Source organism: Runella salmonicolor (genome assembly GCF_024158025.1).
Taxonomy (GTDB): domain Bacteria; phylum Bacteroidota; class Bacteroidia; order Cytophagales; family Spirosomataceae; genus Runella; species Runella salmonicolor.
Genome location: NZ_JAMZEL010000002.1, coordinates 519,042 through 576,712, shown reverse-complemented (window position 1 = coordinate 576,712; position 57,671 = coordinate 519,042). Strand labels below are relative to the sequence as shown.

Genomic DNA, 57,671 nt, shown 5'->3' with positions numbered 1-57,671 from the left:
AAAGCACGGGGATTTTTTTTGTATAAAACGAAGTGTGGTCGGAAGCCCCTGCCCCCGAAGAGTCAATTTTAAACGCCATCTTTTCGCGCTGCATCACTGGCGGAATCACCTGTCCCCACGTTGGGCTCGTGCCCCATCCGCCAACGGTAATGGGTTTGGTGGGGTCAAAACGGCCAATCATGTCAAAATTAAGCATACAGTTTACCTTCGTAAGGTCGATGGTAGGATTATTGGCGTAGAATTTTGAACCTAAAAGCCCCAATTCTTCGGCGGAAAAACAAATAAAAAGAAAATTGTGGCTTTCCTTAATGCCGTTTTTAGCGTAATACCGTGCCAATTCCAACACTCCTGCCACGCCTGAGGCGTTGTCGTCGGCTCCATTATGGATTTTTCCTTTGGCATCTTGGTCGAGCGAACCCCGCTGATAGCCTTCGCCCAAGTGGTCGTAGTGCGCCCCGATTACAATGGTGCGCTCAGCACCGTTGTCCAGATAGCCTACTACATTGCGGGCGTCTAGTACGTGTACTGTGTCAAGGTTGGCCTTGAAGGGTTGTTCAAAACCATTGGTCCCTTTGGGTTGTAAGCCTAGGTCGTTAAAGAAGGTTGCAATGTATTGCGCTGCTTTTTGTTCGTCTTTGGTGCCCGTTCCCCGTCCTTTCAATTCGTCGGAAGCAAGGTAGGAGATATGTTTTTCAACATTTTTGGGACTGATGGTAATTGATTGTCCAAAAGAATAAATGCTGAAGAAGATGAAAAGTAAGACGATTGACTGTTTCATATTATGTTGGTTTTAGCAGGCTTAATATCAGGCTTTTTGCGTTAATTTTCGACGGATTCTTTGATAAACAGATTGCGACTTGGATACGCAAAGGTAGCACCGTGTTCGTGCACTATTTCAATGATTTTGAAGTTAATTTCCTCTCTGGTTTCCATAAATACCCGCCAAATAGAGCTATGGACGTGGTAAATTACCAAAATATCTAACGAATTTTCGGCGAGGGTTTCAAGGCGAACCATCGGCATTTTTGAATTAGTCAGATAATTGCTTTCTAAATAGAGACGAATGTCCTTCACGATTTGTGCGATGGTTTCGGGAGGGGTGTTGAACGACAGACGAACGTAGTATTTGGCGCGGCGGTAGCTTCGTTGGGTAACGTTTTCGAGGGCTTGGGTGGTCATGAGTCGGTTGGGAACCGTAATCAAACTCCCATCGTCGGAACGGACGCGGGTACTACGAAACCCAATCTGTTCAATCTCGCCCGAAATCTTGTCCAACACGATAGAATCGCCAATCACAAAGGGACGTTCAAGCATAATCGCGACCGAAGCGATTAAGTTTTCGAGGGTTTCGCGGGCGGCCAACGCAATGACCAATCCCCCGATTCCTAGACTGGTAATGAGCGCCCAGACGTTGACTTCGTAAACTTTGTGAAGAATGACAAAAAAACTGGTCAAGGTCCACAGAATGATGGCAATATCTTTGAAAAACGGAACGAGTTGGTCATCAAGGGGGGTAGGTGTTGTGGCGGCTTTTTGTTTAAATATCAACGCGGCAAATTTAATGATACGAATGCCTAACCAGCCAATTGCGGCACCTAGCAGGGTGAAAAATAAGTTCTGAATGAGCATCAACCCGCCGAATTTTTTGGAAGTCATCCAATCCCATTGTTTAGGGACGACCAAGTGACTGAATGCGAGGTATATCATGCCTAGCGTAATGAGCAATTCAAAGGGACGGCGGGTGAGGCGAACAAACTCGGCCAACGGAATATCCCCCGATTCATTTTTGATAAATCGGTAAATGGTACGACTGATGGTAAATGATAGTCCGCGTCTGATGAGTATACTTAAACCAATGATTCCCCCAAACCAAAGCAAGTCTCGGATGGGATTGTCTAAAATTGTATAATTAAGCCACTTTGATACTATTTCCATGGTGACTGTCGGTTTTTTACTGCAAAACAACAATTTTGCGTCGTGAAAGTAAAAGGTTATGTGCTATTAAGATAACAAAGATTATTAAATTTTAACTCCCAAATACCAACTCGTTTATTTCAATGAATGTAGCCATTGACCTCGGAAATACCTTTGCCAAAATCGCTTGGTTTGAAAATGAGCAACTTGTAAAAGCGCAATATAAAATTCCGTTTGAGGAGCTAACCGCAATATTGTCGGATGAATTGCCGACCCACGCCATTTTGTCTTCTACTAGCCAAGATACACAAGTATATGCTGATTTGCTGCGCCAACAAGGTGTTTTGGTTGTACAGCTTTCTCCCGCGCTTCCGGTGCCGATTGGCAAAGATTACAATACCCCGCAAACCCTTGGCGCTGATCGTTTGGCGGCGGCCGTGGGTGCTACCGTTTTATTTCCTAATGAAAACTGCTTGGTCATTGACATGGGGACCTGCATCACCTACGATTGGGTAAGTGCAGACGCTGTTTTTCACGGCGGAATAATTTCTCCAGGCTTTCGTATGCGATTTCAGGCCATGCACACGTTTACTAAGAGATTGCCTTTGATTGACGTGGTTGAGACACAAAACAAGGTGTCTGTGCCCTTGGTCGGGAAAAGTACACATACAGCAATGGAAAGCGGAGTCATCAATGGACTGCTGGCAGAAGTGGAAGGCTTTGTGGAACGGTATCGCAACGAATACGGCGAATGTCGCGTACTATTGTGCGGGGGAGACGCGCCTTTCTTTGAAAATCGGCTTAAAAATCGCATCTTTGCGGCGCCAAATCTGGTTTTGATGGGTCTGAATCGAATTTTATTATACAATGTCAATGTACAAAACGCGTAAGCTTCTTCAGTGGAGTTGGGTACTGGGAGTCCTATTTTTACAAACACACGTTCATGCTCAGGGGTTAGGAAACGCCCCTTATTCAGCCATCGGAATAGGAGAGTTATTGAGTAAAGGATATTCGCCAAGCAATGCCATGGGCGATGTGGGGGTTAGTGCCTCTAATCCTCTATATATCAATTCTTTAAATCCAGCTTTGCTTGTTCGGAACCGATACACCATGTTTGATGTGGGGGTAATCGGTCAATACAAAAGCCTTCAGGATTCGCAACAAAATCAACGTGATTTCGGGGGAAATATCGGGTATTTGGCCTTGTCGTTTCCCGTTGCGCCCAAATGGTCGCTTGGTTTGAGCCTAAAGCCCTACAGCTTTGTGAATTACCAACAGAATTCGTACGGACGTATCGGCACTTCCATTTATGAAGCCCAGTATGTATATTCTGGAAGAGGAGGGCTCAACCAAATTAACCTGACAAATGGGTTTCAAATTGGTAAAAATCTGAGTGTTGGAGCCGATTTTACGTACCTTTTCGGAAATTTTAACCGCAGTGTCACTTCTCAATTACGCATCGGCGATAGCCGCGACTACATCGTGAGTCGGGATGACCGTCTGAATATGAGTGACGTTAACCTGAAATTAGGGGCTGCTTATCGCCAGAAACTGAAAGAAGATCACTACCTGAATTTTGGCGCGACGTACAATCTGGCTTCTTCGGTAAATACAATTCGTAATACTACCCTAGAGGTATTGAGTAGCGCTGGTCAGCCTATAACCAATCCTGATACCATAACGCAGGCCAATCTTAACGTGAATCTTCCCGCCAACTGGCGCGTGGGGTTGAGTTATGAGAAATTCTTCAAGCTGTTGTTGAGCTTTGATTACGACCGCCAAAACTGGTCGCAATACAAAGGAATATCGGGCAATAATGAAAACATGCGCGACGGACAAAGTTTCCATTTTGGCATGGAATACGTTCCCAAATTCAACTCGACCAAATATTGGGATTTGGTCTTTTATCGTTTAGGTTTTATCTACCACCAAACTCCGTTGGTCATCGGAACCAAGCCCGTGGATGACATGAGTGTATCGATGGGAATGTCCCTTCCCGTAGGACGGAACTTCGTGAACCTAATCAATATCTCTTTTGTGGCGGGGCAGCGAGGAACCGTTTCTTCCCAAACCTTTCGAGAGCGATACGGACGGGTAGTTCTTGGAATTTCACTAAAAGATACGTGGTTCCAGAAATTCAAAGTGGATTAATAGCGATTTAAAAATTGTTAAAAAGAAACAATAAGGTGTTTATTTTCAGCATATTTGTATGCAAGCATACGATTTTTTGCTAAAAAAAATGAAAAAAAATCCCTCTATAAATCAATTGTTTTTGGAAAAGACGTTAGAACACCTTAATTTTGCCTTCAAGATGTTAAGGTGGGTTAATACAACATCTGCAAGGATGCAAATGGGAGATAAACTTTTATCTCCTATTTGTTTTTTACAGCAATCAACTTTTCGTTACACGCTAAGGTTGATAAAGCGCTCTCTCTTTATTTTATCAATGGTGTTTCTCGGTGCCTGCGAGGAAGACAAAAATTCCAAAAAATTTATCGCTTACAACGGCCCGCTCGAAGAAGCCGAAAATATTGAAGTACTGTTTAGCGAGCTTGGTTTTTTGAAAGTGCGGGTCAGAACCGCAAAGCAAATAAAACTCCCTACCGAAGATAAAGTATTTCCCAAAAAAGTTTTTGTAGATTTTTACGGCCCTGCGGGTGATGTCATCACCACCTTGGAATCCGATTCTGGTCGTTATGAATACCGAACTGGCCTATACAAAGTAAAAGGGAACGTCAAGGTGGTTACCCAAAAAAAGGAACGCTTGTTTTCGGATGAGTTGACTTGGAATCCACAAACGCAGAAAGTATTTACCGATAAAAAGGTGACCATCGAAAATCAACAATCGGGAGAGCGCATGAACGGGTTAGGCTTGGACGCCAATCAGGATTTTAGTCAATACAGTATCCGCAAACCTACGGGCTTCTTCAATGCCCCTGCTGGAATCACGCCCAATTAGCTGTAAAGCCTGTTTTTTATCTTATTATCATTATACAAAGAATTATTTTAAAAATATTCACAAAATAGGCAAGGGTAAACCAAGGTTTTTATACTCTTAGTAGATAAACACCCGTTTGTTATCCCCTTACCCCTATGCCCTTGCCTTCAATGGACTCAAATGAGCCGGAATATCATCAACCGGACGAGAGTAACCGTTTTGCCCCTCAACTAAAGGACAATTCCGCTGGAATTGTTGATTCTGAATTGTGGATAAAACGTGCCTTTGAAGCAGATACCACCAAAGGTTACGAACTGCTTTTTAAGCGCTACTATCAGCCGTTGTGCAGTCATGCCGTTCGGTTTGTGTATTCAAAAGAAGTGGCCGAAGACTTGGTGATGGAGGTGTTCAGTCAGTTTTGGCAAAAACAATTGCATCAGACCGTTACGTCTTCCTACCGAGCCTATTTGTTTACTTCTGTTCGACACGCTTCTTACTCGTATTTGCGGACAGAGTTAGGTATTGAAAAATCCAGTGATTATTTAGAAAACGATAGCTCTGATACCCAGCCCATTACGCCTCAACAAATCCTTCAATACAATGAATTGTACATAAAAATCGAAGAAATTCTTCGTTCTACCTCTCCACAAAGTCAAAAGGTATTTGTGATGAGTAGGTTTGAAGGCAAGAAAAATGCGGCTATTGCCGAAGAACTGCACCTTTCTACGAAAACAGTGGAAGGACACATTACAAAAGTCCTCTCTTTGTTGCGGCAATCCCTACGAAATTATGGGTTGCTTTTCTTGTTCATAATGAGCGACTTATGGGCTCAGAACAAAGGCGTTATGTTCTTTTTTCTCTCACAATGGTCGTAATTTACCCACAAGCATGAGCCAGAATATATTTAAACCTGCCATTTTGGCCTTATTTGAAGGCCGAGCGACACCTTTGCAGAAATCATTGATTGAAGAATGGTTGATGGAGCCGAGTCATCAGGAGCTCTATTTTCAGTGGTTGGAGGAGTGGGAGCGACAAAATCCGCAATTGATTGTGGATGCCGAGGCGGCTTTTTTTCAATTGTCAAATCAGGCCGAGGCTGAAAATCCTAAAATGGCGGTGGTGCGCCCGTTTTCTCGTCGCCTCAATTTCTTTTTAGGAATAGCCGCTTCCGTATTGCTATTGACGGGGATATGCACCTATGTTTTTCGGGACGCGATTCTTTTTCAACAGTACGAAACCACCAACGGTGAGCTTATGACGCTTCAATTGCCCGACGACAGTCGTGTGACTCTAAACGCTAATTCGTCCCTTAAAGTACCACGGTTTGGATTTGGGGAAACGTCGAGGGAAGTTTTTTTGAAGGGAGAAGCGGAATTTTCGGTGAAGCATTTACCCAATCACGCCCAATTTATTGTCCGCACCCCCGATCAACTGGAAGTGCAGGTTTTGGGAACGGAATTTATGGTTTACAGCCGTTCAAGGGGAAGTAAGGTGGTACTTAACGAAGGCAAAGTACAGTTGCGCTCCCTGAAAACCAAGGAAACGAAACCCCTGATTATTACCTCGGGCGATGTGGTTACGATTTCTTCAAAGGGGCGTCTCACGTTGCGCCGCGATCAGTCGCTTGCGCCTCATTTGGGTTGGAAAGAACACCGTTTTATGTTTGAAAATACCTCAATTTCTGAAATAGCCTACCAACTGACCGAACGATTTGGGGGCCAAATTGTGATTGCAGATTCAACATTGGCCAAACGAACCATCGGTGGGACGTTTAAAGCCGAAACAGCCGATGCTTTTTTACAGGTCTTGGCCGAAATGCTAGAAGTAAGAATTATCCGTAACGAATCTCCTTCGGGTGCTACCCAAACCTATACCTTAACTTATTGAAAATTAAACCCCTATTGATAATGATTCGACCTATCCGTATTCCCGTTTATTTGGTAGGAGTAGTCTTATGGCTACTCACCGCACCACGGCTTTCGGCCCAACTATTGGCCTTTAACCAACAGGCAACACCGCGATTGGAACCGCAAAAACCGGCAGGAAAAGTTTCGTTAAGGGATGCCCTGATGCAATTTAAAAAACAGCACGGAATCGACATTCTTTTTGAAGAAAAAATCGTTGACGGTATTTCTATCCCTACGGGGCAGTTGAGCAGCAATAACAATGTGGAGCGGAATTTATCGCAGATGCTGCGCCCATTGGGTTTACGTTTAAAAAAGGTGAGTAAAGATACCTTCGTCATTGTTTCTGCAAAAGCGAATCCCAAAGCGGTATTACAAGAAACCTTGTCACCCGTGGGGGCATCGGTTGTGGAGCGCCCATCAAACCTTGTGGCTCAACTTTCAACTTTAAGTAATTCCCTCCCCGTCAATCAGACCATTGAAAAAATGGTAACGGGAGTGGTAACGAGTGCGTCAGGCGAGCGCCTGCCGGGGGTAAACGTGGTCATTAAAGGAACCCAGCGCGGAACCGCTACTGATGAAAACGGGAGCTTTCGCTTGGAGGTAGCCGACGATAACAGTGTATTGATTTTTAGTTTTATTGGGTACGTAAAACAGGAAATTTTGGTAGGCACCCGAACCACGCTGAATGTATCGCTAAAAGCCGACGACATGGCCCTAAATGAAGTTGTGGTGGTAGGTTATGGTGAAATTAAAAAAACAGACCTAACAGGAGCCGTAGCGTCGGTACAAACAAAAGACATTGTTAGGGCCAATCCCGTGGTGGCGGCAAGAGCCATTCAAGGCCAAGTGGCGGGTGCAACCGTCACTAAATCAAGCAATAAGCCGGGCGCAGGTTATAGCATTACTATCAGAGGAGAAAATACGGTCAACAACTCTACCGAGCCTTTGGTGGTCATTGACGGCCTAATGGGAGGTGATATCAACAACCTGAATCCCAACGATATCCAATCAATGGATGTCTTGAAAGATGCTTCCTCGACAGCTATTTACGGGGCGCGGGGTGCTAATGGAGTGATTATCATTACCACCAAAAAAGGACTTTCTGGTAAGCCAAGGGTGAGTTATGATAGCTACGTAGGAATCAAAACACCCGCTCACGTGCCGCGGTTGATGAATACTGAGGAGTTTTATAAAGTGACCTTTACTGATAGAGTGTTGGAAGGGGCAACAGGGGCAACGTTTACCGCTGCCGAAACCGCCAATATTAATGCTGGCAAAACAACGGATTGGGTTGATTTGGTTACCGCTCCAGGCATTCAGATGAGTCATAACATCAGCGTCTCGGGGGGGAGTGAGAAAACAACCTACCGCTTTTCGGGTGGCTTTTTGAACGAAGATGGCAACGTGCTATATACAGGATTTAAAAGGTATAACCTAAACGCTGGACTGGATAGCAAATTGGGAGAACGCTTTAAAGTAGGGTTTACTTCCTATTTGACCTACAGCGACCAAAATGTAGGCTCGGGCGAATCGCTGAGAAATGCCTATCGTGCCAGACCTACGGGCACTGTTTATTATTCAGACCTTGCCAATCCGTCAGAAAATGGCGATTTGAATATTGATGGCTACGCTTTTTGGATGGGAATCAACGACAAGCAAGTAGGAAACCCATTGCTTGATATTGACCCCAAAACGTCTAAATTACAGACCACCACCATGAACGCCATGGCCAATGCATACGGGGAAGTAACCATACTTAAAAGACTCACGTTTCGGTCATCTCTTTCGGCTTCTTACACTTCACAACGTTTGGGTGATTTTAGAGGTCAGTGGTCAAAATCGCAGATTGGGGCAAAACCAAGAGCGCAGTACGACAACCGTACCATCGGGAATTATACCATTGACAATATTCTCAATTATAACATAGACTTAGGAAAGCACAAAATTACGGCTACGGCGCTGCAAAGTGCTTTTTATCAGAGAAATGAGGCCTATTCTATCGCGGTACGAGACCTGCCGTACGCTTCAGATTGGTATGCCTTGAATACCGCAGCAACCATTTCTGGCATTAACAGTTCGCTCGTTGAGCGCTCTATTTTATCGTACATGGGAAGAATCAATTATTCCTACAATGATAAATATTTATTGACCCTCACGGGTCGTTCGGACGGTGCTTCGCAACTTGCGGAAGGTAACAAATGGGCGTTTTTCCCTTCGGTGGCTTTTGCGTGGCGATTGGGCGATGAACAATTTATCAATAATCTAAATGTGTTTTCAAACCTAAAACTGCGCCTTAGTTACGGTCAGGTAGGCAACTCCACCGTCAATCCATACAGTACACAGGCTGGTTTGTTAAACACTGGCTATGATTTTGACGGTACTGCGGCTTATGGCTTTGCTCCATTAAATTTGGCCAATAAAGATTTGCGATGGGAGCGAAGCAAAGAGTTAAACTTAGGGATTGATTTTGGATTCTTTAAAAACCGAATTGCGGCATCGCTTGAAATCTACAACCGCAAAACGGATGATTTGATTTTGAACCAAAAACTCCCCACGACAACGGGTTTCACCCAAGTAATAGCCAACGTGGGTAAAATTGAGAACAAAGGTGTGGAGTTAACGCTCAATACGGTGAACATATCAAAACAGAATTTTAATTGGAATACTACCTTTGCCTTTACCAGAAACCAAAACAAATTGCTTGAATTATACGGTAATGGTCAGACGGTTGACAAAGGAAACAACCTTTTTGTGGGTTATCCCATAAGAGCCAATTTTGATTTTAAATTTGACGGCATTTGGCAAACCGCCGACAAAGACTTGGCTACAAAATATAAGCAGGTGCCCGGCTCTGTGCGAGTGGTGGATCAAAACAATGACGGGCAGATTTCTTCAACCGATGCTATTGATGACAGGATGTATCTCGGTACGCAGCTTCCCAATTGGATTTTGGGTATCACCAATCGCTTTAAGTACAAGAATGTTGATTTCTCGTTCTTTACTTATTACCGCAATGGGGTACAATACAGAAACAATACCCTGGCAGGGACCTTTGGCGAGATTGGCAGTACGAGATACAACAAATTGGCGGGCTTAGATTATTGGAGAAGCGATAATCCTTCCAATACTTTTTTCGGTACCGTTGCCGCGAATCCCTATCGCAATGCCATTTTTTACCAAGATGCTAGCTTCTTAAGAATCTCTGATATTACCTTGGGCTACACCTTGGGCAACCGGGCGCTAAATAAGGTAAAAATGTCGAATGCACGGCTCTATCTGCAAGTGTTGAATCCGTTTGTGTTCAGCAACTTTACGGGTTTTGACCCCGAATTCAATTCCGCTATTTTTCAGGATGACGTGCCGTCGGCGACGTATTCTTTTGGCGTAAACATCAGTTTCTAACCTTTCCTTTAATCAGAAAAACAATGAAATTTCACTATAAATTACGACTAACATCGGTGGCAATCGCTTTTATGGGCGTTTTTGCTACGGGTTGTGAAAAAGACTTTTTGGTTGAAAAGCCCGTTACCACCCTCACTACCGACGTTTATTTTAAAACCGAAGCGGGGTTTGAAGATTTGGTTCGGGCGTGTTATCCTCTTTTGAGAAACATCCACCAAAACAGGATCTTGGTGTTGCAGGGAACCGATATTTTTACCGCGCAAAGCGGCTGGAATCCTTCGGCAGTTACTGGAAAAGAGAATGTTCCGAGTTTATTTGACGTCTATAACGCTGAATTTAACGCTAACTTGGCGGATATTCAACGCCTTTGGCAGTTGCTGTATGCCGAAATTGCCAGAACCAATTCGGCCATCACTCGCGCCAATGATATTACCACAATGGCACCGGCATTGAAAGATGCCAGGGTGTCGGAAGCAAAGTTTTTACGGGCATTATGTCTGTTTTATGCCGTGCAGCAATGGGGCGATATTCCTATGCCACTGGCAGAAATCACTTCACCTAGCAAGGATTTTCCAAGAGCGCCCTCGGCAGATGTTTATAAACAAATTATCGCAGATTTGTTGGATTGTGAAGCAAAATTGCCCGTTACCGCCACCAATTATGGCCGTATTACCAAAGGAGCAGCGCAGTTTTTATTGTCGCGAGTGTATTTGACAAGAGGCTGGAACTTCAACAACGCTTTAGGCGGAACAACAGCCGACTTTGACATGGCACTTCAATACGCCGATAAAGTAATAGATGCCTATCCGTTGGCGGCCAACTATAGTGATTTGTTTCCTAAACGTTCAAACAACCCCCTGACCCAATACACGGGGGCTCAAAATGATAAAAATCCCGAAATTATATTTGCGGTTCAGTACAACTCAGAAGTACTAACCAATAAAACAGATGCGGCTTTTACACAAGACCCTGCCGGTGGCAATGACTTGCATTCTAAATTTGGGCCAAGTGGCGAGGGGTTTGTCGGTACCAAAGGTCGAACAAGTGACTATAACCGATGTTTGGGCATACATCAGGTTACACCTGCAGGCTACCGTTTTTTTGATCCAGACAATGATACTCGTTATGCACACAATTTTGTAAGTGTTGGATATGCTCTTACCGCGGTAAAAGATTACAGACCGCTACCATTGAGCAACCCCTCTTTGAGAATAAACTTCAACGTGGGCGATACTGTGATGTTTGCCAGACCTTGGAATAAACCTGCCACTACCTTGGCCGAAAGAGGCGTGGACTTAGGTGGCAAGAAAAACTATGCGGTCGTAAATGCCGATGAATACGGCGGTGGGTACCCCATTGACAATTCGGGCCTGAACATTCAGCCGCCGTTGATGTGGAAATTTTGGCAGCCGGGCATTCCTTACGGTGATGCTTTTGGAACGTTTAATGAATGTGTGTTCAGAGCAGCAGAGGCTTATCTGATTGCAGCAGAGGCGATTGTCAAAGGAGCAAAAAATGGTAAATTGGGCGGTGCAGAGGTCTATTACAACAAAGTGTTGGACCGTGCCTTGGGGACCAAAAAGGGAACCGACCCCAAATGTGCCGCCGCCCCTGAAAATCAAAAATCATTGGCGACTGCCTCCTACCGAGCCACCGCCGCCAATATCTCAATTGACTTGATTTTGGACGAAAGAGCCAGAGAATTGATGGGAGAATACAGCCGATGGTTTGATTTGAAACGTACTGGTAAATTGGTGGAACGCGTCAAAAAATATAACCCTTGGGTGAAAGGACAGTCGATTGCGGCCAAACACAACTTACGACCGATTCCGCAAAGTGAAATTGATTTGTCGTTTCCTGCACTCAAGCAAAATGAAGGATATTAAGCTGGAAGCGAGCGTGAAAAAAAACGCAAGAAATAGCATAAATTTTAAAGAAAAAACACTTTACCTGAAATGAAAAGAGAAGAAGAATCCGTTTTTCTTCTCTTTTTTTAACGCTTTTGACCATACCCACCTTTTTCCCAAAAATTACGATGAAATCTATTTTTTCAATTGGTTTAATAGCCCTTCTTTCTGTCAACGCTTCTGTCCAAGCCCAATGGAAAGACCTTTTTAACGGAAAAGATTTGAAAGGTTGGGTAAAACGGAATGGAAACGCCGAATACAAAATCGTCAACAATACGATTGTCGGGGTTTCTCAACTCAATACGCCCAATTCGTTTTTGTGCACCGAAGCTACTTATGGGGATTTTGTGTTGGAACTTGACGTAAAAGTAGAGGCAGGCCTGAACTCTGGCATTCAGATCAGAAGCATCAGCGACCCTGCCGTTATGGCTGGAAAAGTACATGGCTATCAGGTCGAAATCGACCCTGGCGACCGGGCTTGGTCGGGAGGGATTTTCGACGAAGGACGCAACGGTTGGCTGTATCCCTTGTCAGTAAATCCCAAAGGTCAAAAGGCTTTTAAATTGGGCCAATGGAATAAATACCACATCGAAGCCATCGGCAATAGCCTTAAAACCTGGATAAATGGTATTCCATGTACCAATCTTCTCGACCCTCAAACCGCTCGCGGATTTATTGCATTGCAGGTGCATCAAATCAAGAAAGAAGAGCAGGTAGGGCTGACGGTTCAATGGAAAAACATCAGAATTGCGACGGATAATCTGAAAGAGGTTATTTTTAAAGGAGGCGAAGAAGCACCTGAAATCAGCTATTTGCTTAACCAGCTGTCGGAAAATGAAAAAAGAAAAGGTTGGCGGTTGCTTTGGGATGGCAAAACCACCGAGGGTTGGCGATTGGCCAACGACGATAAGTTTCCAGCGGTGGGTTGGGCTATTCAAGATGGAGTTTTGAAAGTGCTTGGCACTAAAAAAGATACGCTGGTCAAAAGCGGCGATATTATTACCGACAAAGAATTTTCAAACTTTGAACTCGAAATGGATTTTAAACTCACGACGGGGGCCAACAGTGGGTTGAAATATTTTGTGGTAGAAGACCGCAAAAAAAGAGCGGGCACAGGCCTAGGGCCTGAGTTTCAAATCCTCGACGACAAAGAGCATCCTGATGCCAAAGCAGGGGTGGGTGGCAACCGTACCACGGCTTCGTTGTATGACCTTATCACGGCCGAAAATTTGTCGGAAGGCAGTACCGCAAAACGGATGAATCCGCCCGGAAAATGGAACAAATTGCGGTTGGTAGTAAGGGCTGGGCACGTCGAGCATTGGCTCAATAACCTCAAAATGGTAGAATACGACCGCTATTCGCAGATTTTTCGCAATCTAGTGGCCAAAAGTAAATACAACACCTACCCGAATTTTGCGCAGGCAGTAGCAGGGCATATTCTTTTGCAGGACCACGGCGATGAAGTCCATTTTAGAAGCATTAAAATCAGGGAGTTATAGTATTGGAGCAGGAGATTGGCCTTTTTTTGTTTAGCTTGAAAGTAATTAAGCTGCAAAATTGCATGAAATTAAACACACTTTTATTCTTATCAATTACCTTGTTGTCAGTGGTTTATTCCAATGCGCAGCACGATGATTTTGCCATTAAAATCAATGCAAAGGCATTTAACCCATCTACGGTAAGTTGGTACAATACACCAGCCAAAAAATGGGACGAAGCCCTGCCTGTGGGTAATGGAAGGTTGGGGGCGATGGTTTTTGGGCGAAGTGGAGAAGAACGGATTCAACTCAACGAAGAAACCTATTGGTCGGGCAGCCCCTATTCTACAGTTGTAAAAGGCGGTTATAAAGTATTACCAGAAATCCAAAAACTGGTATTTGAAGAAAAATATTTGGCGGCTCATAATCTATTCGGGAGAAATTTGATGGGTTATCCTGTCGAGCAACAGAAATACCAAAGTCTTGCCAATCTCCATTTGTTTTTCAAAAACCAAGATTCAACTTCTGAGTACAAACGATGGCTTAACTTAGAAAGTGGAATTACCTCGGTTTCGTACAAATCAAACGGCATCACCTACCAACGAGAGGTGTTTGCCTCCGCCCCCGACCAAGTAATTGTGATTCGATTAACGGCCGATAAATCAAGTAGTATTTCTTTCAAAGCAAATCTCAGAGGTGTAAGAAACCAAGCCCATTCCAATTACGCCACCGACTATTTCAGAATGGATCCCTATGGCTCCGACGGCTTGATTTTGACTGGAAAATCGGCTGATTATATGGGTGTGGCAGGCAAACTAAAATATGAAGCCCGTATAAAGGCAGTTCCCGAAGGAGGAACTATGAAAACGGATGGGGTGGATTTAATCATCGAAAATGCCAATGCTGTTACCTTGTATTTTGCAGCAGCTACCAATTTTGTGAATTACAAAGACGTGAGTGCCAACCCACACCAAAGGGTAGAGGATTATTTTACAAAGATAAAGGGCAAATCATATACCGCCATTTTTGAGGCGGCTTTGGCCGATTATAAACAATATTTTGACCGAGTTTCTCTCCAATTGCCAATCACTGAAAACTCCTTTCTTCCTTTACCCGAACGAATTCAGAAAATACAAACGAATCCTGACCCCTCACTGTCGGCATTAAGTTATAATTTTGGCCGGTATTTGATGATTGCGTCTTCTCGGCCTGGCACCGAACCCGCTAATTTACAGGGCATTTGGAATGACGACATGAACCCTTCTTGGGATTCAAAATACACGACCAATATCAATACACAAATGAATTATTGGCCTGTGGAAAGTAGTAACCTTTCGGAATGTGCGGAGCCATTGGTTCGCTTCATCAAAGAACTAACCGACCAAGGTTCACAAGTGGCCCGTGAGCATTATGGCGCAAAAGGCTGGGTTTTTCATCAGAATACAGACTTATGGCGTGTAGCCGCCCCCATGGATGGTCCTACTTGGGGGACATTTACCGTAGGCGGTGCTTGGCTCTGCACCCACCTTTGGGAGCATTATCAATACACGATGGATGCGGCTTTTCTCAAAGAGACTTATCCATTGATGAAAGGTTCGGTGCAGTTTTTTATGGACTTCTTAAAGCCCCATCCCAATGGCAAATGGCTGGTAACCAATCCTTCTACCTCGCCCGAAAACTTCCCCGATGGAGGTGGTAACAAGCCTTATTTTGATGAAGTAACGGCGAGTTTTAGGGAAGGCACAACGATATGCGCAGGCTCTTCGATAGACATGCAAATTCTCGATGATTTGTTCGGCTATTTCGTAGAGGCTTCTGCCATTTTGGGCGACAATGGCGCTTTTGTTCAGCAGATGAAAGCCGCAAGAGAAAAATTAGTGCCGCCCCAAATTGGCAAGGATGGTTCGTTGCAGGAATGGGCAGACGACTGGAAATCGTTGGAAAAAAATCACCGACATTTTTCGCACATGTATGGCCTATATCCAGGGAAGGTATTGTACGAAAAAAGAACTCCCGCGCTGATAGAAGCCTATAAAAAAGTATTGGAAGAGCGTGGTGATGCTTCCACAGGTTGGTCCAGAGCATGGAAAATGGCGCTGTGGGCAAGACTGGGCGATGGCAACAGGGCCAATAAGATTTACAAAGGCTTCATCAGAGAACAAAGTTGCTCGTCGCTGTTTGCTTTGTGTGGAAGAGCCCCACAGGTGGATGGCACATTTGGAGTGACGGCCGCCATCACTGAAATGTTGATGCAATCGCACGATGGTTTTATCAAATTACTACCCGCCTTGCCCGACGATTGGAGTTCAGGAGCGTTCAAAGGCGTATGCGCCAGAGGGGCTTTTGAGTTGGATTATGTTTGGAAAAATAAGCAACTTACCCAATTGAGAATCAAGTCAAAAGCAGGTGGAATCTGCCGATTAGAAGCCTTGCCGAATGTAAGGGTTGCTACCCAAAATGGTAAAACGGTAGCATTTCAAAAATTACCCAATGGAATCATCGAAATCAAAACCGTGAAAGGTGAAGTATATGTTGTTGAGTGAATTTTGTAATTTGAGATTGTTTCCTTCTTTTTAACATTTTTACAGTACTAAAATGAGTAAGAACTTATCTCTTTGGCTATTCTTTTTTTTAGTTATTTTGTTGAATAACAGCACAATTGGTCAAAAAAATACCAAAGTGCTAACCTTGGAAGACATCTACAAAAATAACTTGTACAGTGCCAAAGGATTTGGCGCCATCCGATGGATGAAAGACAATGCGGGCTATTCAACAATTGAAAATAACGCATCCACCAACGGAAATGAAATAGTGAGATACGAGGTAAATTCGGGGGCAAAAAAGACCCTCGTGAGTGCAGCCCAACTCACTCCCACGGGTACATCCACCCCTTTGGCAATCGCCAATTATATTTGGTCAGAAGACAACACCAAACTCTTGATTTTTACCAATACACGCAAAGTTTGGCGACAAAATTCGAGGGGAGATTACTGGGTTTTAGACCTCCAAACCAACAAACTGAGCCAACTTGGCAAAGGATTGGAAGAAGCTACGCTGATGTTTGCTAAATTCTCGCCCGATGGCACACGGGCTGCCTACGTAAGCAAACTCAATATTTATGTAGAAGACCTCACTTCGGGTAAAATCACAAAATTGACAGCCGACGGCGGCGGCAATATCATCAATGGTACTTTTGACTGGGTCTATGAAGAAGAACTCGATTGCCGAGACGGTTTTAGGTGGAGTCCCGACGGAAAGACTATAGCCTACTGGCAGTCGGACACCAAAAACGTGGGTACTTTTTACATGATTAACAATGTGGACTCTATTTATTCAAAACCCATTCCGTTGCCTTATCCCAAAGTAGGAACGGCCAATTCTGCCGTAAAAGTAGGAGTGATTTCAGCCTCAGGGGGTGAAACCAAGTGGTTTAATGTACCCGGCGACCCAACAAATAACTACTTGGCACGCATGGAATTTATTCCAGCATCCGACGAAGTGATGATTCAGCAATTGAACCGTCTGCAAAACACCAATACCGTCTGGATTGGAAATACCAAAACGATGGCTTTGAATACCATTCTGACCGATAAAGACGAGGCGTATTTGGATTTACACGACAACATTGTTTGGCTGGAAAACAATCAATTCTTTACGTGGACAAGCGAAAAAGATGGTTGGCTACACCTCTACAAAGTGTCGAGAGATGGCAAACAATCAAGCCTAATCACCAAGGGGAATTTTGACGTAGTGAATATCAACTGCATTGATCCCAAGGGAGGATACGTTTATTACATCGCCTCACCCGAAAACTTTACCCAACGCTACCTGTATCGCAGCAGAATAGACGGAAAAGGCGAAGCAGAACGAGTTTCTCCCAAAAACTTGGTGGGTCAGCATAGCTATCAGATTTCTGACGATGCCCAATATGCCATTCATACGTTTGAAAATGCGACCACACCGCGAAGAATTTCGCTTATCAATCTTAATACCCACACAGAAATCAAGCTATTGCAAGACAATGCGGACTTAAGAACCAAAATGAAGGAACTGGCGCTGCGTCCCAAAGAATTTTTTAAGGTGGATATTGGTGATGTGATTTTGGACGCTTGGATTATTAAACCTAAGTCTTTCGATCCAAAGAAAAAATACCCCGTTATTTTTCATGTTTATGGCGAGCCTGCTGGTTCAACTGTGCAAGACAATTGGGGAACGGGTGATAATTTTTGGCACCAATATCTCGCCAATCAAGGCTATGTAGTGATGAGCGTCGACAACCGAGGAACCAAAGTGCCAAGAGGTCGTGATTTTAGAAAGTGTATTTACCGACAAATTGGCCTTTTGGCCGCCGATGACCAAGCCAAAGCGGCCAAAAAAATCATAACAATGTATCCATTTGTAGATGCCAAACGCATTGGTATTTGGGGGTGGAGTGGCGGCGGGCAAATGTCGCTTCATTGTATGTTTCGCCATTCCGATGTCTATAAAACGGGCATTGCGGTTTCTTTTGTGGCACATCAAACCCTGTATGATAACATTTACCAGGAAAGATACATGGGCTTACCTTCCGACAATGTGGAAGGCTACCGAGAAGGCTCTCCTGTGACGCACGCCAGCAAACTAAAAGGAAATTTGATGATTATACACGGCACCGCCGACGACAATGTGCATTATCAAAACTTTGAATTACTGGTCAATGAATTAATCAAGCACAACAAGCTTTTCAGCATGTTGTGCTATCCCATGCGCGACCACAGCATCAATCAGCGTGAAAATACCACGTTGCACATGAGACGCTCGATGGAAAAGTTTTGGAAGGATAATTTGTAACAGATATTTCCTGAAAAGAAGTGTAAACTTTACCGTGGTCTTTGTCCTCACAGACTGGCTTTTTTGTTAGCTGAAATGAAGGTCTTTGGAGACACAGACCACGGAGTAGAAATCCCTGTCCTGATGCTACCTTTGAGGTGGTGACACCCAAAAAGATAGGCTTGTTTTTAGATTGATTTACAAAAAAACAAATATGAAACTACAACTTTTCGGTTCGCTCTTCTTAATTACTTTGGTGGGTTTTGCACAAACCATCGACGAATCTGGCAAAACTGTGACTATCATTCAGACCATCAAAATAGATAGCGTGTGGGCAGGCCACCCTGTTGGTTTCTGTTTGTACACCCACCGCAACCGCCAGTATATTGCCTATTACAATGCGAACCGAAATATGGTAGTGGGGCAAAGAAATCTGGATGAACCTGAATTTCAACTGCACATTCTTCCAGCCACTACCCGCCAAACAGCGCAAGGTACAAGCACTGTGTTAGAGTGGGACAGTCATAATTTTGTAACCCTCGGTATCGACAAAGAGGGCTTTATTCATCTGTCGGGTAATGTACATGTAAACCCACTCACCTATTTCAGAAGTAGAAAGCCCAATGACATTTCGACACTCGAACAAATTTTTGAGATGGTGGGAACGGCAGAAAAACGTACCACCTATCCACATTTTATGCGCACAAAAGAAGGTGAACTTCTCTACCATTACCGTGATGGTGGGAGTGGCAACGGAAACGAGATTTATAATGCATACGATACCAGCACCAAAAAATGGAGACGCTTGCTCGATACACCTTTGACCGACGGGCAGGGCTTGATGAATGCTTACCAAACCCAACCCACTTTGATGCGGGACGGTTGGTACCACATGTACTGGGTTTGGCGCGATACACCCGACTGCTCGACCAACCACGACCTTTCGTACATGAAAAGCCCAGACCTAAAAAACTGGTTCGATGCTTTTGGAAAACCAATACAACTGCCAGCAACACTCGGCCAAAAATCACTCATTGTTGACCCAATTCCTGTGGAAGGAGGTATTATTAATCTAGCAGCCAAATTGGTTCTGGATGAAAAAAACAACCCTGTTTTTGTGTATCATAAATTTGACAAAAATGGAAATACGCAGTTGTATTCAGCTCATATTCAGGACAAAAGTTGGACATACAAACAAATCACCAATTGGGACTATCGCTGGTTTTTCTCAGGAAATGGCAGTATAAACAGCGAAATTTTGTTAAAAGGCTTTCGGAAAAGACAAGAGGGGAAGTACGAAGTTGATTATTGGCACATTAAATACGGAAACGGCACCATTTTGCTGAACAGTAAATTTGAAAACATTGGGAAAGTATTGAAAGCTCCGCCTCTTGAAGTTGCTCAAAAACTGGAAGGTGTTTTCCCAGGGTTGCTGATTCAGATCTCAGAAGATATGGGTGATTCAGATAATGAAAATAAGGGAAGCCGATATATTTTGAAATGGGAAACCATTAAGCGCAACCGTGACCGCGCCATAGAAAAACCCTGGCCTAGCCCCAGCCAATTGTATTTATACAAACTAAAAAGTAACTAAAATTCTCCGTTGTCGCTCGGCTGTGCCGAGTGACGAACATCAGTTAGTGCCCGCTCCGGCGACCCAGTCTTTACCGTGGTCGGTTTCCTCACAGACTGGCTATTTTGTTAGCTGTAAAGATGGTCGGTGGAGACGGAGTAGTGTAAGTAAATGCGCTATCTTGCATACGCTGACCTAAGCATTACCACTGAAGTATAAACAATAACCAAAATGACCAACCAACGGAGCGTATCTAAGGGTAAAGATTTAACAATCAAGGCGGCAATCAACACCGCTATAATACCGGGAATTGCCATCGCCACGGCCGCTTTTCGATTATAGGCACCTTTCCTAATAAATTGGATAGAAGCAGGAGGCATCAAAAAAGCACAAGAACCCATCATGATTGGAAAGGCAACTTGAGGCGATAACCCCAAGGCAAAGACCATCGCCATACATGGGGCGTAGAGACCGATACCCGCGGTCATCAATGCGCCCAAAAGGAAATTAACGGCCACCGCAATGGTCAGTTTAATTCCGCTTAGGCCAATGGCCGTGCCGCCTCCTTGAATCCATTGCATCTTTCCCGCAAACATAAATCCAGCAGTAATCAATAAAGCAAAGCCCATCACAATGCGAATTCTCTTTTCAGACATTCTTGACACTACACCCGCACCCAATATTGCCCCCGCAGCTGCCGAGAGCAACATCAATATTAGAGTAGTGGGTTCAACTTCAATAACCGTTATGAAAATAAGGGCTTGGATAAGCACAGGTACTGTATTGGCCACGTTGAGTGTACCAGGCAAAACACGGTCTTCTGTTTGTTTGGTAAATTTCAACAAAGCTGTTTGCGGTGCAAAAGCGCCAATACCCAAAACATCAAAAAAATTGACCACAAACCCAATTAGTCCCGTTTTTATCCAACTGACATTTTCAAGGTTGTTTTTGTGTTTTGAAAAATCCTTAAAAAGCGCGGTGCTGAACCAAATGGTTAGTATAGCCAACGAAAGCCAGATGAATGGTATCATGTCGTAAATAATTATGTCAAAAGTAGAACTCATCTTATTCCTTTAGAACATTTCAACAAATGTAAAGTAGGAAAACCCAATTTACACATTTCTTATGTGTGTATCTTCTTGTTCAAAACTTACCCCAAAAGTCTTGTCAATATCATATCCGAATCATAACAACGAGATAAAATGAGCACATATCCAAGTATTTTCAATGATGTAATTGGCCCTGTGATGAGAGGCCCGTCGAGTTCGCATTGTGCGGCATCTTTGCGGATAGCTCGGCTTTGCCGCGACCTTATGGACGAAAACATCAAAAACATCTTGATTGAATTTGACCCCAACGGCTCATTGGCAACCACGCACAAAAGCCAAGGCTCAGACATGGGCTTGTTTGGCGGATTTCTAGGTTGGGAAGCCTACGATGAACGGTTGCCAGAATCTGAAAAATACCTCGCTGCTGCGGGAATCAATGTGGAGATTAAAATATGTGATATCAAAGCAGACCACCCAAATACCTATAAAATCAGACTCAAAAACGATAAAGAAACTCGGAACCTAACGGCTATCTCTACGGGTGGTGGCATGATTGAAGTCATTGAAATTGATGGTGTTGGGGTGGCTATGGCAGGCGATTATTTTGAAACCCTTGTCTATTGTACCGAATCAGATGAAATTATCTCTTTTTTGAAAGCCTCCATTGCTTATGATTCAATAGCATTTCACCAAGGGGAAATTAGTTTTGTTGAAATCAAATCTCAAGCCCCCCTTGATACGATTATTTGTGATGAGTTGAATGCAATGGATAGCGTTCTGTTCATAAAATGCTTGAAGCCGGTACTGCCCGTAATGTCCAGACACAACCTTCAAGTGCCTTTTATTACTTGCCATGAAATGCTCGCCTACAACGAAGACAAAAATAAATCATTGTGGGAATTAGCCATTGATTATGAGGCTGCACGGGGCAATATCTCTGCCGAAGATGTGTTTGAAAAGATGCGTAAAATTATTCACATCATGGGGAATGCAATAGAGTTGGGGCTTAAAGGCACGCATTATGAAGACAGGATACTGGGGAGTCAGTCTTTGCAATTCCAACAAAAACTGGCGGCGAAACAATTGGTCGGTGGCGATGCCAACAACCGAATCATCATGTACGTATCGGCCATGATGGAAGTGAAAAGTTCTATGGGGGTCATTGTGGCTGCACCCACCGCAGGCTCGTGCGGGGCTTTGCCAGGCGCTTTGTTTGGGACAGCCCATGCCATGGATTTGCACGAGGATGAAATCGTAAAAGCCATGCTCTCTGCTGGTTTGATTGGCGTATTTATAGCGGCTCATGCCACTTTTGCGGCGGAAGTAGGCGGGTGTATGGCCGAAACAGGCTCAGGCGGAGGCATGGCTGCGGCAGGCATAGTGGGCTTGAAAGGCGGTACATTGAAGCAGTCCATTGCAGCGGCCTCTTTGGCCTTACAAAACTCGTTGGGTATCATCTGCGACCCCATCGGCAACAGAGTGGAAGCCCCTTGCTTGGGTAGAAACGTAATGGCCGCTACCAACGCCGTTTCTTGCGCCAACATGGCTCTGTCAGATTATGAGCAACTTATTCCTTTAGATGAAGTAATCGAAACCATGAAAGCCGTTGGCGATCAAATTCACCATACTTTGCGTTGCACCAACTTGGGCGGACTTTCTATCACCAAGGCGGCAAAGAAAATCGAAGCTATGCTCGAAGAAGAGCCAAATAAATTCTATAAAAGTTGTTAAAAATGACAATGGGAAAACCGAAGTACATAAGAGTAGAACACACCGTTTTTCCTCTATTTTATACCTTAAACTAAGCCCTTAAATCGCCCTTTTCGAATGAATAGAAGAACTTTTGTGACCACAGGAGTCAGTACGCTCTGTGCTGTGCCATTGTTGGGATTTCAACATTTTCACAAATATACCGCTCCCAAACCTGCGTGGTTGCTTGATTGGATTAAAATCTACGACCAAAATTTCCCCAACTACAAGGCGCTGAAAGTCACCGATGCCAATCATAAATACGCAGGTGGCTACATGAATGACATGGAGATTCCGAATCCACATTCTACGGCGGCTTTTATTGCCACGGCTTGTATGTTAATGTCTTGCCCCGAATCTGCTTTTTATCAATCCAAAGAATTGGTAAAAGAGGTAGAAGCGGCAACACAATGCCTGCTGAAAATGCAGCACTCCGACGGAACGATTGACCTCTTGGAAACCAATTTCCATTCGACGCCCGATACGGGTTTTATACTGGAAAATATGATTCCTGCCTATAAATACTTGAAACTGTCAAAGGTCAAAGGCGCTGAACCGTCGCTCGAATTGATAAAAACATTTTTGAAAAGAGCGGGCGAAGCACTCACCGTGGGCGGTATTCATACCCCAAATCACCGTTGGGTGGTCTCGGCGGCCCTGACCAAATTAAATGAACTTTTTCCCGACCCGCGCTACGTGGGTCGCATCGAACAATGGTTGGCTGAGCACATAGATATTGACCCCGATGGTCAATACAACGAAAAAAGCACCAACAGTTATTCGCCCATTGTCAATCGGTCGTTGATTATCATCGCCAAAGGCCTCAATAAGCCTGAGTTGCTAGAGCCAGTGCGCAAAAATTTGATGATGACGCTTTACTATGTCCACCCCAACGGGGAGGTGGTAACCGAGGCCTCCAACCGACAAGACAAAGGCACCATCGGCAACATGTCGCGGTATTATTACTGCTATCGCTACATGGCTTTGTTGGACAACAACGGCGAAATGGCCGCCATGTGTCGGCTCATTGAACAAACCAGTACGAAGAATCAATTAGCGGGCTATCTGGATTATTTTCTGGAAGACCCCACACTTTGGCGCGCCTTACCCGCCGACAAACCCCTGCCGACTAATTATGCCAAAGCCTTTCCGTATTCGGGTTTGGTGCGGATTCGGCGGGAAAATTGGGACGCCACGATTTTGTCCAACAACGCAAGTTGGCTCACGTTTCACAAAGGCAACGCCGTATTGCAAGCCATGCGGGTAGCGGCTTCTTTCTTCGGGAAAGGACAGTTTCAGTCGGCCAAAATTACGCAGGAAGGAACCACGTGGGTGATGCAAAATGCCATAGAAGGCCCTTATTATCAACCGATTGCCAAAGAGCAAATTGTGCCTGATGGAGATTGGGACAAAATGCCGAGGGCAAACCGTCCGCAGAGTGAAATTCAAAAACTCGAAACAATCGTAAAAGTTAGCGAAGCGAATAACGGCCTGCAAATAGACATTGAGATGACTGGAACAGAAGGCGTACCTGTGTCTTTTGAGTTGATTTTTAGGGCGGGGGGCACGTTTTCGGGGGTTACAAAACATCCCAAAAAAGAAACAGCTTACCTATTGGCGGCTGAATCTGCCTCATACACGGTCAATGCTGATACCATCCACTTTGGTCCTGGCAAAGCCGAACACAAAGGAATCCAATTGAGAGGAGCACTGCCCGCGATGGACGCCCCGACCGTCTATTTGACGGGCTTTACGCCTTTCAAGCACACGATTAAACTCTCGTAGTTTTCTCCTCAAGGTTTTTACATGAAGGGTTAGCATCAAAACTTTAAACCAATCAAAAAGAATGTTTACAAACGTGATTAAATCGTTCGTTTGTTTCTTAACACTTTGTCTCTTTTCTGTGAATTGTTTTTCACAAGCAAAGAGCGCTGTTTTTGATTTAACGTATAAGCAGATTGATACTTTAAAATTGGGCTTAAAGCTCTATTATCCAGCGTCTTTTCAAATAGATAAAACTTATCCAACTATTGTGTTTTTCTTTGGAGGGGGTTGGAATGGGGGCACCACCAAACAATTTGAGCCTCACGCTTTGCACTACGTCGCCAAGGATTTTATTGCGGTTTTGGTAGATTATCGGGTAAAGACGCGACACAACACAACTCCTTTTGAAAGTTTAAAAGATGCGAAATCGGCCATTCGGTATTTGCGTAAAAATGCCCAAAAACTCCGCATTGACGCAAATCGAATCGTTGGCTCGGGCGGTTCGGCGGGGGGACATTTGGCGGCGGCTTGTTTTACCAATGAATCTATCAATGAACCAACCGACGATGTGGCGATAAGTGCAAAACCCAATGCCTTAGTCTTGTTTAATCCCGTGATTGACAATGGAAAAGATGGCTATGGCTTTGAACGAATTGGAGAAAGATACGTGGAGTTTTCGCCAATGCACAACATCCAAAAAGGTTTTCCGCCCACCATTTTCTTTTTGGGAACAAACGACAACCTGATTCCGGTTGAAACGGCCCAGAAATTCAAGAAAAAAATAGAAGAAGTAGGGAGTCGTTGCGACCTTTTTTTATTTGAAAATCAAGGGCATGGTTTTTTCAATAAAGAGCCTTTCCTTTCAGAAACGATTTTGAAAGCAGACGCTTTTCTCCAGTCAATAGACTATCTCAAACCTTAAAAATCATTCGCTGTGGTTAGTTAATTGCACTCTCTACTTTATAACCTGTATGATGATGAATATGCGCCATTTCTATCTTTTGCTTGTACTTTTATTGATACTTATCAATTGCAAAACGAGTAATAATATCGCATACAATCTTGCGTCAAAAGACCTGCCAGCTACCGAAAAGGGCCTAGACCATGCGGGTTTTATTAGCGATTTTGACGATAAAGCCTTTGTGCGGGGCGAGCGCATCTACAATGCTACCTGCATCAATTGTCATGGAAATGGAGAAAATGAAGGCTCAATTCCGATGTCGTTGAAGTTTTGGTCAGAGCCATTCAAAGCAGGTGGCGATGCCTACTCGATGTATCAAACTGTGACCAAAGGGTATGGCTCTATGCCCCCGCAAGTGTCACTAACTCCCCAAGAAAAATACGACGTCATTCACTATATTCAACAAGAATTTGTTGCAAAAAACAAAGCCGTAACCCTTCCGAAAGTAACGCCCGAATATCTTTCTTCGCTCCCAAAAGGAAAATCACGAGGGCCTGTATCAAAGCCTTATCAACCCTGGGCCGACATGGACTACGGTAATTTTTTGATAAATACCTACGAATTGGCCGACGAAAAAACGGGTATTCCACGGTTTCATTCGCCGGGCCCGTCGCCGTTCAAAGATGAAGATTACTCAAAAAATAATTTTGCCTATAAAGGCATCGCAGTTCGCCTAGACAAAGGTGCAGGGGGCGTTTCCAAAGGAAAAGCATGGATGATTTTTGACCATGACCTCATGCGCGTAGCGGGGGCCTACACGGGCGAAGGTTTTATTGATTGGAACGCTATCTTGTTGAACGACAAGCACGAAACCTATCCCCGCACCATCGGAAAGCTGCATTTTGAAACTCCCGTAAGCCCAGGTTGGGCTAACCCTACAACGGGGAAATTTGACGACCCTCGCTTTGTGGCTCGTGACGGAAGGGCTTTTGGGCCATTGCCTAAATCTTGGGCAAACTATAAAGGGCTTTACCATTACGAAGACCAAATCATCATTTCATACACGGTGGGCGAATCGGCCATTTTAGAGAAATTTGGGTTTATCAAACCCTCCGTTTTTACAAGAACGCTCAATATCTCGCCCTCCAATTCAATGTTGAAAATGCGAGTGGCGGCTGCTTCCGCCAAGGTGAGTTTACGGGGCAAAGGAGCAACGCTGATAGAAGAAAATGGACAGATTTTTATGAATGTCAATGCCAAAGAAGCAGTTAAAGTCACTTTGGCCATTAGCGAAAAAGCCTCTAGTTTTTCTGAAAAGGATTTGCCAGAGCCAGAATCATTGACGAAATACACCTTGGGTACTGGCCGTGCGCATTATCCCGAAGTGCTCAAAACCTTTACTACCAGAGGAAAAGAGGACGGCCCGTTTGCCGTTGACCAACTCACCCCGCCTTTCGAGAATCCTTGGGCTTGTCGAATGAAATTGAGCGGGATAGACTTTTTTAAAGATGCCAATACAGCAGTGGTATGTGCCACCGACGGGGATGTTTGGTTGATTAAAGGCTTGCTCAATCCTGATGGCGCATTGACTTGGCAGCGCATTGGCTCGGGGCTTTTTCAGCCTTTGGGAATAAAAGTGGTGGATGAGAAAATATACGTCACCTGTAGGGACCAACTCGTATTGCTCAGAGATTTGAATGGCGATATGGAAACTGATTTTTACGAAAGTTTCAATCATGACCACCAAGTTACTGACCATTTCCATGAATTTGCGATGGGTTTGCAAACCGATAAAGAAGGTAATTTTTATTATGCCAAAAGCGGCCGCCACGCCCGTGAGGCGCTTATTCCGCAACACGGGACTTTATTGAAAGTAAGTGCCGACGGCTCAAAAACCGATATTATTGCCACAGGCTTCAGAGCGGCAAATGGCGTTTGTATCAACCCCGATGGCAGTTTTATCGTAACCGACCAACAAGGCTATTGGAACCCAATGAATCGAATAAACTGGGTGAAAGGCACTGGTAAGTTTTATGGCAATATGTGGGGCTATAACCCACCCAAAGACTCATCAAGGGCCGCCATGGAACAGCCTTTGGTGTGGGTAGATATGAAATACGACCGCTCGCCCTCTGAAATGGTTTGGGTGGAAAGCAACAAATGGGGTGCATTGAATGGTGGACTTCTGAGCCTTTCGTATGGCTACGGCAAGATTCAATATGTTTTAAACGAAACCGTAAATGGGCAGGAACAAGGCGCGGTGATTGATTTGCCCGGCATCAAATTCCTGACGGGGGTGATGCGTGGCCGGTTTAATCCTACCGATGGTCAACTGTATGCTTGCGGTATGTCGGCGTGGGGAACCAACCAGATGATGCGTGGGGGAGGGCTGTACAGAATTCGTTATACGGGTAAAACCGTTCCTGTACCTATCAAAATGAAAGTCCTTGAAAAAAGTATCGTACTTGATTTTGATACCCAGATTGACCAAAATTCTGCGTCTGATTTGACCAATTTTGAAGTAAAAACTTGGCAATTATTACGTAGTAAAAAATACGGCTCTGAACGTCATAATCAAAAAATATTGAAAGTAAGAGAATCTAAAATTATGGACAAAAGGCTGATTTTGAGCATCGAAAACTTAGAAAAAGTGGATGTAATCACCATCGATTATAAAATCAAAAATACCAAAGGTGAGACTCTAACGGGGTCTATTCAGGGTACGATACACCAACTTGGGAATTAGAGAAATGTTGAGTAGTGAAATAAAATGAATTGAAAATATGTACAGAGTAGTTTGGTTAATACTTATATGTTGTGGAGTACAAGTGTCTCTTTTTGCCCAAAAAACACAGGCCATCTGGCTCGATGATTTACCCATCAAATCTTTTTCGGAAGGCATACCAGCGGTGTTGCCCAAAACAACAGCAGCGGGGGATTCTATGCTCATTAAAGGTCGGTATTTTAAGCATGGGGTAGGCGTAAACGCCACGAGTATTTTGGCGTTCTTTCTGGAGGGTAAAGCCATCGAGTTCTCAGCCTTGGTAGGCGTTGACGACAAAGGAAATAAAGATTTGCCGCATACTTTTTACGTGATTGCCGACCGCAAAATCTTGTTTGACAGCGGAGAAATGCGCCTTGGCGATGCCCCCAAACCCGTAAAAGTTAAGTTGGAAGGTGTACAGCGGCTGGGCCTATTGGTGAAAGTCAACGACGAGGGCCGAACCAAAGTCTATTCAAATTGGGCTGATGCCCAATTGGTGATGTTGGACAACTACCTCCCTAAAAACATTCCAAATACCGATGAACGCTATATTTTGACCCCACCAACGTCAAAATTCCCCAAAATTAACTCCGCCAAAGTGTTCGGCGCTACGCCCAACAACCCTTTTCTGTACACCATCGCCGCCACAGGCGACCGCCCCATGAGCTTCTCGGCCAAAGGCTTGCCGAAAGGCCTTTCGTTGGATCACAAAACGGGAATTATTACGGGAAAAGTAGCACAGCGTGGCACCTACCTCGTGACACTTAAAGCAAAAAATGCCCTCGGTGAAGCTACCAAAGAACTAAAAATAAAGATTGGTGATACGATTGCCCTCACGCCCCCAATTGGCTGGAACGGCTGGAATTCGTGGGCTAGAAACATCGACCAACAAAAAGTCATTGCCTCCGCCGATGCCATGGTGAAAATGGGACTGAACCAACACGGTTGGACTTACATCAACATTGACGATGCTTGGCAGGGCAAACGCGGCGGGAAATTTAACGCCATTCAGCCGAATGATAAGTTTCCAAAATTTACGGAAATGGTGGATTATATTCATGGTTTGGGTCTAAAAGTTGGCGTCTATTCTACACCCATGATTACGAGTTATGCGGGTTATATTGGGGGCTCGTCTGACTTCGAAAATGGCCAAATCACTGACTCTATCGTCGCCAATAAGCGCGCTTTTCGCTACGTGGGTAAATACCGTTTTGAAACCAACGACGCCAAACAATTTGCAGAATGGGGCATTGATTACCTGAAATACGATTGGCGAATCGAAGTTCCATCAGCGGAACGGATGTCGGTGGCTTTGAAGCAATCCGGGCGCGATATTTTGTACAGTATTTCCAATTCTGCCCCCTTTACCCACGTCAAAGATTGGGTACGGCTCACCAACAGCTACCGTACGGGGCCTGATATTCGCGACAGTTGGAACAGCCTCTTTGTGTCGGCTTTTACATTGGACAAATGGGCACCCTACGGCGGCCCGGGCCATTGGAACGACCCCGACATGATGATTGTGGGCAATGTCACCACAGGTACACAACTGCACCCCACCCGCCTGACACCCGACGAACAATACAGCCACGTGAGTTTATTCAGCCTTTTGGCTACCCCATTGCTGATAGGTTGTCCGATTGAGCAGCTCGATGCCTTCACGCTGAATCTGTTGACCAACGACGAAGTCATTGAAATTGACCAAGACCCACTGGGCAAGTCGGCTCGGCTTGTTTGGAACAAAGATGGTATTCAAATCTGGCTCAAGCCGTTGGAAGACGGCTCGTATGCGGTGGGTTTGTTTAACGTTGGTGATTTTGGCAAAACGCCCGAATCTTACTTCCGTTGGGGGGATGAAACATCGAAATCGTTTACCTTTGATTTTGCCAAAGTGGGGTTAAAAGAAAATTACCGACTGCGGGATGTGTGGCAACAAAAGGAGTTAGGCAGTTTTAAAGAGGCTTTTAAAACAAATATTCGGCATCACGGAGTTATATTGTTGAGAATGTTTCCTTCAAAGAATTGAGGAAACTATTTCGCCGTTGCTGTGTCTCCACAGCAACTTATGCGTAAACCAAGCTGTTAGTGGCAACCTTACTGATAGACAGACCGAATTGACAAACCTCATATCGACGACGTTTTAAATGACCGAACTTGAAGCTATATTGACAAAGTATAATTTCCCTAAGCGGACAACACGAGCGACTACTAAAGTTGAAGAAATAGAAAATCGAATTGGGTTTCCTCTTCCCGACGACTACAAATTCTACCTTGACAATTATACAGAGCATGAAGAATTTGTAGGACCTGAACTTGTTAACCTTTGGGACATTGATGAACTATTATCCATAAATAAAGACACAGGAATATTTGACAACCTTCCATTGACATTAGGAATTGGTAATAATCCAAGTAGCGAGTTCATTGCAATCGAATTTATGGACAATAAAAATTATAGAATTGTTCTTTCCCCATTTATTGACTTAGACAAACAATATCACATCGACATCGGTAATTCATTTACAGATTTCTTTGTTCGTTTGGACAATGGCCAAGAATGGTTTGACTAAACACGCTTGCCAACCAAGGCTGCCGCTTAAATGGGTTTTATGTTATGGTGGGCTGACGAACAAAGGTTTATCTTAGTTTTTTAATTTAGCTTTGGTTATGGGCTGGGCTGACGTCCCCTGATTCCTATCACATCGCCAAGCCGAAAAACGTTCCTGTCGAGAGGTTGCTATGAGGACACAGCAGCGGGCAAATTATATTCACTTTTTTGAACTAATTTTTATGAGAAAAGAAATTCGATTAAATAGAAAAATAAGGCTAAACATTTTGCTTTTCATTCTATTTATGGTGAAGGGAGAAATGTTGTTTGCTCAAAAACCCGAAATGTATTACGGAGATTTGGATATTCCTACCAGACCGTATGCCAAAGACCCTTACGTGATTTTTTTTCAGGGAAAGTATTGGATGTATTATTCGGTGCCGGGGGAGCAATTCAAAGAATGGTACATTGGTATTGCGACCAGCAATGACTTGATTCATTGGGATAAAAGAGGGAACATCAAGGGCCAAAAAGGAACCGTGGAAGAAAAAGGCATTTGTGCGCCCGGAGCATTGGTAAAAGACGGGGTTTTGCATCTTTTTTATCAAACCTATGGCAATGGTAAATTGGATGCTATTTGTCACGCCTCATCTACCAATGGCGTTGATTTTGAACGAGATGTTACCAACCCCATTTTCAGACCGAAAATAAGTGATTGGAGTTGTGGAAGGGCGATTGATGCAGAAGTGATTGCTTACAAAAACAACTATTTTCTGTACTACGCTACCAGAGACCCCGATTACAAAATTCAGCAACAAGGCGTAGCCGTAGCACCCATTACGGCCAATTTTGACCGCAACAGCTGGACCGAAGTACCCAACATGCCCATGCTGAAACCTGAATTGGCCTGGGAGAAAAAATGTATTGAAGCCGCATCTTGTATTCAAAAAGGCAAGTATTTGTACATGTTTTATGCGGGAGCCTATAATAACGAACCTCAGCAAATCGGCATTGCCCGCAGCACGGATGGCATTCATTGGAAACGTTTATCAGAAGAGCCTTTCCTCAAAAACGGCGAGGCGGGCGCGTGGAATGAAAGTGAAAGTGGGCACCCCAACATTTTTAAAGCCCAAGATGGACGATATTATCTGTTTTTTCAAGGTAATAATGACAAAGGGAAAACGTGGTACTTGTCCAAAGTAGAAATCGGTTGGAATAAAAAAGGACCTTATTTGAAAAAGTAAAACCAGCAGTTTAGCAATAATGAAAACCCCCAAATTCACCATTAACACCCTTAAATTTAAGATTACATTTTGTTTAATCTTTACGCTTTCCATCTTTATGGTAAGCTTCAGAATTCTCCCCTCTGATGTGCCCAAAATTTCGCTCGATGGTTATAAAGTGGAAGATGGATTTGAACTCAAAGTTATCTCCTCGGAACCATTTTTAAAAGCGCCCGTGAGCATGGACTTTGACAACAAAGGCCGAATGTGGGTGGTAGAAATGATTGGCTATATGCCTAATCTAGAAGGCATTGGCGAAGAAGTACCCAACGGTAGAATTACCATTTTAGAAGACTGGAATAAAGATGGCGTGACCGACCATTCCAAAGTCTTTTTGGATAAACTCATTTTGCCTCGTGGACTGGCTCACGTGTATGGCGGACTTCTGTACGTTGATGGCCCAAAACTGTGGTTTGTAGAAATTAAAAACGATAAACCTGGCAAAAAAACCTTGGTTGACCCTGTATACGCCGAAGGCGGCAACGTGGAGCACTCCTCCAACGGACTCATGATGAACATTGACAATTGGATTTATAACGCCAATTACAATTTTAGGTACCAGCTTAAAAATGGAAAATGGATTAAAGAACCGACGTCGTATCGGGGGCAGTGGGGGATAACCAAAGACAATTTTGGACGGCTTTATTACAACAACAACAGCACGCAATTGCAGGGTGACTATGTTTTGCCCAACAAAGCAATTCGGAACCGGTACTTTAAACCTACCGTCGCTGAGAATCAACGGCTCACCAATAATAGGGTATTCCCAATTCATCAAACGTCGGTCAATCGGGGGTATCAAAAAGGAGTTTTGGACGAAAAAGGACTACTTAAAGACGTGACCGCGGCCTGTGGGCCGTTGGTGTATCGGGGAGGGGCTTTTCCTGCGTCGTACAACCAAAATGCCTTTGTGTGCGTGCCCGAGGTCAACCTCATTAAACGAAACATCCTGACCTTCAAAAATACCCAAACCACCGCTACCCAAGCCATTGAGGGGAAAGAGTTTCTTACTTCCACCGATGAAGGTTTCCGTCCCGTCAATTTGTTTAACGGACCCGACGGCGCCATCTATGTGGTTGATATGCACCGGGGTATTATTCAGCACAAGGCGTATATTTCGCAATACCTGACCGAGCAGCTGGCCGCTAAGAAATTGGATACTTTACAAAATGCAGGGCGTATTTTGAAAATAACGAGCAAAGCCGTCAAAACCCATTCAATTCCTGACTTGACAAAGGCGACTACTAAAGAATTGGTGGCATTGCTCAGTCATTCAAATGGTTGGCTCCGCGACCGCGCCCAACAGTTATTGATTCAAAAGAAAGACCTTACTGTGGTTAAAGAGTTGATTAATTTAACCAAAAACAGCAATGAATTTGCAACGGCCATTCATGCACTCTATGTATTGGAAGGCTTAAATGCGCTTTCTTTTAACACTTTGAGCGATGTGGTTAATCAATCAAAACAGCCCGAAACCATCGCCCATGCTTTAGGTCTTTTGGAGCGTTTTGCTTCAATGCCTAATGTGGCTAAAATGAAAACTACCTGTAACCAGCTATTGGCGCAAAACAATGAAGTGATAGACCTCTATTTGTCTATGTCGTTGAATGCTTGGCTAAAACTGTCGGAGGCAGCTTTCTTGCCCATTCTCACCGAAATTGACAAAAAATACGCGGCTCAGAAAATCTATCAGGAGGCCATTGTCAGCAGCCTTGAAGGGAGGGAAGAAAATTACCTCAACGCCACGAATCCTAATGCATTACTGAAAAGTAGTTTGACCGTAGCCCTCAATAATCGGCAGAAAAAAGAAATGAACCCCATTTTTGTCAAGGAAAAAAATACCGTAGACAACCGAACCAAAGGCCTGCAACTGTACCGAACCATTTGTGCTACCTGTCACGGGGCGGATGGCAAGGGAATTCAGGATTTAGCCCCGCCCCTCAAAGGTTCTGAATACATCGACGGCTCCATGAAGCGCCTAGCGGCCATTATTCTGCACGGTGTCAGCGGGCCGATTCAGGTCGGCGGGAAATTGTACAAATTGAACAACGAAATGCCCGCACTTGTCAATAATAAGGCCATCAGCGATCAAGACATCGTGGATATTATAAGATTTACGCAGAATGCCTTTGCAAAAGAAGGGAAGGGGATTTCGGTTGATGATGTAAAAAAAATGAGAGAAAGAAAGCCCGAAGGAAGCGGTATTTTTAACGAAAAGCAGCTGTTGGAAACCGATTTTGAAAAATAATTGGTAGAAAACTGCTTTCGCCCCTCCTCGTTGAGATGTTGAAAATGGTTGCCCGTACATAACATAAACAAAATAATGAGCAGTAGCATGAGCAATAAATTCATCAGTATAGGGGTCATTTATTTTGTGAGTGTTGTATTGGTATTCGGGCAACTAAAAGCAACAAATGAGGCTGTTTTTTCCAAAAAATACACCTACGAAACGCTGTCAACGTATCAGAAACAGTTATTTGAAGACTTTCTGGTGAATGAAATCCCGACTGGGAAAAAGGTGGCTGATGTTTTGACCAATCGCACCAGCCTGCGCAGTAAAACCCGTCTGGCTGAGGCGCTTCTGTTTCGCAATTTTATGGGCGATAAGGAAAAGGCGGCGGAGATTCTGACTTGGATTTTAAAAAATCAATACCGCGACGAGAACACCAAAATCTACGGAATCTGGAAAACCTCTATCGAAGATGATAAGTTTGACCAAAACTGGCGAGAGTTTATTGGTTGCGATTTGATTATTATCCGCCAAAAATACCGCCACCTTTTACCGACTGAAATTCAGAAAGAAATTGAAATTGGCTTGGTTCATGCCGCTCGTGGGGCCTTAAAACGCAATGTTGCTCCTGATTATACCAATATTTCCATCATGAGTGCTTTTCTGATGGAATATGTTGGTACAGAATTTAAAATGGACGAATTAAGAACGGCAGGGTTACAAAAAGCGCGGGATATTTTCAAGCTTTATCAAACGCATAAAACTTTCAGCGAATATAACTCGCCGACCTACTACGGAGTCACACTGATTGCCCTTGCTTTCTGGCGGGAATTGGCTTTTTCGCCCGAGATAAAGCAAATGGGACAAACCCTCGAAGCCGAGTTTTGGCACGAAGCCGCTACTTTTTATAATCCCAATCTCAAAAATATGCCCGGCCCTCATTTTAGAGGCTACGGTATGGATATGCGCAAGTATTTTTCCATTTTGGGTATTTGGATTGCCATTGCCGTTGATGACGAAAAACAAGCGCCAATTCCCGCTACAAATGGCCCAAAATACGGTGAAATGAGCAACTTAGCGCCCATTTTTAACCTTGGACTAGCAATTCCAAAAGCAGATTTAGCCGCCCTAAAAACATTCACATCTTCCCGATTTATCAGTCGAACAGTGCCCAATAAGTACACGGGAGATAGCCTCAAACAAGTCACTGCCATGATTCATAAGGATTGGATGATGGGCGGGGTATGGGGTATTCGACGGGTGTGGGGACAAATCAAAACGGGCGCGCTTCATTGGAAAGCAGATGATGGCGATATAGGCTGGCTGTTGGTGCCCGGAGATGGAAAAACCAACGTGCAAGTCACTAAAACTGCCATGAAGGTATATTCGGCAGGCCCCCAAACGACGCGTTTAGAGCTATACGTGTACGCCCAAGGTACCACGTCTGACTCCTTTTTAGAGAAGCCTTGGAAGTTGTCGGGCATGACATTAAACGTAGAAACGTCCTTAAAAATAATGAGCAGCGAAAAGATGGATACTACACTTTTTCAAAAGGAGCAGGCGGTGGCCGAAACTTATGCGCAGATTTTTAAAGTGGTTTTTGAAATACCTGCTTTATGGGCGTCGGCTAAACCTTTAATTGAAATTATTCCTAAAAAATAAACCTAGCCCTGAATATTAATTCAGGAAGAAATTGATTCTTCCATGCCTTATCTGATAAAAATGAAAAAAACAACCTACTCCCTCCTAACCATCCTCTTTATAGGTGTCGCATCGGTTTTTTTATCTTTTAAACCGACTGTGCAGAAAAATAAAATGCCCAACATCATCTATATTTTAGCCGATGACATGGGCTATGGCGATGTTTCAATCTATAATCCGCAAGGGAAAATTGCGACGCCAAATATTGATAAACTTGCCAAGCAAGGAATGCGGTTTACGGATGCTCACTCTCCTTCATCGGTCTGTACACCAACGCGTTATGCACTAATGACAGGCCGCTATCCTTGGCGGAGCCGCTTGCCCGTAGGCGTATTGCGAGGGTACAGCAGGACGCTGATTGAAGAAAATCGACCCACGGTTGCTACATTACTCAAAAGCCGAGGCTATCAAACGGGTGTGGTGGGCAAATGGCATTTGGGACTGGACTGGGAAGTGCTGCAAGGCAAGGAAGAATTGCTAAAAACAGAGAACTACGGCATCAAAACAGAGATGAATCCTGAGGAGATTGATTTTACCAAAAAAACAACAGGAGGTCCTCAGAGCGTTGGATTTGATTATTCCTATATTCTGCCTGCTTCTTTGGATATGCCACCGTATTGTTATTTGGAAAACCAACAATTGACCGAACAACCCACGGCCTATACCAAAGGAAATAAATTGGAATCGGGCTATACAGGCCCCTTTTGGCGTGAAGGAAAAATGTCACCCTCGTTTGATTTTCATGGAGTGCTACCTGAATTTGTTAACAAAGCCAATGCATTTTTGAAAAAACAAACCCAAGAAAAACCCTTCTTCCTGTATGTTCCGTTGGCGGCTCCGCACACGCCTTGGGTTCCCACCAAAAACTACGTAGGTAAATCAAAAGCGGGAGAATACGGCGATTTTGTGCAACAGGTGGACGCGGCAGTGGGCGAAATTCTGAGAACCTTAGAAGCATCCGGCCTTGCCGAAAATACCCTAGTTATTTTTACCAGCGATAATGGCCCGTATTGGCGACCCAATTTTATCGAGCAATTTGGCCACGTCGCCGCTGGGCCGTTTAGAGGGATGAAAGGAGATGCTTTTGAAGGTGGACACCGCGTGCCGTTCATCGTTCGTTGGCCCAATAAAGTAAAACCAAACACGGTCAGCTATGCCACTACTACTTTAGCAAATTTGATGGCTACCTGCGCCGAAATCGTTGGAACAAAGGACGCTAAATTTACCACCGAAGACAGTTACAGCATTTTGCCCGTATTGACGGGAAAAGCAAAGCAAGTGACTACACAACCGGCCGTGGTGCATAGTTCATCGAGTGGTTTTTTTGCCATTCGCAAAGGCGACTGGAAATTGATTGAAGGCCTTGGTTCAGGCGGATTTACTGAACCGAAAGAAATAAAACCCAAAGTAGGAGAAGCCGCAGGACAGCTTTATAACCTAGCGGATGATGTTTCGGAAAAAAACAATTTGTATGAACAAAACCCTGAAAAAGTAAGGGAACTTACGCAGTTGTTAGCCGACATAAAACAAGCTAAAACCAAGATAACGCTAAAATAATTGGAGTAAATACCTTTTGTTTTATATCCTAAATTCACCTTAAAGATGCAAGAGAAAAATGCAATGAATCGCCGAGACTTTGTCGGCAAAGCTGCCACTGCTTTGGCAGGAATAATGATTGTCCCACGTCACGTTTTAGGAGGAACTCGTCCCGACGGAACGAAGTATATTGCACCAAGTGATATTATATCGCTGGGTTTTATCGGTACGGGAAAGCAGGGTCGTGGGCTAACTAATTCGTTTTTGAGCACCAATGAAGCCCGGATTGTGGCCATGAGCGAAGTCTACAAAGCTAAAGCCCAATTGACGATTGACCGAATTAAAACATTTTACGAAAAAAATCCGCAGTCGGGTACCTATTCTGAGATTCCCGTGTATAACGATTTCCGTGAATTGCTGGCCCGAAAAGATGTAGATGCGGTCGTGATTGCTACCCCCGACCACTGGCACGCGGCCATGGCCGTACGCGCAGCCGAAGCAGGAAAAGATATTTATTGCGAAAAGCCGCTGGCATTGACGGTCAAAGAAGGCCGGGCCATGGTCAATGCCGCCCGCAAATACAACCGCGTGTTTCAGACGGGGAGTATGCAGCGTTCGTGGCCAGAGTTTCGTCAGGCTGCAGAATTGATTCGGAATGGTTACATCGGCGAAATTAAAAGCATCAAGGTAAATGTTGGTCCGCCGCCCAAGCCCTACGATTTGCCCGCCGAAACCATTCCTGAAGGATTGGATTGGAGTGCATGGTTGGGGCCCAATGCGGCAGTTCCTTTCAATTCAGAATTGGCTCCTCCGACGTCAAAAGACGTATTTCCCAATTGGCGGAATTACAAAGAATTCGGCGGTGGCATGGTGACCGATTGGGGCGCGCACATGTTTGACATTGTACAATGGGCCCTAGACATGGACAACAGCGGCCCCGTAGAAGTGATTGCCCCCGACGGTAAAGAGCATCCTTTTCTGACCTACCGCTATGAAAATGGCATCGTGATGACCCACGAAAAATGGGACTGGAACAATGCGATTCTTTTTACGGGAACGGAAGGTGAACTTCGGGTACAACGTAAAAAAATAGAAACTACGCCTGCCTCATTGGCTACGCGGGTAATCGCAGAAACCGAAAAACACGTGTATAAGAGCGAAAATCACTATAAAGATTTCTTTGATGCGATGCGCAAACGGAGCAAACCCATCTGTGACGTGGAAATTGGCCACCGGACGGCGTCGGTTTGTAACATCGGAAACATTGCCTACCAACTCAATCGACCGCTGCAATGGAATCCGAAGAAAGAATCGTTCAAAAATGATAAAGAAGCCAATGCTTTGCTTGGCCGTTCGATGAACGACGTGTGGGGAATTAAAATTTAATTGCGTTTTTAATCACTAAAAGTTGCTGAAGAGCAGAGAGTTATCAGTTGGAGCAGTGGGTATCAGTTAGATACGCATTGCTCCAATGCTTTTTGTACGGTTTCGGTGGTGGTAATTTTGGCGTCGTTGCCCCATGTGGTGTACATATACGTCATGATTTCGGCAATCTCCAATTCTTTTAGGGCTGGATTAGCAGGCATGGGTCGATTAAAGGTTTTGCCATTGACCGTTACCGACTGATTTACTCCGTTTTTAATCCAACAAATAACTTTTGCTTTGTCTTTGAGATATTCGGGCACAATGGCGGGATATAAATTGCTTAGTCCTTTGCCATCGCGTTGGTGACAGTTGGCGCAGTGCGTCTGAAACAAAGTATAGCCTTCTGCTACGTACTGCGCATGTTTTGTGCTTTCTTCACTTTGACAGGAGAAGAAAAAGAGGAATAGAAACCCAGAACTAAGCGCCGAATAACGAAAGAAACTAACCCTAAAAAAATGTAGCATATACCTTAATTTATAAACGCACTCCGCACTCCTTACTCTTTGTTTTTGTATTCTTCTTGCAAACGTTCGATGTCAGCGATAAGCCGCTTGGTAGCCTCCTCGTCGGTGCCGTTATACATCCCACGGACGTGTTTTTCTTTATCGACCAACACAAAAGCACCGCTGTGGATGTATCCCCCTGGCGCGGTAGAATCAGCCCCCGCAACGACCAAGTACTTTTTCTCCCCAATTTCATAAATTTTTTCGCGATTACCCGTCACAAAAAGCCATTGATTGCCCGTTACGCCCAAATCAGTGGCGTATTCTTTCAACACGGCAGGGGTGTCGTGGTCGGGGTCAATCGTGTGGGAGAGGATGGCTACGTCGTTCTGGCCCTTGATTTTTTCGTAGACTTTCAACATTTGTTTCTTCATCACGGGGCAAATCGTGGGGCAGGTGGTGAAGAAAAAATCCGCAACGTAAATTTTGTCTTTGAAGTTTTGGGCAGTAACAGTGTCGCCGTTTTGACTCACAAACTTAAAATCAGGAATGGTATGGTAGAGGGTATCAACGACTTCCTTACCGTCCACGATTCGGGTGGTGGTTTCGCGCTCGCCCAAGATGGGCAAACGGTCGGAGTTTTTATTACACCCCCAAATGACTAAAAATAAAAGTGCAAAAATGGTGTTTTTCATAGCTTGGGTGCTCGTTCACAATTAATGGGTTATTTCTTTAAAAACTGCTCAGCTTTGGCCATGCTTTCGAGCATTTTGTCGCGTACCGCGCTGATTTTGGTTTTCTCGGCATTCATGGCCTTTATGGCTTCCTCGCCAGAGAGCGCTTTTAAAGAATCTCCGTTGTAATCGTGCATCCAGTTCATCATTCCTTGATCGGCTTCGGTCAGGGCAACACTCAGCGCCAACGCTTCTTCTTTGCGCTTTTGGAGGCTGTCATTGGGGGTGATTTTTACCAAGCTGTCAATCGCGCTAATTTCTTTGCTCAGCCCAGTTTTTAATTCCATGAGTTGTCCCATTTTGGGCATTACTTCATCGTGGATGACAAATACTTCTTTTTCAGTTTGTTCTACGGAGCCTTTGTCTTCCGAACAAGCACTTGCAAACAATACGATACCGAAGGCGATGATTATATTTTTCATTTCTAATTAAGGACTGATTTGAACGTAATTTATTGATTAACAATTGATTGGTTTTCTAAAATAAATTTGTTTGCTTGACTCCCGATTGCGCCTGAAGCATTTCACGGGCGTTTTGGAGGATGGCTTCGCTTGGCTTGCTTCCCCCAATCATTTGGGCAATCTCGTTCACGCGTTCTTCAAACGTTAGCTTGCGAATCTTGCTCACCGTTTTTTCGGAAGAATTATCTTTGTATACAAAATAATGAGCGGTTCCTTGCGTGGCTATTTGGTGCAAGTGCGTAATGGAAATCACTTGGTGGCTCTTGGAAATCTCTCGCATCATTTGACCCATTTTAATGGCAATTTCGCCCGAAACTCCCGTGTCAATTTCGTCAAAAACAATGGTGGGCAGTTTACGTTTGCTGGCCAGAATGTACTTAATCACCATCATCAACCGCGAAAATTCCCCACCCGACGCCACATTTTTCAGTTGTTGTGGTTTGATTCCCTTGTTGGCACTGAACAAAAAGTCTACATCATCAATGCCCGACTCGCTGGGTTCGATGATTGTGTGTTGGATGCTCAGCGCGGCATTGGGCATTCCTAACTCCAACAAGTAGGTCTTTACCTGCTTTTCGACGGATGCCATCACGGCTTTTCGACTATGGGAAAGCTTTTCAGCCGATTTTTGGAGTTTTGCCTGCGCTTTGTCGGCGGCGGCTTTGGCCTTGTTGATGTCTTCATCCAGGTTTAACACCCGGCTCACTTTTGTTTCCAACTCCTCCTGAATCGCAAGGAGTTCTCTGAGGGTTTTGACTTGGTGCTTTTGTTGTAAATGGTAAAACAAATTGAGCCGCTCACGGATTTCTTCGGCGCGGGTATCGTCGATTTCAACATTGTCTTGTTCGTCGCTGATTTCGCCCGCCAAATCCTTTAATTCAATGTAAACACTCTGGGCTCGTTCGCGAAGTTGCTCATACTGAGGCGCAAACTTACTGATGGCATTCAGGCTGGAAACTGCATTCTTTAAAAACACAATCACCGATTGTTCGGGATTGTCAAGGTATTCGGTGGCTAGTTGCAGCCGTTCGCGCACATCGGTGGCATTTTCAAGAATCATCAATTCCTGCTCCAATTGTTCCTGTTCGTCGGCTTGTAGCTTCGCTTTTTCGAGTTCGTCGTACAAAAATTGGTTATAATCAAACTCTTTCCGCATTTGAGCTGCTTCTGCTATCAGGCGATTATACACTTGGTTTGCTTTACGATACGCCTGAAAATCAGCGTGATAGTGCCGAAGTATTTCTTCGTTTTGGGCATAAGTATCCACAATCTGTAGCTGAAATTCGTTGGAACCGAGCAGCAGGGTATCGTGCTGTGAATGAATATCCATCAATTGGCCCGCAATCCGTCGCAGGGATTCCAGATTGACGGGGGTATCATTGATAAAAGCCCTCGATTTGCCAGTGGGGCTGATTTCGCGACGAATGAGGCAGGTAGTCGTAAAATCCAGCTCTTCTTCGTCAAATAAGTGTTCAATGAAGTAGCCTGAAAGGTCGAAGGTTCCTTCAATGATACATTTTCCCGCAGGATTGTACAGCACTTTTGTATCGGCACGGCTGCCCAACAATAAGCCAATAGCGCCGAGCATGATCGATTTACCCGCCCCCGTTTCGCCCGTGATGATATTAAGCTGTGGGTCAGGAGTAAGCTCCAAATGGTCGATTAATGCGTAATTTTTGATTAGTAGATGCGCAAGCATAAAGCAATCGGTTGAACCGCCGCGAAGTTAGTTAACTATTCAACAAAATGTACAGACTTTGTGTTCGGAACTTGTTAAAATGTCGCCTCAAGGTCGTAAACGACGGTGTCAATTTGCGTAAAAGCAAAGGTATGGCGATGCATTCGTTGGTCTTGCAGAAAGATAAGGTTATTTTCGATTTTTTGACAACGGCCAAAAAATGTTTGATTGCTCTTAAGGACTACGTTTATTTCTCGGTTCAGAAGTTCTTCCGTCCGGGCAGAAAGTGCCGACTGAACGATTCGGATAAGTCTTTTTCCCACAATGCTAGTTTAATTATCGTAATAATTTTCGGTACAATTCAGTTTTGGAAGGGTCGAGTTGAGACAGCATATTAAAGGCCTTTTGGCGGTCTTCTTTGCTTGCTTCCAACAGAATCTTGTTGATTTCTTCGCCTTTCGCGTCAAAAAAAGAATTGATGTAAACCGAACCAGGCAATACTCGGTTGGTTTGCTGGAGGGTAGTCAACAGATTCATGACTTGGGTACGGGCGCCAATTGGATTTTCGGTAAACGTATCGAGTGCCAATCGGTGATAATTGTAAATCCCTTCTCGCACGGGCAGCATCAGCTGATTGTTGAGATTATCGACCAACCAAAAACGATTTCGGCGGTCGTTGCCGGTGGCATTCCAACCCGCAGGTGCGCCGCCGGGATTGACCCCTAGCGCTAAATTAGCCACCTGTTGGGCGCGTTGCAGGTAATTATTGCCGCCTAGTTTGCTGAATGAGTCATAATCTACGGCTAAAATAATATAGGCATAAAATGCGAGGGTTTGTGTCAACTCATCCGAATAGGTATTTTCGTTGTAATACATCGGATTGTTGGGCAGGTAATTAAAGTTAAAATTTCGGTCAATGAAATTCAGTAAAATGGTCTCGTAATTGGTGCCGTACACGGGGCGCGTCACAATTAGCTGCGTGGTGCCTTCATACACCCCCTGCGCTGGGGAGCGGATAAGGTTGATGTTCAATTTGCAATTAATGCGCTCTTCTGGGTTAAAATTATCATTTGTCCACCTGCGGGCATTCATAAAGTCAGTAATGACGTTTTTGAGTTGATTCAGGCTGGCGTTATCCGTGTTTTGCTGCGTAAAAAGTTGGTTATAATTGAGCGTAACAACGCAATTTAGCTCCTGCGCTTGTGTAGATAAAACAAGGCTAAAGGAAAATAAAAGTAATCGGATTCCTTTCTTTATAACTTTCATGATTTTGCCATTATGCTGAAACAGTCGTGTCTATGTGTGCAATTTTCCTGCCACAAGTTGTAAAATATCCTGGGCAACGTCGGTTTTAGATTTTAACTCAAAGGAGTGTACCGTTCCGTTTGCTTCAATAACGGTAATTTTATTGGTATCGTGTGCAAAACCCGCGCCTTTGTCATTCAAGGAGTTCAACACAATCAAATCAAGGTTTTTGGATTTCAATTTCCCCAAGGCATTTTCTAGCTCATTATCGGTTTCAAGGGCAAAACCAACCATGAGTTGACCTGCCTGTTTCTGCAGCCCGAGCGTTGCCGCAATGTCTACCGTTTTGGTAAGTTCAATGTTAAATTGCGCTTCTTTTTTCTTGATTTTGCGATCGGCTGGGTGAGCGGGGGTATAATCGGCCACGGCGGCCGAAAGAATTATAACGTCGGCCTCCGCAAATAGCTTTTGCGTGGCTTCGTACATTTCCTTTGCCGACCGAACGGGTACAACGGTAATTTCTGTGTCTGGTATGGGTTGAGCGGTTGGGCCGCTCACTACCGTAACATCAGCACCTGCCATCCAAAATGCTTTCGCAATCGAAAAACCCATTTTGCCCGTTGAATGATTACTGATGTACCGCACTGGGTCGATGGCTTCTTGCGTGGGGCCAGCAGTGATGAGAATTTTCTTGTTTTTTAAGGCTGGTACGGTTGCAAAATGCTTTTCAAGGTGAGAAAGAATATGTTCTGGCTCGGCCATCCTTCCAGTTCCGACCAATCCGCTCGCCAATTCTCCGTGTTCGGCTTCGACGATGGAATTGCCGAAGCGTTGCAGCTTCTGAAGATTTTCAACCGTAGAGCCATGCAGGTACATGTCTAAATCCATGGCGGGCGCAAAAAATACGGGGCAACGGGCAGATAGATAAACGGCAGTCAACAAATCTTCGCAGAGTCCGTTGGCGCACTTAGCAAGCGTATGTGCAGTGGCTGGGGCAATGATGAAGGCATCTGCCCATAATCCTAGCTCTACGTGGTTGTTCCAACTCCCATTCTCGTCGGCGACGTAGGACGATAGGGCAGGGCGCTTTGATAAAGTAGCAAAAGTTAACGGTGTTATAAAATCTTTCGCCGATTGAGTCATGATTACTTGTACTTCTGCCCCTGCTTTAATGAGCAAACGCACCAACAATGCTGACTTGTAGGCGGCGATACTTCCCGTTACGCCTACGAGAATTTTTTTATGGAGAAGGGTTGAAGGCATGAGTTACAATAGTGTACAAAGAAAAAATACGGTAGGCATTTAAGGAATATTTACTTCCAAATGTACATAAATGGCACAAAAAAGCCGCACGTTGTTTAATCGTGCGGCTTTTTTTATGGGAGGAAAAGATTAAACTTCTTCGTCGCTTGAACGCCAGAAAAGTTTATCTTCCATAAATTCTTCAATGGCGATACCCGTTGGCTTAGGCTGACGCTCGTAGAATTTAGAAATCTCGATTTGCTCGCGGTTTTCAAATACTTCTTCGAGGTTGTCAATACCTGAGGCAAACTCAGCAAGCTTGTTGTTAAGCTCTTCTTTGGTTTTGGAGGCAATTTGACGTGAACGGCGTGAAATAATCGCCACCGATTCGTACAAGTTACCAGTTTTCGCGGCCAATTTGTCGGTGTCGCGGGTTATGATTGATGGATTTGCTGCCATTGTATTTGAATAATTTAATGTTCAACTTTTAGTTTTGAGTAGAAGAAGGAGTCGAAAGTTTACCAGCGTCTGAAGGTTTTTTCTCCTTCAATGCTTTTTCGGCTTTCTCTGCTTCTAAAATTACGCCCAATTCTTTTACGGTATTTTCGTAATACCGTTCAGCCTGACGTAAGTATTTACTATTGGGGTACTTGTCCAAAAATGCCAAATAATATTTGGAAACGTCTTGATAACGTTCTTTTTGCTTTTCGGCGAAGCTCAGTTTTGCTAGATTATATTGCGCATCAACGCGTAAAAATGCCAGCTCCTCATTGTATTTAGAATCGGGAAAATCTTTTTGGTAATTGTTGATGGCCACTACGGCTGAACGGTAATTGGCAATGTTGGCTTCACTGGTTTTGTAGTAAAGTTTAGCTTTGTCGTAGGCTTTACGTTCTAGTTTTTCCCGAAGTTCCAGTATCAACTGAGTACTCTCTTCACGGAATGCACTTTCGGGATAGGTATTGATAAAATCCTGAAGGGCACTGATGGCGGTCAGGGTATTGGTTTGGTCAAGGTTTGAGTTTGGAGAGTCTTTGTACAGCGAATAAGCATGCATGTACAAAGATTCCTGAGCGTATTCACTTCGCTGAAATGTTTCATAGAAGTTCTTGAACAGGAACTGTGCCATGTTGTAGTTTGACTGCTTGAAATTACAGTAGGCATTGTAAAATTGAGCGAGCTCGGCTTGGCGAGCGTCTTTGCCATTTAACAAAGGAGTGATTTCTTCAAACAGCAAGCCTGCACGATAATAATCAGCTTTCTTGTAATACTGAAGGGCCGCCTCATACTTCTGTTCAAGTGTTCCTTCCTTTTGCAGTTTAGCAAACTTGCTGCACGAACCCAGCACTACGGCGGTGAAAATCAGCAGAAAAAATCCAAATCGGGTGTTACGCATATCGGGCGCAAAAATACAAAAATTGCTTCATATCTCATAACGAAATAGAAGCGTAAAAAGTATTCAGTACGTTTTAAGTGATTGACTATCGCAAATTAGTGTCTAATTAGCAATTTTTTGGTTGCTACTTTTTTGCCTTCTAACAGTAACTGATAAAAGTAAACTCCAGTCGGAATTTCGCGGGTCGAAATGCGGAGTTGACGTTCGTTTCTATCCAAATCATATTCAGCCACGTTGGCTCCCAAGATGTTATACAATGAGATTTTTGCGTTGCCGACATTACCTGAAATCTGATAATCAATCTCAGCGTAATCATTTGCGGGATTAGGGTACGCATTCAATACGCGTAGTTTTTCGCTCACAAAAAATAAATCTTCAGACTTGGCAACTTCTTCCAAATTCGGGCGGGTATCGGAGGCCGTGGCCAATTCACCGTTGGTACGGTTTTTATTGGCGGTATTTGCATTTGTAGCAGTGCCCGGACTAAGTAAAATAGAACGGTAGTAAGCGTTGATGGCCGAGCTTGGGCGCAAGTTGATACTGCGATCCAATGACCGAGGTATCTTGGTGAGAGTGGGTGAAGTAACGGATGTTGATTTCTTCCCGACGTTCAGGCGGCTTTTGCTTCGATTTACTTCTGACTGCGCCGAGGCATCAGTCAGGGCAAAAACACTGAAGATGGTAAGAAAGATATATTTTAGTATAGTTTTTTTCATAGCTGTGGATGGATTGAAAAATCATATTTCTTGTCTGTTTCCTGCAAAAATATAGGCTATTTTTTGTAATATCAAAAATTGAACCTTAAAAGAGTGTTAAAATTTATTAATCGGGATACAATATAAACGAAAAAAAAGCGTAAAAGGTTTTTCTTAGACTAAAGTTTCTTTTTATTGGACTTTACCCTTGTTTTCAAAACTTCTTTCGTCACTGTTTTGACGGCTTTTGATTCTTTCGTCACTGGCGGTTTGACAATTTTCTTTTCGATTGGTTTAAAGCCAGCTTTGGCTAAAATTTCAAGTTTTGTCGGTTTTTCTTTGATTCGCCAATTGAAACCTTCAAGTTCTTTGTCTTCTCCTTTAATACTCTGCGGAGGAATAAAACGACCATCGGGTTGGCCCACAAATTGAATTCTATGTACTTGGTTACGACGAAAATTGAGCGTCATCTTGGCACATTCTACTCGATTCATTCCCATGGCTTTTTTTTCTTCGTTGGCCGCAAAATAGATACTCTCGCCGTTGCCTTCTACAAATACGCGTTGCAATCGGGTGCTGTCGTCAAAATAAGCCGTAATCCGCCGCCCTTTTACTTGATTAAAATTAAGAAGGGTATCTTGAGAAATAACAAATGATTTTGCTTTCAGGTACATGGTCCTCAACTTTTGTTCGACCATCTGCGCCACGATTGAATCTGCTTCCAACTGATACTTAGAAGACCAGATGATGGGCTTCTTTAGAAATGTAATGTTGGAGTCTAAAGAGTTGTAAATCAGTGAATCACAGCGACTTTGAAGGTCTTTTTTGTACAATAACACGTTTTTGTACCCAATTAACTTTCGGGGTTTTTGGGCATTTGATGTATCTGCTTTTTGGTTTACGAGCGCGTCTTTGGCGGGCTTAGAAAGCTCACGCCCCGAGGCGGGCAGGGGCAAAATACTAAGCAGTGAATCGGCACTTGCCTTCGTTTTTACCGCGATACGTTTTGCCAAATTGGCCTGATTGGACGGGGTTATCTCTTTTAAAAAAACACTACTTTTTCTTCCTTTGAGCGAAAAACCAACTACAGGTTTTGCCTTAGCCAAAGAATCAGCGTCAACTTTATTTTTGTCAAGTTGCTTGCTGGATAAATTTGGTTTTGAGATAGCTGCTGTGGTAGTATCTGGTTGTATATCAATAGAGTAAAGGGTGTCGGCTGTCATAAAAAGAGTGTCTTTTGAAATGACAGACCGCGTTAGGGCGTGTCCCCAAACCTTTGATATGCCCAATTTTCCGTTGTAGATTCCGAAATCTCCGTTGAGAATCGTGTCATCGTTTTTAGACACAATTTCCACTTTTCCTTTGGCAAATCCTTTTTTGTTTAGGTTGTCAAACGAGAGTGAATCGCCCGTGAGGGTATAGTCTGGATTGTCAATGGTGGTGCGGGTTCTAAACAACGACTCGCCAGTATCGGTGTTATAGGAGCCATTTTTGGCAATGACCGTTCCTTCTTTACTGACTACTTTTGTAGGGCTTTTAAAGTCGGCGATTTTGGTCAGTGAGTTATAAATGAGGGTGTCGGTGGTCAGCGTGTACTTTTTGTTGACCAGTTTAACGTTGGTGTAATAAGTAGAAACTTTGGTACGGGTGTCATAATACCCAATGTTGCTGGTCAGGGTGTTTTCGGCATCAATGATTTTCCCCTTGTTGGGATAAAAAGCAACACCCGTTGCCATGTCGTATTCAATCTTGGTTGACGTAACGGTTCTTTTGCGGTCTTTAAGATTGACTACTTTTCCCATCACCTTTGCCAAACGGCTATTTCCGTAGTAAAACAGCGTATCTCCCGTAACGGTAATGGTATCACCCTGCACAATCCGAACATTGCCGTAAGCCTCAATGGCATTAGAGGCCACGTTATGAATGGCCAAGTTACAATACATCAGCGCTCCTTTGTGACGAAAAACCACCTTATTGACTACCCTACGCACTTCACTTCCATCCGTCATTTTCATGACGGTCATGCTGTCGGCACCCAGCAAAAAAACCTTTTCTTCTCCTTGCGGGGAGGAAGTAGGGCCTGCGGTAGGGCGTTGGGCATAGGTGAATACGGAACTGAAGACGCTCATGAGAATGATAAGTCGTTTAATCCCATATACGCAGAATAAGGCTTTGGGGTTGCAATGGATATGGCTAATTTTTGAAAAAATCATATAATCAATGAAAAGTGTCGTTCACACAGGCGACGGGTCAGCAGGCTGTCGTTCATTTTAGATTCTGTGCAGTATTAACGCACAAAATTAGCTAAAAACTGACGTTAGCGTGATTCTTAACATACATTAACGGTTTTTTTAGAAGAATGGATGCAATTAGATGAGTGGTGGACTCTTTAACGGGTGTTTGTGGCGATGGTGGAAATGGTAGGGAAGGTGGCTTAGTAACTGTATTATGAGTAGTTTTTCTCTTTTTTGTGATTTGATAGGTTATGAAAATACTTCCCAATCTTCTACTGTTAGGATTGCTTGCGGTAGGGCTAAAAACGCAGGCGCAATACAACATTGTCAAGACCGAAAATGGTGCTATATCAGGCCTAAAAAGTGGCGATATTCATATATATAAAGGTATTCCTTTTGCCGCTCCACCCGTGGGCGACTTGCGCTGGAAAGCTCCTCAGCCTGCCAAAAACTGGCAAGGCATTCGCAAATGCGAGGCTTTCTCGGCCAGTCCGATTCAGTCCAAACCAGTGCCTTTTTACTGCTGGACCGAAGAGTTTATTGCCCCACCGGAGCCACTGAGCGAAGATTGCCTGTACCTCAATGTTTGGACAGGCGCGAAGTTGGCCTACGAGAATCGTCCCGTTTTTGTGTGGATTTATGGTGGGGGCTTTTCGTCGGGTTCGGCAGCTTGCGCCATTTATGACGGTGAAGAAATGGCAAAAAAAGGGGTTGTTTTTGTGAGTATTAATTATCGGGTCGGCGCGTTGGGTTTTATGGCGCATCCTGAGTTGAGTAAAGAGCAAAACAACGCCTCAGGAAATTATGGTTTACTGGACCAGATTGCGGCCCTCAAATGGATTCAAAACAACATTGCCGCTTTTGGCGGCGACCCCAACAACGTCACCATTGCGGGGCAGTCGGCAGGGTCGATGAGCGTTAATTGTTTGGTAGCGTCGCCGTTGGCCAAGCGCCTTTTTCACCGCGCCATTGCCCAAAGCGGTGGGATGCTTTCCAACCGCATTCCAGCGTCGCTAGCAGATGCCGAAAAAGTGGGAGAAGCGTTTCAGAAGAAGGCCAATGCGGCCAATTTGGCGGAATTACGCAAAAAAACACCCGAAGAAATTTTGGCGGCGACACAAGGCGGCATTCGTTTTGGCGTTACGCTCGACGGCCACGTGTTGCCTACGGATATTTTCAACCATTTTAAAGAAGGCAAACACAACGACGTGCCGCTGATGGCAGGCTGGGTCACGGGCGACGGCAGTATAACGGGCGGACAGGCGCTTTCGGCTGAAAAATTCAAACAACAATTGCGGGAAAAATACGGTGACAAGGCCGACGAATTTTTGAAGCTGTTTCCCGCCGCCACCGACGAGGAAGCCAAAGCTGCCCAGTTAAAATTGGGCTTGCTTTCGTTTGCGGCCCGTGCGGCGCATTTGTGGGCGGGCTTCAATAAAAGCAAAGCTTATCTTTATCAGTTTACGCATGTGCCGCCCGATAAGCCCAATTTCCCGAATTATGGCGCATTTCACACCTCAGAAGTACCGTATGCGTTGCATACATTGCACCGCTGGAATCGGCCTTGGCAGGAAGTGGACCGCCAATTGGAAAACAACATGGCCGATTATTGGGTGAATTTTGCCAAAACAGGAAACCCCAACGCCAAGGGCCTTCCAGAGTGGAAAGGACACGATAAAAAGTCGGGTGTGGTGCTGGAATTGGGTGATACTGTGCAGGAACGACCAGCGCTGTTTAGGACCGAATTTGAACTGTTGGATAGCGTGCAAATAAAGTAATCAAAACAGACGACAAAAACCCTCAAAAATGAACGGAAAATCTTCTGCTTCCCGCCGCAAATTCATTAAAACTTCGGCAAGTATGGCGGCTTCATTGGCGGTACTACCCGATGCAATGGATGTATCGGTAGGGAATCATGTTTTTTCAACCAACACAGAAACAATGGCAACTCAAAAAAGCCTGATTGGCACGTACGGCGAATGGGCCTCATCATTGGTAAAAAATATCCCTGCGTTATCGTTCCGAAACGCCAAATGGAACAATGTAAAAACGTGGCAAAAAGAAGCCCTTGCCAAAACCAGTGAGTTGATTTTTAAACCTGATTTGGGCAAAACGCCCCCCGTTACCGTCGAGAAAAAATACGCGTATGATGGACTGGATATTGAAGAGCTGTCGTGGCAATTGCCCTATGGCCGCCCGACCAAAGCCTATCTTTTGAAGCCCCAAGGAGCAACCAAACCCCTGCCTGCGATTCTGGCGCTTCACGATCACGGCGGCAATAAGTACTTTGGTAAACGTAAAATAGTACGCCTTTCGGACGACATGCACCCGTTGTTGGTTGAGCATCAGGAGCATTATTATGGTGGTAAAGCCTGGGCTAATGAGCTTGCCAAACGCGGTTATGTGGTATTGGTTCACGATACATTTGCGTTTGAAAGTCGTCGGGTATTGTACGACGAAGTCGCTGGGTATTCGTGGGGCCCACTCAAAACGGAAGGTAAATCGGACGCTGACCCCGAGAAAACCGAAAATATCCAAGCCTACAATACTTGGGCGGGTGAGCATGAGCACGTTATGTCGAAATCATTGTTTTGCGGTGGTACCACTTGGCCAGGCGTGGTTTTGGCCGAAGACCAAATTGCCTTGGATATTTTAAGCAACCGTTCCGATGTAGACAAGAACCGCATCGGCTGCGCGGGACTGTCGGGTGGTGGATTGCGGACGGCGTACTTGGGTGGGTTGGATGCGCGCATCAAATGCGCGGTGTGCGTGGGTTTTATGTCGACCTGGGATGATTTTATTTTGTACAAATCGTACACGCACACGTGGATGCTATATGTGCCGTTGTTACCCAATTATTTAGATTTTCCCGAGATTTTGGGGATACGGGCGCCTTTGCCAACGATGGTGCAAAACAACAACGACGATGACTTATTTACGTTGCCAGAAATGAAAAAAGCCGACAACCAACTCCGTGAAATCTTTGCCAAAGCGGGAGCGGGGGATAAATACCAAGGGAAGTTTTATGACGGTGAGCATAAGTTTGACCAACCAATGCAAAAAGATGCATTTGAATGGTTTGATAAATGGCTTTCTTGAAAAATGTAGACCTGCCAACAAGTCCTACCTACCCAAAACCTATCATGAAATTTATCTTCGCTTTCCTCTGCGCGTTTAGTGCTTGCATTACAGCATTGGCTCAAACCTTGGCGTTATTGCCGCAAAACCCGCATTATTTTACGTATAAGGGCAAACCAACCGTCATTGTGGGCTCGGGCGAACACTACGGCGCCGTAATGAACCTTGATTTTAACTACGATACCTACCTCAAAACCCTGCAGGCCGACGGCCTCAACACAACTCGGTTGTTTACGGGGGCGTACTACGAAAAGCCAGGGGCGTTTGGTATTCAAAAAAACACCATGGCACCCGCCGACGACCGTCTACTATTGCCATGGAAAAAAATAAATGATAAATACGACCTTAATGTGTGGGACGAAGCGTTTTTTGCGCGTTTGCATGACTTCATGAAAAAGGCTGAGCAGAGCGGGGTGATTGTGGAAATCTGCCTTTTTTCGTCGTACTACGGGGCGGGTTGGGCGTATCATCCTTTCAATGGCCGAAATAACGTCAATCAAACACCGACCGACCTCGCGCCCAATAAAGTCAACACGCTGGATAATGGCGCAATCTTGAAGTTTCAGGAAGCCTATACCCGCAAATTGGTGCAGGAATTGAATCAGTACGACCATTTTTACTTCGAAATTCAGAACGAACCTTGGGCCGAAGGCAAAGATACGGTGCTGGTTTGGAATGATTATATGGGCGCTGATGATTTAAAACAACCCGGAAATAACTGGAAAAATACGCTCGAAGTTGCCTCCGCCAAATCTCGCGAGTGGCACAAAAACGTTTCGGGATGGATTATAAACCAAGAGAAAAGCTTGGCGAAAAAACACCTGATTTCGCACAATATCGCCAATTTTAAATTGCCCGTTTTTGTGTCAGATCCCAACATTTCCATCTATACGTTTCACTACGCACACCCTGAGGCGGCCGGCCTGAATTATCGCCTCAACAGAGTTGTCGGTTTTAATGAAACGGGCTTTGCGGGGAAAAACGACGACACTTATCGCCGACAAGCATGGCGATTTATGATGAGCGGCGGCGGACTTTTTGGCCATTTAGACTACTCGTTTTCAGTTGGTTCGGAAGATGGAAAAGATTTGACCAACAACGCCCCCGGCGGCGGAAGTCCGACGCTAAGAAGGCAGTTCAAAATGCTAAAAAATCAACTGGAACGGATGGATTTGGCAACGCTCAAGCCCGATGCTTCATTTTTAGGGCACGCCGAAGGTGCGTTTGTATATTCGATGAAAGACCGCCAGCAATATTTGGTATATGCAGAGCCGCTTTTGGCGCAACCTTGTCGGATAAACTTACAGTTGCCCAAAGGAAACTATTCAGCTACATGGACGGATGTGGTGACAGGAAAAACCCTTAAATCTGAAAATGTAAGCGTTTCGGCCCCTTCCATTATGCTTCAAAGTTCCGCTGGTGTAAATGATAAGACGTTGGTGTTAAGAAAGTTATAATAAATTTGTTGGCGTGGGAGTTTTGATAAATCCTAAGTTTATGCGTCTTCCGTTGAATCTCCTTCTTCCTGCGTCACCAACACTTTGTCAATCCGGGCACCGTCCATGTCAAAAATTTCGAACTTAAAACCATGCCAAAGTATGATTTCCCCCGTTTTGGGTACGTGTCCAAAATGTTCGAGCAACAGACCTCCAATGGTGTTAAAAGGCATGTTGTCGTTGTATAAATCCAACTGGTCAAAATAGCTTAGAAAATCGTAGAAGGGCATCTGAGCATCAGTGATATAGGTGCCATCTTCCCGCTGAACGATGCTGCTTTCATCATCATAATTGGTGTCGCTCACGTCTCCTACGAGGGCGTCCATCAGGTCATTCAGTGTTACGATTCCTTGTAAAGCTCCGTATTCATCAATGACCATACTGTAATGCTGACGGTTTTCTTGAAGGCGTTCGAGCGCAATGTAGGCCGAACTGCTGTCGGGTAGGTATTGGGGTTCTTTAATCAACGCCTCCAAATCAAGGGGGCGGTTTTCCATGACCTGCTGGAAAATATCTTTCATCAACACGACCCCGACCACCTCGTCGACGGTGTTTCTACAAACTGGATAAACGGAGTGGATTTCGCCCTTGATTTTTTCGCGTATTTCGTCGGGGCTATCGGTCAAATCGAGCCAAACCAACTGCATCCGGTGCGTCATGAGGGAGCCTACTTTGCGGTCGCCCAAATGAAACACCCGCTCCATGATTTCTTGTTCAATTTCCTGTACTTCGCCGCCGTCGGTTCCTTCCTGAATAAACGCTTTGATTTCTTCTTCCGTCACGCGGCTATCGGCGGAGGGTTTTATCCGCAAAATTTTGAGTAAAAGATCAGATGTATGGGTCAAAAGCCACACGAATGGCGAGGTAACTTTTGAAAGAATTTGCATCGGCAATGCCACTGCCTTAGCGATGCCTTCGGGATTGGTAAGACCGATGCGTTTGGGGACTAGCTCGCCAATGACCAAAGAAATAAACGTAATCATCACCAGCACACCCCCCACCGACAACGGGCGGCTGTAGGGTTTCAAAACCTCAAATTGGTTTAAATAGTCTTGCCAATCGTTGGTCAGGTTTTCTCCCCCAAAGATACCCAACAAAATCCCGATGAGGGTGATGCCGATTTGAACTGTAGAAAGAAATTGATTGGGCGAATTGATAAGTTCTAAGGCTAGTTTGGCTGATTTGCTGCCTCTTTTGGCCGAATTTTCCAGTTTTACTTTGCGAGAAGAGACTACCGCGATTTCGGACATTGAGAAGATGCCGTTGATAATCGTAAGCAGAAATATGATAAATAATTCCATGTAAGAGTTAAAAATTGAGAAAAATATTACGATGAAGTCTCCTCCATTGGCAAACAATTCTTTTACAGATGAGGTTTGCCGCGTTTTTGAAGGAGCATCAAAGAGGTATTTAATAGAAAAAACATGCCTGTTTCAAAGCATGAAGCGTCATTCTAAAAAATCACATGTTCATTGGACGGTTAGGTGGGGGTGGATTGAGTTTTCAAATAAAACGATAATCGGGCATATCACTGCTAAAATCAAAGATGATTAGGGGCAAAAAATACCTTATATGTTTTGGTGACAAGTTTTTCAACGAGGATTGGTTTTATACAAATATGGCTCAAATTGGCTAAAAATCATACACAAAGCAAAAATATGGCCGAAAGAAAGCATAAAATCAGCTGAAGAAATAGATGCTTTCAGTCGAGCATTAGCTCAAAGATTAGATTCTAAATAGAGTAAGTAAGGCCCAAATTGAGCTTGTGACATAAGAAGACAACTTTACTATAGTGCGCTTTGAATGGTCTTTGTGAACTTGAATTAATCTAAACTCCTGACCCTTTTTGTATGAAGTTTCTGTGTCAAAAGTATCCCTCTTTTACCCATTCAACCTTTTCATTCTCTCGCGTATTTCTGGTACATTTTGTGGCCTGTTTTTCTCTTTGGTTGCTACTGGGGCCACCGATTGGATTATCCACCAGCTATGCGCAGCTCCCTGGTCGTAGCTCTCAACTCAAACTTTGGTATGCTCAGCCCGCACAAATTTGGGAGGAAGCCCTGCCCTTGGGTAACGGGAAAACGGGGGCGATGGTGTTTGGGCGGGTCAACCATGAGCGCTTTCAGCTAAACGATAACAAGCTATGGTCGGGCTACCCCATTGAAGGCAATAACCCCAACGGCCCGACGGTTTTACCGCAGGTGCGCAAAGCCATTTCTGAAGGTGAGTACGACAAAGCAGATGCACTTTGGAAGAAAATGCAAGGGCCGTATTGCGCTCGCTATTTGCCAATGGGCGACTTACACCTTGATTTTGGTTTTCGCGATTCTATGGCCCTAAATTATTACAGGGAATTAGATTTAAATACGGCCGTTTCTACCGTGAAATATACCGTTGACGGAGTAACTTACACCCGCGAAACCTTTATCAGTCACCCCGCTTCGGTGATGGTAGTACGGATTAGTACCAATAAAAAGAATCGCATCAATGTCAGTGCTCTATTGAGCAGTAGGTTGAAATTCAGTATTTTAAGTGGTTTGCCAAACCGTCTTGTTTTAAAAGGAAAAGCGCCAAAGCACGTAGCTCACCGCGCCTCGGAGCCGCAACAGATTCTGTACGATGAGGACCCAAAGGGGGAAGGAACGAACTTTGAAATTCATTTGGCGGCCCAATCTGAGGGAGGAAAAGTGGCAAGTCAAAATGGTAAATTGACCATTTCGGGAGCCAATACCGTAACGTTTTATGTAGTTGGCGCAACGAGTTTTAACGGATTTGATAAATCTCCAGGATTGGCTGGGAAAGACCCTTCGGTGGAGGCGAACGCAATTCTACGAAAGGCGTTATCATCTACCTATACCCAACTCAAAGCCGCGCACATCGCTGATTATCAGAAGCTGTTTAATCGGGTGGCGCTGGATTTGGGAGAAGATGCGGAAGCCCTCAAATTGCCCACCGACGAGCGCCTGATTCGTCAGCAAAATGGGCCTTCCGATACGCAATTGCAAACCCTATATTATCAGTTTGGTCGGTACTTATTGATTTCAAGTTCACGCAATGGCGCTTCGGGAGCAGCGGGGATTCCCGCCAACTTGCAGGGGATTTGGAACGACCACATTCAGCCGCCATGGGGCAGTAATTATACCACCAATATCAACGTAGAAATGAATTATTGGCTCGCCGAAAACGCCAACTTACCCGAATGTCATTTGCCCTTGCTGCATTTTATCGGTAATCTGGCCGTCAATGGAGCCAAAACGGCCAAGGTCAATTACGGTATCAATGAAGGCTGGATTACGCACCATGGTACCGATATTTGGGCCAAAACTTCCGCAGGTGGTGGCTATGAGTGGGATTCGCGCAGTCGGGGCAGTTGGTCGAGTTGGTTGATGGCGGGAGCCTGGTTAAGCACCCATCTGTGGGAACATTATCAGTTTACGGGCGATAAAGCTTTTCTGCGTGAACACGGGTATCCACTCATGAAAAGTGCCGCGCAGTTTATGTTACATTGGTTGGTGGAAGATGGCCAAGGGCATTTGATTACCAATCCGTCCACTTCGCCCGAAAACACCATCAAAATCAGCGGTAAAGAATACCAGATTACGATGGCTTCTACGATGGACATGGCCATCATTCGGGAGTTGTTTAATGATTGCATTCAAGCGGCTAAAATTCTGGAAACCGATGCTGCATTCTTGGCCCAACTGGAGAAAACCAAAGCGCGTTTGTATCCCTATCAAATTGGTCAATTCGGACAATTGCAAGAATGGTACAAAGATTGGGACGACCCCACCGATAAGCACCGTCATATTTCACACTTATTTGGCCTACACCCGGGTCATCAAATCAACCCTCGTCAAACGCCAGAGTTGGCGGCGGCGGCCAAAAAAACGCTGATTCAGCGCGGCGATGTTAGTACGGGCTGGTCGATGGCGTGGAAAATCAACTGGTGGGCGCGCCTCGAAGATGGCAACCACGCGTATAAAATACTACGAGACGGACTGTCGTATGTCGGTCCAAAAAATACCTCTCGA

At 44.5% G+C, this 57,671-nt stretch carries 41 protein-coding genes (2 of these 41 cut by a window edge); 26 read left to right on the top strand and 15 right to left on the bottom strand.

The genetic code is table 11. From position 1 onward, the window contains the following. On the bottom strand, positions 1-778 hold the 5' portion of the coding sequence (locus NCI00_RS08260; RefSeq protein WP_253526644.1) for a M20/M25/M40 family metallo-hydrolase. 434 nt of this gene lie to the left of the window's left edge; the window shows 778 of its 1,212 coding nt (coding positions 1-778); its start codon is at positions 776-778; its stop codon lies beyond the left edge, outside the window. Between the two features lie 41 nt (positions 779-819). Continuing rightward, the gene (locus NCI00_RS08255; protein WP_253526641.1) at positions 820-1,935 is read right to left on the bottom strand and encodes a mechanosensitive ion channel family protein; all 1,116 of its coding nucleotides are present in this window, start codon (positions 1,933-1,935) and stop codon (positions 820-822) included. Between the two features lie 122 nt (positions 1,936-2,057). On the opposite strand from NCI00_RS08255, the gene NCI00_RS08250 reads away from it, so the two are divergent. The 11 genes from NCI00_RS08250 (at position 2,058) to NCI00_RS08200 (ending at position 19,949) form a co-directional block, all read left to right on the top strand. Next, complete coding sequence (locus NCI00_RS08250) at positions 2,058-2,804, top strand: type III pantothenate kinase (protein ID WP_253526639.1); 747 nt, start codon at positions 2,058-2,060, stop codon at positions 2,802-2,804. Beyond that, a complete protein-coding gene (bamG, locus tag NCI00_RS08245; protein ID WP_253526637.1) occupies positions 2,782-4,065 on the top strand; it encodes a BamG family beta-barrel-assembly machinery protein in 1,284 nt (427 codons plus the stop codon). The genes NCI00_RS08250 and bamG overlap by 23 nt, the downstream gene beginning before the upstream one ends. Before the next feature lie 295 nt (positions 4,066-4,360). Then, positions 4,361-4,873, top strand: a complete 513-nt coding sequence (gene lptC / locus NCI00_RS08240; RefSeq protein ID WP_253526635.1) for an LPS export ABC transporter periplasmic protein LptC — start codon at positions 4,361-4,363, stop codon at positions 4,871-4,873. Positions 4,874-5,007: 134 nt separating this feature from the next. Continuing rightward, entirely contained in the window at positions 5,008-5,727 is a 720-nt protein-coding gene (locus tag NCI00_RS08235) for an RNA polymerase sigma-70 factor (protein ID WP_253526633.1), read from the top strand. Positions 5,728-5,740: 13 nt separating this feature from the next. Next, positions 5,741-6,739: a FecR family protein gene (locus NCI00_RS08230; protein ID WP_253526631.1), complete on the top strand. Its 999-nt coding sequence runs from the start codon at positions 5,741-5,743 to the stop codon at positions 6,737-6,739. Between the two features lie 20 nt (positions 6,740-6,759). Continuing rightward, positions 6,760-10,161 (top strand): SusC/RagA family TonB-linked outer membrane protein, encoded by a 3,402-nt coding sequence (locus NCI00_RS08225; protein ID WP_253526630.1) that lies wholly within the window; start codon positions 6,760-6,762, stop codon positions 10,159-10,161. Positions 10,162-10,184: 23 nt separating this feature from the next. Next, positions 10,185-12,047, top strand: a complete 1,863-nt coding sequence (locus NCI00_RS08220; protein ID WP_253526629.1) for a RagB/SusD family nutrient uptake outer membrane protein — start codon at positions 10,185-10,187, stop codon at positions 12,045-12,047. 149 nt (positions 12,048-12,196) lie between these two features. After that, a complete protein-coding gene (locus tag NCI00_RS08215; RefSeq protein WP_253526628.1) occupies positions 12,197-13,567 on the top strand; it encodes a 3-keto-disaccharide hydrolase in 1,371 nt (456 codons plus the stop codon). A 62-nt stretch (positions 13,568-13,629) separates the two neighbouring features. After that, a complete protein-coding gene (locus tag NCI00_RS08210; RefSeq protein ID WP_253526627.1) occupies positions 13,630-16,089 on the top strand; it encodes a glycoside hydrolase family 95 protein in 2,460 nt (819 codons plus the stop codon). A gap of 52 nt (positions 16,090-16,141) precedes the next feature. Then, the gene (locus tag NCI00_RS08205) at positions 16,142-18,376 is read left to right on the top strand and encodes a S9 family peptidase (RefSeq protein WP_253526626.1); all 2,235 of its coding nucleotides are present in this window, start codon (positions 16,142-16,144) and stop codon (positions 18,374-18,376) included. A 193-nt stretch (positions 18,377-18,569) separates the two neighbouring features. Continuing rightward, positions 18,570-19,949: a BNR repeat-containing protein gene (locus NCI00_RS08200; RefSeq protein ID WP_253526625.1), complete on the top strand. Its 1,380-nt coding sequence runs from the start codon at positions 18,570-18,572 to the stop codon at positions 19,947-19,949. A gap of 155 nt (positions 19,950-20,104) precedes the next feature. On the opposite strand, the gene NCI00_RS08195 is transcribed toward NCI00_RS08200, so the two are convergent. After that, positions 20,105-20,959 carry a sulfite exporter TauE/SafE family protein gene (locus NCI00_RS08195; RefSeq protein ID WP_253526624.1) on the bottom strand — a complete coding sequence of 285 codons (855 nt, stop codon included), beginning with the start codon at positions 20,957-20,959 and terminating at the stop codon, positions 20,105-20,107. Between the two features lie 171 nt (positions 20,960-21,130). Here NCI00_RS08195 and NCI00_RS08190 point away from each other — a divergent pair, with 171 nt between their 5' ends. From NCI00_RS08190 to NCI00_RS08140, 11 genes are all read left to right on the top strand, one after another. Next, the gene (locus NCI00_RS08190; protein WP_253526622.1) at positions 21,131-22,708 is read left to right on the top strand and encodes an L-serine ammonia-lyase, iron-sulfur-dependent, subunit alpha; all 1,578 of its coding nucleotides are present in this window, start codon (positions 21,131-21,133) and stop codon (positions 22,706-22,708) included. Positions 22,709-22,804: 96 nt separating this feature from the next. Continuing rightward, positions 22,805-24,511, top strand: coding sequence for a hypothetical protein (locus NCI00_RS08185; protein ID WP_253526620.1), 1,707 nt, complete (start codon positions 22,805-22,807; stop codon positions 24,509-24,511). A gap of 61 nt (positions 24,512-24,572) precedes the next feature. Then, complete coding sequence (locus tag NCI00_RS08180; RefSeq protein WP_256498211.1) at positions 24,573-25,412, top strand: alpha/beta hydrolase; 840 nt, start codon at positions 24,573-24,575, stop codon at positions 25,410-25,412. Positions 25,413-25,461: 49 nt separating this feature from the next. Further along, positions 25,462-28,137 (top strand): DUF6797 domain-containing protein, encoded by a 2,676-nt coding sequence (locus NCI00_RS08175; protein WP_253526616.1) that lies wholly within the window; start codon positions 25,462-25,464, stop codon positions 28,135-28,137. Positions 28,138-28,174: 37 nt separating this feature from the next. Continuing rightward, on the top strand, positions 28,175-30,181 hold the full coding sequence (locus NCI00_RS08170) for an NPCBM/NEW2 domain-containing protein (protein WP_253526614.1): 2,007 nt from the start codon (positions 28,175-28,177) through the stop codon (positions 30,179-30,181). 118 nt (positions 30,182-30,299) lie between these two features. Further along, complete coding sequence (locus tag NCI00_RS08165; RefSeq protein WP_253526612.1) at positions 30,300-30,725, top strand: SMI1/KNR4 family protein; 426 nt, start codon at positions 30,300-30,302, stop codon at positions 30,723-30,725. A 265-nt stretch (positions 30,726-30,990) separates the two neighbouring features. Next, positions 30,991-31,947: a family 43 glycosylhydrolase gene (locus NCI00_RS08160; RefSeq protein WP_253526610.1), complete on the top strand. Its 957-nt coding sequence runs from the start codon at positions 30,991-30,993 to the stop codon at positions 31,945-31,947. 19 nt (positions 31,948-31,966) lie between these two features. Continuing rightward, positions 31,967-34,234 (top strand): DUF7133 domain-containing protein, encoded by a 2,268-nt coding sequence (locus NCI00_RS08155; RefSeq protein WP_253526608.1) that lies wholly within the window; start codon positions 31,967-31,969, stop codon positions 34,232-34,234. Between the two features lie 87 nt (positions 34,235-34,321). Then, positions 34,322-35,878 carry a DUF8769 domain-containing protein gene (locus tag NCI00_RS08150; protein ID WP_253526606.1) on the top strand — a complete coding sequence of 519 codons (1,557 nt, stop codon included), beginning with the start codon at positions 34,322-34,324 and terminating at the stop codon, positions 35,876-35,878. Between the two features lie 60 nt (positions 35,879-35,938). Further along, entirely contained in the window at positions 35,939-37,474 is a 1,536-nt protein-coding gene (locus NCI00_RS08145; protein ID WP_253526604.1) for a sulfatase family protein, read from the top strand. Between the two features lie 45 nt (positions 37,475-37,519). Beyond that, a complete protein-coding gene (locus NCI00_RS08140; RefSeq protein WP_253526603.1) occupies positions 37,520-38,839 on the top strand; it encodes a Gfo/Idh/MocA family protein in 1,320 nt (439 codons plus the stop codon). A 62-nt stretch (positions 38,840-38,901) separates the two neighbouring features. On the opposite strand, the gene NCI00_RS08135 is transcribed toward NCI00_RS08140, so the two are convergent. From NCI00_RS08135 to NCI00_RS08085, 11 genes are all read right to left on the bottom strand, one after another. Then, positions 38,902-39,342: a c-type cytochrome gene (locus tag NCI00_RS08135; RefSeq protein WP_166557651.1), complete on the bottom strand. Its 441-nt coding sequence runs from the start codon at positions 39,340-39,342 to the stop codon at positions 38,902-38,904. Between the two features lie 32 nt (positions 39,343-39,374). Next, complete coding sequence (locus tag NCI00_RS08130; RefSeq protein WP_166557650.1) at positions 39,375-40,016, bottom strand: SCO family protein; 642 nt, start codon at positions 40,014-40,016, stop codon at positions 39,375-39,377. Between the two features lie 29 nt (positions 40,017-40,045). Continuing rightward, positions 40,046-40,477 (bottom strand): viral A-type inclusion protein, encoded by a 432-nt coding sequence (locus NCI00_RS08125; RefSeq protein ID WP_253526602.1) that lies wholly within the window; start codon positions 40,475-40,477, stop codon positions 40,046-40,048. 55 nt (positions 40,478-40,532) lie between these two features. Then, positions 40,533-42,215 carry a DNA repair protein RecN gene (gene recN / locus NCI00_RS08120; protein ID WP_253526601.1) on the bottom strand — a complete coding sequence of 561 codons (1,683 nt, stop codon included), beginning with the start codon at positions 42,213-42,215 and terminating at the stop codon, positions 40,533-40,535. Positions 42,216-42,289: 74 nt separating this feature from the next. Beyond that, complete coding sequence (locus tag NCI00_RS08115; RefSeq protein WP_253526600.1) at positions 42,290-42,517, bottom strand: hypothetical protein; 228 nt, start codon at positions 42,515-42,517, stop codon at positions 42,290-42,292. 13 nt (positions 42,518-42,530) lie between these two features. Then, entirely contained in the window at positions 42,531-43,460 is a 930-nt protein-coding gene (gene porD / locus NCI00_RS08110) for a type IX secretion system protein PorD (protein WP_166557646.1), read from the bottom strand. A 30-nt stretch (positions 43,461-43,490) separates the two neighbouring features. Next, positions 43,491-44,702 carry a bifunctional phosphopantothenoylcysteine decarboxylase/phosphopantothenate--cysteine ligase CoaBC gene (gene coaBC, locus NCI00_RS08105; protein ID WP_253526599.1) on the bottom strand — a complete coding sequence of 404 codons (1,212 nt, stop codon included), beginning with the start codon at positions 44,700-44,702 and terminating at the stop codon, positions 43,491-43,493. Between the two features lie 129 nt (positions 44,703-44,831). Beyond that, entirely contained in the window at positions 44,832-45,140 is a 309-nt protein-coding gene (locus tag NCI00_RS08100; RefSeq protein ID WP_114065458.1) for a DNA-directed RNA polymerase subunit omega, read from the bottom strand. 28 nt (positions 45,141-45,168) lie between these two features. After that, entirely contained in the window at positions 45,169-46,077 is a 909-nt protein-coding gene (locus NCI00_RS08095) for an outer membrane protein assembly factor BamD (RefSeq protein WP_253526598.1), read from the bottom strand. Positions 46,078-46,172: 95 nt separating this feature from the next. After that, positions 46,173-46,793: a T9SS type A sorting domain-containing protein gene (locus NCI00_RS08090; RefSeq protein ID WP_253526597.1), complete on the bottom strand. Its 621-nt coding sequence runs from the start codon at positions 46,791-46,793 to the stop codon at positions 46,173-46,175. Between the two features lie 158 nt (positions 46,794-46,951). After that, complete coding sequence (locus NCI00_RS08085) at positions 46,952-48,901, bottom strand: OstA-like protein (RefSeq protein WP_253526596.1); 1,950 nt, start codon at positions 48,899-48,901, stop codon at positions 46,952-46,954. Positions 48,902-49,257: 356 nt separating this feature from the next. Between NCI00_RS08085 and NCI00_RS08080 the strand changes: the two genes are divergently transcribed. The 3 genes from NCI00_RS08080 to NCI00_RS08070 are packed head-to-tail and all read left to right on the top strand — an operon-like array spanning position 49,258 to position 53,601. After that, positions 49,258-50,784 carry a carboxylesterase/lipase family protein gene (locus tag NCI00_RS08080; protein WP_253526595.1) on the top strand — a complete coding sequence of 509 codons (1,527 nt, stop codon included), beginning with the start codon at positions 49,258-49,260 and terminating at the stop codon, positions 50,782-50,784. Positions 50,785-50,812: 28 nt separating this feature from the next. Next, complete coding sequence (locus NCI00_RS08075) at positions 50,813-52,105, top strand: dienelactone hydrolase family protein (RefSeq protein WP_253526594.1); 1,293 nt, start codon at positions 50,813-50,815, stop codon at positions 52,103-52,105. 44 nt (positions 52,106-52,149) lie between these two features. After that, positions 52,150-53,601 carry a cellulase family glycosylhydrolase gene (locus NCI00_RS08070; RefSeq protein ID WP_253526593.1) on the top strand — a complete coding sequence of 484 codons (1,452 nt, stop codon included), beginning with the start codon at positions 52,150-52,152 and terminating at the stop codon, positions 53,599-53,601. A gap of 38 nt (positions 53,602-53,639) precedes the next feature. Here NCI00_RS08070 and NCI00_RS08065 read toward each other — a convergent pair whose 3' ends face one another. Continuing rightward, entirely contained in the window at positions 53,640-54,941 is a 1,302-nt protein-coding gene (locus NCI00_RS08065) for a hemolysin family protein (protein ID WP_253526591.1), read from the bottom strand. Between the two features lie 549 nt (positions 54,942-55,490). On the opposite strand from NCI00_RS08065, the gene NCI00_RS08060 reads away from it, so the two are divergent. Next, positions 55,491-57,671, top strand: partial view of a glycoside hydrolase family 95 protein gene (locus NCI00_RS08060; protein ID WP_253526590.1) — the 5' portion only. It continues 501 nt past the right edge of the window; 2,181 of the gene's 2,682 nt are visible here — the first part of the coding sequence; it begins with the start codon at positions 55,491-55,493; its stop codon lies off the right edge, out of view.

Coding starts and splice junctions, on each gene's coding strand:
- NCI00_RS08195 (WP_253526624.1), bottom strand. CDS start 20,959: ATGATACCATTCATCTGGCTTTCGTTGGCTATACTAACCATTTGGTTC.
- NCI00_RS08190 (WP_253526622.1), top strand. CDS start 21,131: ATGAGCACATATCCAAGTATTTTCAATGATGTAATTGGCCCTGTGATG.
- NCI00_RS08185 (WP_253526620.1), top strand. CDS start 22,805: ATGAATAGAAGAACTTTTGTGACCACAGGAGTCAGTACGCTCTGTGCT.
- NCI00_RS08210 (WP_253526627.1), top strand. CDS start 13,630: ATGAAATTAAACACACTTTTATTCTTATCAATTACCTTGTTGTCAGTG.
- NCI00_RS08200 (WP_253526625.1), top strand. CDS start 18,570: ATGAAACTACAACTTTTCGGTTCGCTCTTCTTAATTACTTTGGTGGGT.
- NCI00_RS08170 (WP_253526614.1), top strand. CDS start 28,175: ATGTACAGAGTAGTTTGGTTAATACTTATATGTTGTGGAGTACAAGTG.
- NCI00_RS08085 (WP_253526596.1), bottom strand. CDS start 48,901: ATGAGCGTCTTCAGTTCCGTATTCACCTATGCCCAACGCCCTACCGCA.
- NCI00_RS08225 (WP_253526630.1), top strand. CDS start 6,760: ATGATTCGACCTATCCGTATTCCCGTTTATTTGGTAGGAGTAGTCTTA.
- NCI00_RS08180 (WP_256498211.1), top strand. CDS start 24,573: ATGTTTACAAACGTGATTAAATCGTTCGTTTGTTTCTTAACACTTTGT.
- NCI00_RS08125 (WP_253526602.1), bottom strand. CDS start 40,477: ATGAAAAATATAATCATCGCCTTCGGTATCGTATTGTTTGCAAGTGCT.
- NCI00_RS08100 (WP_114065458.1), bottom strand. CDS start 45,140: ATGGCAGCAAATCCATCAATCATAACCCGCGACACCGACAAATTGGCC.
- NCI00_RS08140 (WP_253526603.1), top strand. CDS start 37,520: ATGCAAGAGAAAAATGCAATGAATCGCCGAGACTTTGTCGGCAAAGCT.
- NCI00_RS08080 (WP_253526595.1), top strand. CDS start 49,258: ATGAAAATACTTCCCAATCTTCTACTGTTAGGATTGCTTGCGGTAGGG.
- NCI00_RS08235 (WP_253526633.1), top strand. CDS start 5,008: ATGCCCTTGCCTTCAATGGACTCAAATGAGCCGGAATATCATCAACCG.
- NCI00_RS08165 (WP_253526612.1), top strand. CDS start 30,300: ATGACCGAACTTGAAGCTATATTGACAAAGTATAATTTCCCTAAGCGG.
- NCI00_RS08155 (WP_253526608.1), top strand. CDS start 31,967: ATGAAAACCCCCAAATTCACCATTAACACCCTTAAATTTAAGATTACA.
- NCI00_RS08090 (WP_253526597.1), bottom strand. CDS start 46,793: ATGAAAAAAACTATACTAAAATATATCTTTCTTACCATCTTCAGTGTT.
- lptC (WP_253526635.1), top strand. CDS start 4,361: ATGGTGTTTCTCGGTGCCTGCGAGGAAGACAAAAATTCCAAAAAATTT.
- recN (WP_253526601.1), bottom strand. CDS start 42,215: ATGCTTGCGCATCTACTAATCAAAAATTACGCATTAATCGACCATTTG.
- NCI00_RS08095 (WP_253526598.1), bottom strand. CDS start 46,077: ATGCGTAACACCCGATTTGGATTTTTTCTGCTGATTTTCACCGCCGTA.
- NCI00_RS08070 (WP_253526593.1), top strand. CDS start 52,150: ATGAAATTTATCTTCGCTTTCCTCTGCGCGTTTAGTGCTTGCATTACA.
- bamG (WP_253526637.1), top strand. CDS start 2,782: ATGTCAATGTACAAAACGCGTAAGCTTCTTCAGTGGAGTTGGGTACTG.
- NCI00_RS08145 (WP_253526604.1), top strand. CDS start 35,939: ATGAAAAAAACAACCTACTCCCTCCTAACCATCCTCTTTATAGGTGTC.
- NCI00_RS08220 (WP_253526629.1), top strand. CDS start 10,185: ATGAAATTTCACTATAAATTACGACTAACATCGGTGGCAATCGCTTTT.
- NCI00_RS08135 (WP_166557651.1), bottom strand. CDS start 39,342: ATGCTACATTTTTTTAGGGTTAGTTTCTTTCGTTATTCGGCGCTTAGT.
- porD (WP_166557646.1), bottom strand. CDS start 43,460: ATGAAAGTTATAAAGAAAGGAATCCGATTACTTTTATTTTCCTTTAGC.
- NCI00_RS08230 (WP_253526631.1), top strand. CDS start 5,741: ATGAGCCAGAATATATTTAAACCTGCCATTTTGGCCTTATTTGAAGGC.
- NCI00_RS08130 (WP_166557650.1), bottom strand. CDS start 40,016: ATGAAAAACACCATTTTTGCACTTTTATTTTTAGTCATTTGGGGGTGT.
- NCI00_RS08065 (WP_253526591.1), bottom strand. CDS start 54,941: ATGGAATTATTTATCATATTTCTGCTTACGATTATCAACGGCATCTTC.
- NCI00_RS08250 (WP_253526639.1), top strand. CDS start 2,058: ATGAATGTAGCCATTGACCTCGGAAATACCTTTGCCAAAATCGCTTGG.
- NCI00_RS08255 (WP_253526641.1), bottom strand. CDS start 1,935: ATGGAAATAGTATCAAAGTGGCTTAATTATACAATTTTAGACAATCCC.
- NCI00_RS08205 (WP_253526626.1), top strand. CDS start 16,142: ATGAGTAAGAACTTATCTCTTTGGCTATTCTTTTTTTTAGTTATTTTG.
- NCI00_RS08175 (WP_253526616.1), top strand. CDS start 25,462: ATGATGATGAATATGCGCCATTTCTATCTTTTGCTTGTACTTTTATTG.
- NCI00_RS08075 (WP_253526594.1), top strand. CDS start 50,813: ATGAACGGAAAATCTTCTGCTTCCCGCCGCAAATTCATTAAAACTTCG.
- NCI00_RS08150 (WP_253526606.1), top strand. CDS start 34,322: ATGAGCAATAAATTCATCAGTATAGGGGTCATTTATTTTGTGAGTGTT.
- coaBC (WP_253526599.1), bottom strand. CDS start 44,702: ATGCCTTCAACCCTTCTCCATAAAAAAATTCTCGTAGGCGTAACGGGA.
- NCI00_RS08215 (WP_253526628.1), top strand. CDS start 12,197: ATGAAATCTATTTTTTCAATTGGTTTAATAGCCCTTCTTTCTGTCAAC.